General features: G+C 37.6%; 54 protein-coding genes and 1 rRNA gene. 39 read left to right on the forward strand and 16 right to left on the reverse strand.

Features of this window, described 5'->3' with window-relative positions:
* A 5S ribosomal RNA gene (gene rrf, locus ACIQ1H_RS21360) occupies positions 1-93 on the forward strand; the annotation flags it as partial.
* A 140-nt stretch (positions 94-233) separates the two neighbouring features.
* On the opposite strand, the gene ACIQ1H_RS21365 is transcribed toward rrf, so the two are convergent.
* Complete coding sequence (locus ACIQ1H_RS21365) at positions 234-905, reverse strand: LytTR family DNA-binding domain-containing protein (RefSeq protein ID WP_402891788.1); 672 nt, start codon at positions 903-905, stop codon at positions 234-236.
* Between the two features lie 214 nt (positions 906-1,119).
* On the opposite strand from ACIQ1H_RS21365, the gene aceA reads away from it, so the two are divergent.
* From aceA to ACIQ1H_RS21380, 3 genes are all read left to right on the forward strand, one after another.
* Entirely contained in the window at positions 1,120-2,403 is a 1,284-nt protein-coding gene (gene aceA / locus ACIQ1H_RS21370) for an isocitrate lyase (RefSeq protein WP_402891790.1), read from the forward strand.
* Positions 2,404-2,502: 99 nt separating this feature from the next.
* Positions 2,503-4,101: a malate synthase A gene (gene aceB / locus ACIQ1H_RS21375; protein ID WP_402891793.1), complete on the forward strand. Its 1,599-nt coding sequence runs from the start codon at positions 2,503-2,505 to the stop codon at positions 4,099-4,101.
* 270 nt (positions 4,102-4,371) lie between these two features.
* Positions 4,372-5,541: a pyridoxal-phosphate-dependent aminotransferase family protein gene (locus tag ACIQ1H_RS21380; protein ID WP_402891796.1), complete on the forward strand. Its 1,170-nt coding sequence runs from the start codon at positions 4,372-4,374 to the stop codon at positions 5,539-5,541.
* Positions 5,542-5,587: 46 nt separating this feature from the next.
* Here ACIQ1H_RS21380 and ACIQ1H_RS21385 read toward each other — a convergent pair whose 3' ends face one another.
* Positions 5,588-6,253 carry an O-methyltransferase gene (locus tag ACIQ1H_RS21385; protein WP_402891799.1) on the reverse strand — a complete coding sequence of 222 codons (666 nt, stop codon included), beginning with the start codon at positions 6,251-6,253 and terminating at the stop codon, positions 5,588-5,590.
* A gap of 122 nt (positions 6,254-6,375) precedes the next feature.
* Here ACIQ1H_RS21385 and ACIQ1H_RS21390 point away from each other — a divergent pair, with 122 nt between their 5' ends.
* The 6 genes from ACIQ1H_RS21390 (at position 6,376) to ACIQ1H_RS21415 (ending at position 11,717) form a co-directional block, all read left to right on the forward strand.
* Complete coding sequence (locus ACIQ1H_RS21390; protein WP_402891801.1) at positions 6,376-7,263, forward strand: LysR family transcriptional regulator; 888 nt, start codon at positions 6,376-6,378, stop codon at positions 7,261-7,263.
* A gap of 97 nt (positions 7,264-7,360) precedes the next feature.
* Positions 7,361-7,756 (forward strand): GntR family transcriptional regulator, encoded by a 396-nt coding sequence (locus ACIQ1H_RS21395; protein ID WP_402891803.1) that lies wholly within the window; start codon positions 7,361-7,363, stop codon positions 7,754-7,756.
* Position 7,757: 1 nt separating this feature from the next.
* A complete protein-coding gene (locus tag ACIQ1H_RS21400) occupies positions 7,758-8,855 on the forward strand; it encodes a DUF1648 domain-containing protein (RefSeq protein ID WP_402891806.1) in 1,098 nt (365 codons plus the stop codon).
* Positions 8,856-9,198: 343 nt separating this feature from the next.
* On the forward strand, positions 9,199-9,873 hold the full coding sequence (locus tag ACIQ1H_RS21405; protein ID WP_402891809.1) for a response regulator transcription factor: 675 nt from the start codon (positions 9,199-9,201) through the stop codon (positions 9,871-9,873).
* Positions 9,870-11,240: an ATP-binding protein gene (locus ACIQ1H_RS21410; protein WP_402891812.1), complete on the forward strand. Its 1,371-nt coding sequence runs from the start codon at positions 9,870-9,872 to the stop codon at positions 11,238-11,240. Before ACIQ1H_RS21405 ends, ACIQ1H_RS21410 begins: the two co-directional genes overlap by 4 nt.
* A 72-nt stretch (positions 11,241-11,312) precedes the next feature.
* Positions 11,313-11,717, forward strand: coding sequence for a hypothetical protein (locus ACIQ1H_RS21415; protein WP_228134288.1), 405 nt, complete (start codon positions 11,313-11,315; stop codon positions 11,715-11,717).
* Positions 11,718-11,831: 114 nt separating this feature from the next.
* Here the strand turns inward: ACIQ1H_RS21415 and ACIQ1H_RS21420 are convergent, their stop codons facing one another.
* Positions 11,832-13,769, reverse strand: a complete 1,938-nt coding sequence (locus tag ACIQ1H_RS21420; RefSeq protein WP_402891815.1) for an SEL1-like repeat protein — start codon at positions 13,767-13,769, stop codon at positions 11,832-11,834.
* Between the two features lie 152 nt (positions 13,770-13,921).
* On the opposite strand from ACIQ1H_RS21420, the gene ACIQ1H_RS21425 reads away from it, so the two are divergent.
* From ACIQ1H_RS21425 to ACIQ1H_RS21440, 4 genes are all read left to right on the forward strand, one after another.
* Complete coding sequence (locus tag ACIQ1H_RS21425; RefSeq protein ID WP_402891818.1) at positions 13,922-14,620, forward strand: glycosyltransferase family 2 protein; 699 nt, start codon at positions 13,922-13,924, stop codon at positions 14,618-14,620.
* Positions 14,621-14,720: 100 nt separating this feature from the next.
* Positions 14,721-14,981 (forward strand): metal-sensitive transcriptional regulator, encoded by a 261-nt coding sequence (locus ACIQ1H_RS21430; protein WP_010857552.1) that lies wholly within the window; start codon positions 14,721-14,723, stop codon positions 14,979-14,981.
* A gap of 346 nt (positions 14,982-15,327) precedes the next feature.
* Positions 15,328-16,473 (forward strand): transglutaminase domain-containing protein, encoded by a 1,146-nt coding sequence (locus ACIQ1H_RS21435; RefSeq protein ID WP_402891821.1) that lies wholly within the window; start codon positions 15,328-15,330, stop codon positions 16,471-16,473.
* Positions 16,474-16,615: 142 nt separating this feature from the next.
* Entirely contained in the window at positions 16,616-17,908 is a 1,293-nt protein-coding gene (locus ACIQ1H_RS21440) for a transglutaminase domain-containing protein (protein ID WP_402891823.1), read from the forward strand.
* A gap of 208 nt (positions 17,909-18,116) precedes the next feature.
* Here the strand turns inward: ACIQ1H_RS21440 and ACIQ1H_RS21445 are convergent, their stop codons facing one another.
* From ACIQ1H_RS21445 to ACIQ1H_RS21485, 9 genes are all read right to left on the reverse strand, one after another.
* Positions 18,117-19,064: an N-acetylglucosamine kinase gene (locus tag ACIQ1H_RS21445; protein WP_402891825.1), complete on the reverse strand. Its 948-nt coding sequence runs from the start codon at positions 19,062-19,064 to the stop codon at positions 18,117-18,119.
* Positions 19,061-20,575 (reverse strand): argininosuccinate lyase, encoded by a 1,515-nt coding sequence (gene argH, locus ACIQ1H_RS21450; protein ID WP_228134294.1) that lies wholly within the window; start codon positions 20,573-20,575, stop codon positions 19,061-19,063. The genes ACIQ1H_RS21445 and argH overlap by 4 nt, the downstream gene beginning before the upstream one ends.
* A 26-nt stretch (positions 20,576-20,601) precedes the next feature.
* Complete coding sequence (locus ACIQ1H_RS21455; RefSeq protein ID WP_228134295.1) at positions 20,602-22,323, reverse strand: ABC transporter permease; 1,722 nt, start codon at positions 22,321-22,323, stop codon at positions 20,602-20,604.
* 12 nt (positions 22,324-22,335) lie between these two features.
* Entirely contained in the window at positions 22,336-23,406 is a 1,071-nt protein-coding gene (locus ACIQ1H_RS21460) for an ABC transporter ATP-binding protein (RefSeq protein ID WP_402891829.1), read from the reverse strand.
* 60 nt (positions 23,407-23,466) lie between these two features.
* Positions 23,467-25,260, reverse strand: coding sequence for an ABC transporter ATP-binding protein (locus ACIQ1H_RS21465; protein WP_402891832.1), 1,794 nt, complete (start codon positions 25,258-25,260; stop codon positions 23,467-23,469).
* A gap of 323 nt (positions 25,261-25,583) precedes the next feature.
* Positions 25,584-26,249, reverse strand: a complete 666-nt coding sequence (locus ACIQ1H_RS21470) for a hypothetical protein (protein WP_402891835.1) — start codon at positions 26,247-26,249, stop codon at positions 25,584-25,586.
* Positions 26,250-26,512: 263 nt separating this feature from the next.
* Positions 26,513-27,619, reverse strand: a complete 1,107-nt coding sequence (locus tag ACIQ1H_RS21475) for an extracellular solute-binding protein (RefSeq protein ID WP_402891838.1) — start codon at positions 27,617-27,619, stop codon at positions 26,513-26,515.
* Between the two features lie 182 nt (positions 27,620-27,801).
* Entirely contained in the window at positions 27,802-28,698 is an 897-nt protein-coding gene (locus ACIQ1H_RS21480) for an EamA family transporter (protein WP_402891840.1), read from the reverse strand.
* A gap of 18 nt (positions 28,699-28,716) precedes the next feature.
* Entirely contained in the window at positions 28,717-29,280 is a 564-nt protein-coding gene (locus tag ACIQ1H_RS21485; protein ID WP_139860554.1) for a GNAT family N-acetyltransferase, read from the reverse strand.
* A 746-nt stretch (positions 29,281-30,026) separates the two neighbouring features.
* Here ACIQ1H_RS21485 and ACIQ1H_RS21490 point away from each other — a divergent pair.
* The 6 genes from ACIQ1H_RS21490 (at position 30,027) to ACIQ1H_RS21515 (ending at position 34,901) form a co-directional block, all read left to right on the forward strand.
* Positions 30,027-30,977 carry a carbohydrate kinase family protein gene (locus ACIQ1H_RS21490; RefSeq protein WP_228134299.1) on the forward strand — a complete coding sequence of 317 codons (951 nt, stop codon included), beginning with the start codon at positions 30,027-30,029 and terminating at the stop codon, positions 30,975-30,977.
* 17 nt (positions 30,978-30,994) lie between these two features.
* Positions 30,995-31,432: a protein-tyrosine phosphatase family protein gene (locus tag ACIQ1H_RS21495; protein WP_402891843.1), complete on the forward strand. Its 438-nt coding sequence runs from the start codon at positions 30,995-30,997 to the stop codon at positions 31,430-31,432.
* 275 nt (positions 31,433-31,707) lie between these two features.
* Positions 31,708-31,908: a PLDc N-terminal domain-containing protein gene (locus tag ACIQ1H_RS21500; RefSeq protein WP_402891846.1), complete on the forward strand. Its 201-nt coding sequence runs from the start codon at positions 31,708-31,710 to the stop codon at positions 31,906-31,908.
* Positions 31,905-32,798, forward strand: a complete 894-nt coding sequence (locus ACIQ1H_RS21505) for an ABC transporter ATP-binding protein (RefSeq protein ID WP_402891849.1) — start codon at positions 31,905-31,907, stop codon at positions 32,796-32,798. Before ACIQ1H_RS21500 ends, ACIQ1H_RS21505 begins: the two co-directional genes overlap by 4 nt.
* Positions 32,795-33,577, forward strand: coding sequence for an ABC transporter permease (locus ACIQ1H_RS21510; protein ID WP_402891852.1), 783 nt, complete (start codon positions 32,795-32,797; stop codon positions 33,575-33,577). Before ACIQ1H_RS21505 ends, ACIQ1H_RS21510 begins: the two co-directional genes overlap by 4 nt.
* 610 nt (positions 33,578-34,187) lie before the next feature.
* The gene (locus tag ACIQ1H_RS21515) at positions 34,188-34,901 is read left to right on the forward strand and encodes a CBS domain-containing protein (protein ID WP_402891854.1); all 714 of its coding nucleotides are present in this window, start codon (positions 34,188-34,190) and stop codon (positions 34,899-34,901) included.
* Positions 34,902-34,919: 18 nt separating this feature from the next.
* On the opposite strand, the gene ACIQ1H_RS21520 is transcribed toward ACIQ1H_RS21515, so the two are convergent.
* Positions 34,920-35,645 (reverse strand): DUF421 domain-containing protein, encoded by a 726-nt coding sequence (locus ACIQ1H_RS21520; protein WP_402891856.1) that lies wholly within the window; start codon positions 35,643-35,645, stop codon positions 34,920-34,922.
* A gap of 117 nt (positions 35,646-35,762) precedes the next feature.
* Between ACIQ1H_RS21520 and ACIQ1H_RS21525 the strand changes: the two genes are divergently transcribed.
* Positions 35,763-36,968 carry an MFS transporter gene (locus ACIQ1H_RS21525; protein WP_402891858.1) on the forward strand — a complete coding sequence of 402 codons (1,206 nt, stop codon included), beginning with the start codon at positions 35,763-35,765 and terminating at the stop codon, positions 36,966-36,968.
* Between the two features lie 149 nt (positions 36,969-37,117).
* On the opposite strand, the gene ACIQ1H_RS21530 is transcribed toward ACIQ1H_RS21525, so the two are convergent.
* Positions 37,118-37,804, reverse strand: coding sequence for an adenine nucleotide alpha hydrolase family protein (locus ACIQ1H_RS21530; protein ID WP_139859854.1), 687 nt, complete (start codon positions 37,802-37,804; stop codon positions 37,118-37,120).
* A 640-nt stretch (positions 37,805-38,444) separates the two neighbouring features.
* On the opposite strand from ACIQ1H_RS21530, the gene ACIQ1H_RS21535 reads away from it, so the two are divergent.
* From ACIQ1H_RS21535 to ACIQ1H_RS21580, 10 genes are all read left to right on the forward strand, one after another.
* On the forward strand, positions 38,445-40,856 hold the full coding sequence (locus tag ACIQ1H_RS21535) for a Na+/H+ antiporter subunit A (protein WP_402891861.1): 2,412 nt from the start codon (positions 38,445-38,447) through the stop codon (positions 40,854-40,856).
* Positions 40,846-41,268, forward strand: a complete 423-nt coding sequence (locus tag ACIQ1H_RS21540) for a Na(+)/H(+) antiporter subunit B (protein WP_402891864.1) — start codon at positions 40,846-40,848, stop codon at positions 41,266-41,268. Before ACIQ1H_RS21535 ends, ACIQ1H_RS21540 begins: the two co-directional genes overlap by 11 nt.
* 3 nt (positions 41,269-41,271) lie before the next feature.
* The gene (locus tag ACIQ1H_RS21545) at positions 41,272-41,610 is read left to right on the forward strand and encodes a Na(+)/H(+) antiporter subunit C (protein ID WP_139860092.1); all 339 of its coding nucleotides are present in this window, start codon (positions 41,272-41,274) and stop codon (positions 41,608-41,610) included.
* Positions 41,603-43,108, forward strand: coding sequence for a Na+/H+ antiporter subunit D (locus ACIQ1H_RS21550; RefSeq protein WP_402891866.1), 1,506 nt, complete (start codon positions 41,603-41,605; stop codon positions 43,106-43,108). The genes ACIQ1H_RS21545 and ACIQ1H_RS21550 overlap by 8 nt, the downstream gene beginning before the upstream one ends.
* On the forward strand, positions 43,108-43,590 hold the full coding sequence (locus ACIQ1H_RS21555) for a Na+/H+ antiporter subunit E (RefSeq protein ID WP_139860088.1): 483 nt from the start codon (positions 43,108-43,110) through the stop codon (positions 43,588-43,590). Before ACIQ1H_RS21550 ends, ACIQ1H_RS21555 begins: the two co-directional genes overlap by 1 nt.
* Positions 43,590-43,874 (forward strand): Na(+)/H(+) antiporter subunit F1, encoded by a 285-nt coding sequence (locus tag ACIQ1H_RS21560; RefSeq protein WP_402891870.1) that lies wholly within the window; start codon positions 43,590-43,592, stop codon positions 43,872-43,874. Before ACIQ1H_RS21555 ends, ACIQ1H_RS21560 begins: the two co-directional genes overlap by 1 nt.
* Positions 43,852-44,214 carry a Na+/H+ antiporter subunit G gene (locus ACIQ1H_RS21565; RefSeq protein WP_228134308.1) on the forward strand — a complete coding sequence of 121 codons (363 nt, stop codon included), beginning with the start codon at positions 43,852-43,854 and terminating at the stop codon, positions 44,212-44,214. The genes ACIQ1H_RS21560 and ACIQ1H_RS21565 overlap by 23 nt, the downstream gene beginning before the upstream one ends.
* 474 nt (positions 44,215-44,688) lie before the next feature.
* Positions 44,689-45,483, forward strand: a complete 795-nt coding sequence (locus ACIQ1H_RS21570; protein ID WP_402891873.1) for a transporter substrate-binding domain-containing protein — start codon at positions 44,689-44,691, stop codon at positions 45,481-45,483.
* Positions 45,484-45,563: 80 nt separating this feature from the next.
* Positions 45,564-46,223, forward strand: coding sequence for an amino acid ABC transporter permease (locus ACIQ1H_RS21575; RefSeq protein WP_139859993.1), 660 nt, complete (start codon positions 45,564-45,566; stop codon positions 46,221-46,223).
* Positions 46,216-46,938 (forward strand): amino acid ABC transporter ATP-binding protein, encoded by a 723-nt coding sequence (locus ACIQ1H_RS21580; protein ID WP_139859995.1) that lies wholly within the window; start codon positions 46,216-46,218, stop codon positions 46,936-46,938. The genes ACIQ1H_RS21575 and ACIQ1H_RS21580 overlap by 8 nt, the downstream gene beginning before the upstream one ends.
* 54 nt (positions 46,939-46,992) lie before the next feature.
* On the opposite strand, the gene ACIQ1H_RS21585 is transcribed toward ACIQ1H_RS21580, so the two are convergent.
* Positions 46,993-48,036 (reverse strand): saccharopine dehydrogenase family protein, encoded by a 1,044-nt coding sequence (locus ACIQ1H_RS21585; RefSeq protein WP_402891877.1) that lies wholly within the window; start codon positions 48,034-48,036, stop codon positions 46,993-46,995.
* Positions 48,033-48,737 carry a class I SAM-dependent methyltransferase gene (locus ACIQ1H_RS21590; protein WP_402891880.1) on the reverse strand — a complete coding sequence of 235 codons (705 nt, stop codon included), beginning with the start codon at positions 48,735-48,737 and terminating at the stop codon, positions 48,033-48,035. The genes ACIQ1H_RS21585 and ACIQ1H_RS21590 overlap by 4 nt, the downstream gene beginning before the upstream one ends.
* Before the next feature lie 98 nt (positions 48,738-48,835).
* On the opposite strand from ACIQ1H_RS21590, the gene ACIQ1H_RS21595 reads away from it, so the two are divergent.
* From ACIQ1H_RS21595 to ACIQ1H_RS21630, 8 genes are all read left to right on the forward strand, one after another.
* Positions 48,836-49,882, forward strand: coding sequence for a helix-turn-helix transcriptional regulator (locus ACIQ1H_RS21595; RefSeq protein ID WP_402891882.1), 1,047 nt, complete (start codon positions 48,836-48,838; stop codon positions 49,880-49,882).
* Between the two features lie 268 nt (positions 49,883-50,150).
* Complete coding sequence (locus ACIQ1H_RS21600; protein ID WP_402891884.1) at positions 50,151-51,287, forward strand: hypothetical protein; 1,137 nt, start codon at positions 50,151-50,153, stop codon at positions 51,285-51,287.
* 1 nt (position 51,288) lies between these two features.
* Complete coding sequence (locus tag ACIQ1H_RS21605) at positions 51,289-51,684, forward strand: hypothetical protein (RefSeq protein WP_337980103.1); 396 nt, start codon at positions 51,289-51,291, stop codon at positions 51,682-51,684.
* Between the two features lie 20 nt (positions 51,685-51,704).
* Positions 51,705-52,166, forward strand: a complete 462-nt coding sequence (locus tag ACIQ1H_RS21610) for a GNAT family N-acetyltransferase (RefSeq protein ID WP_402891888.1) — start codon at positions 51,705-51,707, stop codon at positions 52,164-52,166.
* Positions 52,167-52,186: 20 nt separating this feature from the next.
* The gene (locus tag ACIQ1H_RS21615; protein ID WP_228134314.1) at positions 52,187-52,699 is read left to right on the forward strand and encodes a phage tail protein; all 513 of its coding nucleotides are present in this window, start codon (positions 52,187-52,189) and stop codon (positions 52,697-52,699) included.
* Positions 52,700-52,714: 15 nt separating this feature from the next.
* Entirely contained in the window at positions 52,715-53,215 is a 501-nt protein-coding gene (locus ACIQ1H_RS21620) for a phage tail protein (protein WP_402891891.1), read from the forward strand.
* 12 nt (positions 53,216-53,227) lie between these two features.
* Complete coding sequence (locus tag ACIQ1H_RS21625) at positions 53,228-53,767, forward strand: phage tail protein (protein ID WP_402891894.1); 540 nt, start codon at positions 53,228-53,230, stop codon at positions 53,765-53,767.
* A gap of 5 nt (positions 53,768-53,772) precedes the next feature.
* Positions 53,773-55,337: InlB B-repeat-containing protein (locus tag ACIQ1H_RS21630; RefSeq protein WP_402891897.1), on the forward strand; the 1,565-nt coding region annotated here is incomplete at its 3' end.

The following is a 55,337-nucleotide window of genomic DNA, read 5'->3' on the forward strand; positions in this document are numbered from 1 at the left end:
CACACCCGTTCCCATACCGAACACGGAAGTTAAGCTCTTTAGCGCCGATGGTAGTTGGGGGCTTCCCCCTGTGAGAGTAGGACGTCGCTAGGCAAATCAAAACCTGAGAATTTATTCTCAGGTTTTTTTGTATTTTAATTAGTCTATTTGAATAAGCCTCACTAAAATTGCATTGAGGCTATTCGACAAATAGACTTTGTATGCTGCTGCTTTATATACTCATTTTTTATCTATTAAAATTCAAGGGCGTTTCGCAGATTATTAAGATAGGATTGGCTGACTGGCAGTTCCGTCCCATCTTTTAACGTAACGATAAAATTTGAAGTGAGATCACGTGCCATTTTTTTTATGAAATGAATATTCACAATATATGATCGATGAATACGAATAAAAAATGGTGGTAAACGCATTTGTAACTCTTTGAGTGTAATACTCGTTTTAAACTGTTCCTTTTCTACATAAAACCATGTTTTTTTCTGAAGACTTTCAAGGTATGATATGTTCTCAATTGCAACAGGATTCCATTCTTCCTCTCGTTTACCAGTTAAAAATTGATAGGGTTCTAATTTTTGGACAGTAAAAGTTGAAGGTAATACAACTACTAATGCAGCTAGAGTATTTTGTATATGTATTGGATAGCCAATACCGTAATATGGTGTTCCAAATAAGGTATTATCTAAAATTGCATCTGTACGTTTTTCTGTTTGTAGTACTTGCGCTGCAATACTACCTGGCTCAACTTGCCGCCCTGTTTCTAAATGAATATTGTGTGATTCAGAGTGAAAATAAATATAGGAGTTTTGAACAGCAATGGCGATGGACGAATTTGGTGGAATCCAGTCTTGTAACATCGTAATAAATTGTTGTGAAATATCTTTTTGTAAAGAATCGAATTCATTATTCATTGTGATTGTCCCCCTTGTTTGTAAACAGTTTACCAAATTTTGTCGCTAAAAAAGGTAGCTTCATCATTAAAATTCGGTATTTTATCTAAAAATAGTGAAAATTTAGATTAGCTGTTATATATTAATTTACAACAAATAAACCTGTTATGGAACAGAATTTAAAAAGTTTTTTAACAGAGTATATTTTATACAAAGGGGAAGGTGGAATTTCAATATGTCAACACGTCAAGAAAAAATCCAAGCTTTAGAAAAACAATGGGCAGAAAACCCCCGTTGGGCTGGTATTGAGCGCGCATATACAGCTGAAGAAGTAGTTAAATTACAGGGGTCTGTAGTAATTGAGCAAACTTTAGCAAGTAAAGGTGCTACACGACTTTGGAAATCCCTACATGAAGAGCCATTCATTAATGCATTAGGTGCACTAACAGGTAACCAAGCGGTTCAACAAGTAAAAGCAGGATTACAAGCAATTTACTTATCAGGCTGGCAAGTAGCGGCAGATGCTAACCTTTCTGGTCAAATGTATCCTGACCAATCATTATACCCAGCTAACTCTGTACCAGCTGTAGTAAAGCGTATTAATCAAGCACTACAACGTGCAGATCAAATCGACCATGCTGAAGGTCGAGTAGATGATTTCGATTGGTTTGCTCCAATCGTTGCAGATGCTGAAGCTGGTTTCGGTGGTCCTCTAAATGTATTCGAACTTGTAAAAGGTATGATCGAAGCTGGAGCAGCAGGTGTTCATTTAGAAGACCAATTAGCTTCTGAGAAGAAATGTGGACACTTAGGAGGTAAAGTATTACTTCCTACACAAAATGCTGTTCGTAACTTAATTGCAGCTCGTTTAGCAACTGATGTAATGGGTGTAGATACAATTTTAATCGCACGTACTGACGCAGATGCTGCTGATATGGTTACTTCAGATATCGATCCACGTGATGCTGAATTTATTACTGGTGAACGTACACCTGAAGGCTTCTTCCGTACAAAACCAGGTATTCAACAAGCAATTGCTCGTGGTTTAGCATACGCACCATACGCAGATTTAATCTGGTGTGAAACATCTAAGCCATCTCTTGAAGAAGCTCGCGAATTTGCAGCGGCGATTCATGCTGAATTCCCTGGTAAAATGCTTGCTTACAACTGCTCACCTTCGTTCAACTGGAAAGCAAACCTTTCAGAAGAAGAAATTGCGGAATACCAACGTGAGCTAGGGAAATTAGGATACAAATTCCAATTCGTAACATTAGCAGGCTTCCATGCATTAAATCACTCTATGTTTGAGCTAGCTCATGACTATAAAGATAACGGAATGGCTGCATACTCTAAACTACAACAAGCAGAGTTTGCTTCTGAATCTAAAGGCTATACAGCTACTCGTCACCAACGTGAAGTAGGTACAGGTTACTTCGATGATGTATCACAAGTTATTTCAGGCGGTACTTCTTCAACGACTGCCATGGCAGGATCTACAGAAACTGAACAATTCGTTTAATTCAATTAAGTTAATTCCTAAATTCATAATCATAGATAAGTTTCCCTCGCACCTCCTAAGCGGGGGAAACTTCAATCACGAGAGGTGGGGGAACTACTGATGGAACAGGTAACTACAGGTAAGCTTACTATTGTTGGGGAACAAAACGAGCAAACAAAAGAAATTTTAACACCCGAAGCCCTTGAGTTTGTTCTTGCCCTGCATGAAAAGTTCGATGCGCGTCGTCAGGAGCTTTTAGAGGCTCGTCAAGAACGTCAAAAACGTCTCGATGCTGGTGAGAAACTCGACTTCTTACCAGAAACAAAGCATATTCGCGAGGGAGATTGGACGATTGCGCCACTGCCAGCGGATTTACAAGATCGACGAGTAGAAATTACTGGACCAGTAGATCGCAAAATGGTTATTAACGCATTGAATTCTGGTGCGAAAATGTTCATGGCTTGTTTTGAGGATGCATCTGCTCCTACATGGGAGAACATGATTTCTGGTCAAATTAATATGCGTGATGCCATTAATAAGACAATTGAATTTACACAGGCATCGAATGGTAAAACGTATAAATTAAATAAAGAAACAGCTGTATTATTAGTACGTCCACGTGGCCTTCATTTACTTGAAAAGCATGTCCTTGTAGATGGTGAGCCAATTTCAGGAAGTTTCTTTGATTTTGCTCTGTATTTATTCCATAATGCTAAAAATGCACTAGCAAAAGGTACGGGTCCATACTTCTACCTACCAAAGTTAGAAAGCCATTTAGAGGCTCGTTTGTGGAACGATGTTTTTGTCTTTGCACAAGATTACATCGGTATTCCACAAGGTACAATTAGAGCTACTGTACTAATTGAGACAATATTAGCTGCATTTGAAATGGATGAAATTTTATATGAGCTTCGCGACCATTCAGCAGGACTGAACTGTGGCCGTTGGGATTATATTTTCAGCTACATTAAACGTCTGCGCAATCAACCTGATGTCATTTTACCAGATCGCGGTCAAGTAACGATGACGGTTCCATTTATGAAGGCTTATACGTCTTTATGTATTCAAACATGTCATAAACGCAATGCTCCAGCTATGGGCGGTATGGCTGCGCAAATTCCTGTCAAAGGGGATGACGAGGCAAATGCAGTAGCATTTGCAAAAGTTGCAGAAGACAAACGTCGTGAAGCAACTGCTGGTCATGATGGAACTTGGGTAGCACATCCTGGTATGGTTGCAACAGCTATGGAGCAGTTTGATGCCATTATGGAGACACCAAATCAAATTCATAAAAAACGCGACGATGTGAATGTTAAGGCCGAAGATTTAGTAGCTGTTCCTGAAGGTACAATTACACTTGACGGTCTTCGCGTTAACTGTAGTGTTGGGGTTCAGTACATCGCTTCTTGGTTACGAGGTAATGGTGCTGCACCAATTAACAACTTGATGGAGGATGCTGCAACAGCAGAAATCTCACGGACACAAGTATGGCAATGGATTCGTCATCCAAAAGGTATTTTAGATGATGGTCGTGGTATTACATTAGCATTCGTGCTAGAAATTTTGGAAGAAGAGCTTGTGAAAATTAAAGAGGCTGTTGGGGAACAAGCTTATAACAGTGGTCGCTATGAAGAAGCTGCTGAACTGTTTAAATCTTTAATTGAACAAGATGAATTCGTGGAATTCTTGACACTTCCAGGCTATGAAAAATTAAGTTAATTGATAGGAATCTACTAACGAATATATCTACTTTCTTAAAATACAGTGGGCTGAACTCGAATGCAGCTCACGACTTCCACTAATGTAACGAGCGGGGTCTGTTCCCCCGTTCCTTACTAGTACTAAGTGAGCACTGTTTAATAAAAGGGGTCTACTTATATTAAAGGTAATGAGATTTAAAAATGGGGTGCAAGATGTCTTACGAGCTTAGATGGGGGCTTGTAAGGCATTTTTCTATACAGTGAAAAACATTTTAGAGGGGGAAGCGAAATGGGTAATAAAGAGCTGTTATTAATTCCTGGTCCAACGCCAGTAGTTGCTGAGATATATGATGCTTTAGCGAGTGAGACACGTGGACATACCGATTCACGATTTGTGGGGATTTATAAAAATGCATTAGCACAAACTAAGGAACTGTTCCAAACGGATGGCGAGGTGTTTGTACTAGCAGGCTCTGGAACGTTAGCGATGGAAATGGCGATCGTCAATACAGTTGGCAAGGGAGAAAAAATACTGGTTATTAGTCATGGCTATTTTGGGGATCGTTTTACACCTTTAGCAATGGCTTATGGTATTCAAGTAGAAGTGCTGCAAGCAGAATGGGGTAAACAAGTTGAAATAGAAGCTGTAAAGGCAAAATTAGCAGAGGGGAATTTTAAGGCAGTCACGATTACTCATGCTGATACATCTACAGGTGTTGTTTCAGATTTAGATGAATTAGTACCAATTATTAAACAAGCAGGAGCGCTTATCATTTTAGATGGGGTTGTTGCAACAGCCGCATTGGATGAAAATATGAATAAAGCTTATGGACACCCTGACTATAAATTAGATGTCGTATTAACTGGCTCACAAAAAGCTATTGGTGTCCCACCAGGATTAGCAATCATTGCATTTAATCAATCTGCTTTAAAGGCTCGCGAAGCACTTGGCACGATAGCAGCCTACTACTGCGATATTGAAAACTGGAAGCCAGTGATGAATGATCCAGGAAAATACTTTGCCACACCACCTGTGAATTTAATTTATGCCTATAATGTTGCTATGAAAATAGTTTTAGATGAGGGGATTGTAAAGCGCGAGGTGCGTCATAGAGCATATGGACGTGCAGTACGTTTCGCATTGTCTACGTATGGTATGGTGGCACTTGCTGAAGAGACTGTTGCTGCTCCAACTTTAAGTTGTATGCTCTATCCTCAGGGGGTAGAGGATGCCAAGTTCCGAGCAAAGCTTGCAGAAAAAGGTGTCATTGTTGCTGGTTCATTGGCACATTTAGCAGGTAAAGCATTCCGTATAGGCCATATGGGGAATACAACACCTGCTATGCTTGAACAAGCAGTGAGGCTAATTGGTGAATCACTCAATGAGTTAGGACATGCAGTAAACGTTGAGGAAGCGGTGGCACATTTGAAAGAGGAAATAGCGGTAGTGACTATGTAATAGTAGAAGGAGATGTCTTGCGAAAGCATAGGACATCTCCTTTTCGTTATTTAACAATCGCTAGGACGAGACCATCATATCCTTTAATCCCTACAGTTTGAATGGCTGTAGATTCGATACGTGGTTCGTGTTCTAATAAATCCATAAATTGACGCACACCTTGCACACGCTCATCTTCGCTTTTATCATCGATGACTTCACCGTTTCGCACTACATTATCAGCGATGATCAGTGCTCCACTATTCGCTAATTCTAAAGCCCATTTTAAATATTGAGGATTGTTTGGTTTATCTGCATCAATGAAAATAAGGTCGAATAAAGGTCCTGAATTTTTAAAGGTAGGTAAAGAATCTAGTGCATTTCCTACAAGCACTTCGACTTTGCTACTACAGCCTGCCTTTAGGATATTTTGCTTTGCTACTTCTGCATACGCATGGTCGATTTCTAGTGTGTAAACTTTTCCTGATTCGGGGAGAGCACGGGCAAGCCATATACTACTATAGCCGCCAAGTGTACCAATTTCTAGGACGTTTTGAGCACCTTTTATTTTTGCTAGTAAATAAAGTAATTTTCCTTGTGTAGGGGATACATCAATTTCTGGAATGTTAGCATTTTTATTTGCCTGTAATACGTTCTCCATTGATTCATCAAAAGGAATTAGCTTTTCAATAAAATATTCATCTACGTCATGCCATACGTTGTTTATTGCCATAGTAAAGTTCCTCATTTCCATAATGATTTTCAATTGCAACTAAAGTGTATGATAAAATGAACTATAATAAAAATATATAATAATTACTAATACATAAATTAAAGTTATGAGTAGGAGAGGGCATGAATAGTCACGCATTAAAATTATTTTACCAAGTAGCTAAAACAGGTAGCTTTACAAGGGCTGCTGATATATTGCATATTAGTCAACCTGCAGTGTCTAGCCAAATTAAAAGGTTTGAGCAGGAAATAGGCGTCTCATTATTTAAACAGCAGGGCAGAGGGATCGTATTGACTGAATTCGGTGAGGCGTTAGCGGAAAAGGCGAAAAATCTTATTTCTCTTGAGCAACACATTGAGTCATTTATAGAGGACTATCGCCTTGCCAAGATAGGTTCTATTCATATTGTAGCTACGTATTTACCTGCTAACTTTTTAATTCCGAAATGGGCGGCTACTTTTAAAGGCTTAAACGAAGACGTTAATTTAGTTATTACAACGGTCAATACAAAAGAAGCATTTGAGCAGCTAATACACTATAAGGCAGATATCGCTATTTACGGAGGCGGAACTTCGGAGAGACCAGAGGAAGTGTTATGGGAGGAGCTTTTTGAAGATGAGCTATGGTTTGTAGTTGCACCTGAACACCCGTATGCTAATCAAACTGTTTCTATAGAAAAAATGATGAAGGAACCTTTTATCATGCGGGAGGAAGGGAGCTCTATGAGAGATCACCTCTTTTCGCTTTGTGAAACGCATCAAGTAAAACCGCCTAAAATTGCACTGCAATTTAGTGGAATAAATGAAACGATTCGATCAGTTATGGCTGGATATGGGGCGATTTTTATTTCCTCACTAGCAGTTAAAGAGTATGTAGATAATGGGCAATTGGCTAGAGTATATGTACAGGGGATATATAGTAAACATAAAGTGGCTATTTGTACAAGGAAAAATGAGAAGCAAAGTATACTTGTAGAAAAGTTTATTGATACGATAAAAAATTCTTTATAGAATCATTTTTTTGCCATTATGAGACAGCCCAATTTCTCTATGCATAAAATCGGAATTTTGTTATACTAATTGTATAACAAACATGGAGCTGATATAGATGTTTATTCAAATAGAGCCTTTTTCGGATGTGCCTATCTATGAGCAAGTTACACGGCAAATTATAGAGGGTATCGCAAGAGGAGACATGGGACCAGGGGATATGTTGCCATCTGTCCGAAGTTTAGCGGCTGATTTAGGTGTTAATATGCATACAGTTAATAAGAGTTACCACGAGCTTGAGGCAAAAGGAATTATTACTATTCGTGCTAAATCAGGTGCAATTATACGTTCAACAGAGGAGCGTGCATTAACGCCAGAACAGTTGCAGCAGATTGAAAAAAACTTAAAGCCTGTTGTGGCAGAAGGAATGGTGCTCGGCGCAACAGTGGATCAAATTGAGTACATGATGAAAAAGGTATTTGCTGATTTGCAACTACCAATAGAAGGGGTGTAGCATGCTATTGGGAATTTTTACAATTTTGTATATCATGACATTAGCTATGCAAATTTTTGTCCCTTATATCGTACGAGAGACAATCGTATTTGGAGTTACCGTACCTGAACAAAATGTAAAGCATCGAGCATTAGCTATTGCAAAAAAGCGCTATGCGCAAACGGTCGGTCTTTTTGGTGCGCTAATATTAATGATTATGTTTGTGTTTTATTGGTTACTTGCTCCTTCAGAAAGTGTTCAAGGTATTCTTTTACTAAGCTGCTTATTTGGAATGCTAGCCGTCAGTATGGTGCTATACTGGTTCAACCATCAACAAATCATGAAGTTGAAAATGCGTGAGCAATGGGGCATGAACATAAAACAAGTAAGAGCAGTCGATTTAACAGCCCGTAGCCGTGATGAAATACTACCTTGGCCATTTTATGTGGTACCTATAGGTGTCACGGTTTTTCTTATCATATTTACAATATTACATTATGATCAAATACCAAATGCAATTGCGGTACATTGGGGTCCAAGCGGAGCAGCGGATGCATGGCAAGAAAAATCGTATTTTACTGCGAGTGCACTGCCACTAATTATGTTAATGATGCAATGTATGATGTGGGGGACTGCTGATTCTATAAAGCGTTCGGCGATTCGATTGGCTATTAATCGACAGCAGGAGTCTTTGGAAAGTGAATTAAAAACACGAAAGTTTATGAGCTGGAATATTGCATTGGTCAGCTATAGTTTAACAGGATTATTAACAATGCTACAGTTAAGTAATATCTACCCTTCAATGGCGGATGGAAAAAAACTACTACCATTTTTCATGACATTTCTCATTTTAATCATAGGTTCAGTACTTGTTTATGCATGGAAAAAGCGACAGTTACGTGTACATTATAAAGGCAATGTCGTTTCAGAGGTAATGGATATAGATGAGGATCGTTATTGGAAGGGCGGTCTAATTTATATGAATCGTCAGGATCCATCAGTATTTGTAGAGAAGCGTTTTGGTGTAGGCTGGACAATGAATTTTGCAAATCCAAGAGGCTATATCGTTATCGGCTTGCCATTACTTATATTGCTATTGATATCAATATTTTCATTTTGAGTGCCAGTCACTCAAACAATTCTGAATTTTTAAAGCAGTACATTAAGGTTAACTAAGTAAAAATCCACGAAGACTCCTGCGGGAACGCACAGGGCGTAAGACGTAAAAAAGCGCGTGTAGTAGCGAAGAATGCGGCTTCCGAAGTGCCCGCGGGAAAGTGCTGTGGATTTTTACGCTAGTGCCAGTCACTCACACAATTTACAATGCAAGCAGTGGATTTTTACGATATAGCAAGTACATATTTTTGATAGACTGGCTTATAGGACAGCCCTTTCTACATAAAGCGCAAGCTATGTTAGGAACTGAACTCCTAGTGCAATAGATTGAATGGGGGCAAAGATAAATGAAAATTTTAGTTGTCGATGATGACGTGCATATTTTACAGTTAGTCAATATTTATTTAACACGAGAAGGCTATCAAGTATTACAGGCGGAGAATGGCGAACAAGCGTTGCAATTACTCGATGGAAACATGCCCGATTTGGCAGTTGTTGATGTTATGATGCCTGGAATGGATGGTTTTACACTAACTGAAATTTTGAGTAAGGACTATGATATTCCAGTGCTGTTGTTAACGGCTAAAGGAGAGCTTGAAGATAAGGAGCGCGGTTTTTTAGCAGGTTCAGATGACTATGTTGTGAAGCCGTTCGAGCCAAAGGAATTGCTGTTTCGCATTGCAGCAATTTTACGTAGACTTGATAAAAAGAATCAGGTCACGATTCAGGTTGGTAAGCTCGAAATTGATCGTCGTAGCTTTGAGGTTACGATTGCTGGAGAAACACTTATTTTGCCCTTAAAGGAATTCGAGCTATTGGCATTACTTGCATCTCGACCCAATCAAGTATTTACACGTAGCATTATTATGGAGCAAGTGTGGGGCTACGACTATGAAGGGGACGAGCAAACGTTAAATACACATGTAAAGCGGATAAGAGAGCGCTTGCATCGCTACGAAACAGACGTCGAAATTACAACAGTGCGCGGTGTCGGTTATAAGCTCGAGGCGAGTGCGACATGAAGACGTTATATAGTAAGTTTGTTGTTACAACATTGCTCATTATGATTGGCAGTTTATGCATAGGATTTTTAATGACGAATACGTACTATCATCAAGTAACTAAAGGAAAAAATGATGCGAAAAATGTTGCAATTGCAGAAGATATTGTCGATTATATTGAATCCGCCAAGCAAATGGATTTAGATAGCTATTTAACAACGCTTGGACAGATTGGTTACCAAATTTATGTGACAACGGGAGAGGAACATCGCTTCTTTGGTGGCGAATACCGAGATAAAAAATTATCAGCAGATGTTATCCAGCATGTTTTAGATGGGGAAGTTTATCACGGTATGCGTGATTTCCCAAAAGAGACTTTTATGACAGGCTTTTTTGCCAATGAACTTATTAATACGATTGGTGTACCTTTTACGTATCAAAATGAACAGTATGCACTGTTTGTTAGACCTGACATTCGTTTGTTGTTCTCTGAAGCCCATACGCTATTAGGTGGACTTATTCTTGGAATGGCCGTACTAAGTTTACTTGCTATGCTGCTATTTGCAAAGGCACTCATTAGACCGATTACACAGTTAACAGAAGCAACTCATCAGTTGGCACATGAAAAGTTTGATACGTTGCTTGAGATAGATCGTGCGGATGAAATTGGGCAACTGGCGGATAGCTTTAATGTGATGACGGAAAAATTGCAGGAAAACGATAGAATCCGTAAACAGTTTATAAGTAATGTATCACATGACTTTCAATCGCCATTATTGAATATTCAGGGCTATGTAGATTTACTGAAAAATCCTACACTTTCTGAACCAGAACGACAAGAATATGCGACGATTATTGAGCTAGAAACGAAGCGACTTTCAACATTAACGAAGCAACTATTACTTCTGACATCACTCGATCAATCAACTAGATTGCTAAAGAGAGAACCGTACAATTTAGATGAGCAATTGAAGGAAACTGTGCGCAAATATCGATGGCAGTTAGAGGAAGCCAATGTGCAGTTATCGTATCAGATTGAGCCTGTAACATATAAAGGGGATGCAGGGCTACTACAAAATGTATGGGATAATTTATTAACAAACGCCATTAAATACAATGTTAATGGGGGAGAAATTCACATACATCTTCAAGCACATTCTACTTTTATAGAAGTGCTAATAGAGGATAGTGGTATTGGTATGAATGAGGAGCAATTACAAAAGGTATATGACCGTTTTTATCGAGCTGATGAGTCAAGAACAAAGCAAGGGACAGGTCTCGGCCTTGCCATTGTAAAACAAATTGTTGAATTGCACGGTGGTGAAGTGCAAATGAAAAGTGCTATAAACGTAGGGACAAGCGTCTGTATACACCTACCAAAATTGTAATATAGAGTTCATGTAAAGTTCATGTTCAATCGATAAACTTCTAGGTAAGTTAAAACTTGGAGGAGTTATCGTATGGAACAAAAATGGAGTTTACGTCTTATTCGTCTCGCAGCGATTTTCGCATTAGTGGGTACGTACTTAGGTTCGCATATGTCAGGGTCAGGTAGCTATGAATTTCGGCCAATTCACGCACACGTTTTACTCGTTGGTTGGTTAAGTATGTTTGCATGGGGCATCTTTTACCGTGCATTTAAAGTGAAATCGCAAAAATTAGTAGCATTACATGGTTGGACAGCGATTATTGGAGTCTTTGGTCTAACACTTGGTATGTGGTTCTACAATATTAATCCTTTTAACTTTGGTCATACATTTACGTTAATTTTCTTTATCGTAGGTGGCACAACATTGCTCATTAGTTTTGCACTATTTATTATTGTGACATTTATGGTAAATCAAAAACAGGAAATGAAAAATTAATATAAAACCGCGCCTATTTTTGACGCGGTCAGCGTGTAGGCAAATTCAAAGAGATTTGAGTTTGCCTACATTTTTTAGTTTCAACTTTAAATCAGTAGCTCGTCTAAGTATCTTTTAAGTTAAATATTCTAGCGATTTTTTAAGCCAACGTGTTGCCTCATTATAATCTTGAGCAACGCCCTGTCCTTTCTTATAAAGCATGCCTAGCTGAAATTGAGCTTTTTGGTGACCCTGATTTGCAGCAAGCCGATAAAGTTGGGCAGCCCTTGCAAAATCTTTCGGGACACCCTGTCCATGGCTATGCATTTGGGCTAACTGGTATTGGGCTTTAGCATGTCCTTTAGAAGCGGCTTGTTCAATCCATTTAGCTGCCTCTGTGAAATCTTGGGACACCCCTTTGCCCTTATCAAATAAATTACCAAGTTGATATTGTGCACCAGCATGCCCTTGAATAGCCGCAAGTCTATAGCAACGTCTAGCCTCATCTAAGTCTTGGGAAACGCCTAATCCTTGTTCATACAATAATCCTAATTGATATTCAGCTTGAATATGAGATTGGTCTGTTGCAGCTCTCCACCATTGAACTGCCTTGGCATAATTCAATGCAACCCCAACACCGTTAGCATATAACAACCCAAGCTCGAATTGAGCATTAGCATAGCCTTTTTCAGCGGCAGTTATAAAATACTGTAATGCTTTGTCAGGCTGATGTAGCTGATAGACGAAAAGAAGGCCAAGTTCATAGCCTGCACTAATATGTCCATTGTCAGCGGCAAGCTGAAACCATCTTTCCGCGCGCGTGTTGTCTTTTTCTTTTTGGTAAAGGAGGCCGAGACAATATTGAGCATTGGTATGACCTTTATGTGCTGCAAGTTTAAACCATTTTATTGCTTCAATGGAATCTTGCTGAATGCCCTGTCCTGTATTGTAGAGCAAGGCCAATTGAAACTCTGCATTCGTATGGTCCTGAAGTGCAGCTAGGTGAAACCATCTCGCAGCTTCTTCAGCATTTTGTGTGATGCCACGCCCTTTGAGATACATATAGCCGAGGTTATACTGTGCACTGGCATCTCCAGCAAGTGCTGCCATTTCAAAGTAGGCTATTGCCTCCTCAAAACTTTGTTGTACACCAGTTCCATTATGATAGAGAAAGCCAAGATTATTTTGTGCACTTGTATTGCCCTGATTGGCTGCTGAAATATACCATTTTGCAGCCTCCTTAAAATCAATAGCAAGGCCAAGCCCTTGATTGTAAAGGACACCAAGATTATATTGTGCATCGGCATTTCCTAAATCCGCAGCAGCCTTATAATAATGAGCAGCCTCTTGATAATTTTGTTCAACACCTTGTCCTAAATGATAAAGCACTCCAAGACTATAAAGTGCATTGGCATCATGTTGAGCAGCTGCTTTCTCATACCACATTTTGGCTGTCACATAATCTTTTTGAACACCGCGACCGTGGTTATAGAGGAAGCCTAAGTTGTATTGTGCACTTGCATTGCCCTTATTCGCGGAAAACTCAAACCAACTAGCGGCATGTTCATAATCCTTCGCTGAATACTGATCGAGCATCTTCGGATCAAGTGGTGGCAATATATCTTCAAATTTAGGAATTTTTCGAGTCGATATAGATACTTTTAGGCTACGATCATAACGGTGAATAAACCATTCTACGATATCGCTGACATAATCGAGAACAATTTTGGCTGCCTTTGCTTCAACGATGTCATTGTTGCTAGTACTTGTCATTTTAAAGACAAGCTCCATTAATAAATAAATGCGACGTGGATGAATTTTTGAAATAAAGTTACGATTATTTAAAAGTGTTCGGATATTTTTTAGTTTCGGTTTTGCGTGCATTTCCAGCTCGTAAAAGTCATAGATTATTTCCTCAAGAACGAGGCGTGACTTTTGTAAAGCAACCGAGGGCTGTGAAATAGCAGAGCCACTAGCATCCTGTAAGTTTTGCGCTATATGTGTGAACGATAGTAAATGTAATTTTTCACATTGTTCGTGAAGGATCTCGTATTGTATGACGATTGTACTCACCTCTTCTTAAATAACGAAAGTAGTCTTTTTTCATATATCGGGAAATTATTAGTGTTATTGATTATTTTCCACAGAATTCCTCAGTTGAATTGTCTCTAGTATGATACTATTTGATTTAAGAGTTAGTTTATCGTCTTTGGGGGGATTGATGGATGAAAAAAATTGCAGCAATTATTCCAACATATAATCCGCAACAATCATTTATAACATTTGTACATCAATTATTAGCTACCTCAATTACGCAAGTTGTTATTGTGAATGATGGTAGCGATGAAAAATATGAAACTATATTTGAAGAGTTAAAGAAAATAGATAGATGTAAAGTGCTCCAACACGAACAGAATATTGGGAAAGGCGGAGCGTTAAAAACAGCTTTCTCTTATATATGGTCTAAACGAGAGAATGTTCAGGGTGTTCTAACAGTAGGTGCACATGGACAGCATACGTTAGAGGATATTAAATTAGTATTGACCATGACCAAAGTATTTTCAGAAGGCATTGTCTTAGGAATACGCAATTTCCATTCTTCTGATAGTACATTCTTTTCATATTGGGGAAATCGAGCAACGAGTTTATTGTTTGAATTACTGTTTCATAAAAAACTAATGGATACACAAACAGGCTTACGTTACATAGAAATCAAAGAGTTACCATGGCTCATAGAAGTAAAAGGGGATCGTTTTGAATACGATACAAATATGCTTATCATGGCCTTAAAAAGAAAATGTCCAATATTCGAAGTGGAGATTGGTCAGCTACGTTTAAAAAAGAATTCGATTATTCAATACGATGAATTAACAAATGCAGGTACAGTAATGACTAAAATGCTTTTAAAATATTTGAAACCATAGTAAGCGTAATGCAACACGTGTATTTTTAATATTTTGTGCTAGGATAAGAATAATAATTACTCAACTTGACGCAGCGAGTATAAACGAAGGGGTAATGAATGTGGAATATTCAGATCAAGTGAAAAATCGCGTAAAGCGAATGGAAGGCCAGCTACGTGGTATTTTGAAAATGATGGAGGAAGAAAAGGACTGTAAAGCAGTTATTACACAATTATCTGCTGTACGCTCAGCAGTAGATCGTACGGTCGGCGTAATTGTTAGTACAAATCTGTTAGAATGTGTTCAAAATGCTGAGGGTGACGGTGAGAAAATGAATGAAGTAATTCAAGAAGCTGTAAATTTAGTTGTCAAAAGCCGTTAGTACCCTTTTGAGCTCTTGCCTTATAGAAAAGTTAAACGACAAGTCTCGCTACCTTTAGTTTTTATCGGACAATCGTCAGCCTCCTTTGTGGAGGGCTTACCTGTCTTTGTTTCCGATAGAAATTATGATAGCGAGGCTTGTTCCGTTTTTTTATTTAAATGTAATGTGTATGCAAAAAAATACTTTTAATTATTAGATTTATGATTTAGATAGGTTTAAATACCTAAATACTTACATAGAAAAAATTAGAAAAAGGTCGCATGTAGTGAACTTGTATGATGGATTTAAAGTAATATTCTCTTTTATAATTAGGATAAAGATATTGTAAAAGAGAAGGTGAATAATTGTGAAAAAATGGTTATTAAGTAGTGCCACATTGTTGATGTTAAGTCCAACTGTAGCCAGTGCACAAAGTCAGTCTTTAAACATACAAGCACCTGTTGCTTATAACGTGGTGGCAAGCACAAAGATAGAAACGTTGGATCAGCTTACAAATGAAATAGCAAAACAACTTAATAATTTTGCTACAGAAATAAAAGTTACATATAGTGGTTCAATGGCGGGTTTTGATAAAAAGTTAATGGAAGCATTTGAGAAGGCTCAGCAAAAGTCTACTTATGCAAGTGGCCATCTTCAAGGAATGACAATGACTGCGGACTCTACAGGAAACGTGACTTATAAAGTGAAGTATTTTACGACTTCAGCGCAAGAAACGGCCGTTCAGAAAAAGATTGATGGTATATTAAAAACGATTATTAAACCATCTATGACACAATTTCAGAAAGTGAAAGCAGTTAATGATTATATCGTGTCAAATACTAGTTATGGTTCAAAAACGAAAGCAAGTCCACATAGCGCGTACGCACTATTATTTGAAGGACAAGCTGTATGTCAGGGCTATGCATTAACAGCATATAAAATGTTAGAGCAAGCTGGCATTGAAACGAAATATGTAGTAGGTTATGTGAATGGCAATGAAGCGCATGCTTGGAATATGGTGGAGGTTGATGGTAAGTGGTATCATCTTGATACGACATGGAATGATCCTTTACCAAATCGTATAGGGGCATCTTCCTATGATTATTTCCTTGTATCAGATGCGCAGCTAAAGAAAGACCATACTTGGATTACATCTAATTATCCTGCCGCAACAAGTACAGCATATCAATTTATGCAAAATGTACATTTTGCACATCAAATTAATAATACTCTATTCTTTAGCAACACAGCAGACAACGATAAATTGTATAAACTCGATTTAGTCAGTGGGAAGAAAACGAAGGTAATGGATACTCGAGCACTATATATTACAGGTGTTGGGGAAAATCTTTATTATAGCAATTATAGTAATGGCGGTTACTTAACAAAACTAAATTTGAAAACATTAAAATCGAGTGTAGTTGTTAAGCAATCGGTATCGGACTTAATGATTAATAGCGGATATTTAGTATATAAAGTTAATGGTAAAGAGCAAAAGCTAAAAATTAACTAATTTATAGTGGTAATATACCGAAAGCTTCTATTTCACATGTTCGATGCATATATATTTAAAAGCACAAAAGGGCTCCTAATTGAGTTCTTTGTGTTTTTTTTGTATATAATGAAAGTAGTGAAACTGTGTGAGGTGAAGATTTTTGTGGAAAAAGCTAGCTATTATTGCAATACTTATCATTTTCTTAGAGCCAATTTATACAGTAGGTAAAGCGACTGTAAAACAGGTCGTTACTTGGGCAAATAATGATGACATTGAAACAGTGCTACTCGCAACAAAGGAGAAGATTGTTGATGTTACCACTAAATTTTCAGAAGATGCCTCCATACAAACAGCAAACCCTGAAGATGTGAAGGAACAAAAGCTAGCCGTTACTGCTCCAGTCGTACAGCAGCCTGAGACAAAGCTTGTTGTTACCAATGCCAAGGAAATGGCGGATGCAATGTACTCCTATTATAGTAGCTTTTCACCAACCTATGAGATTCAATATAAGGGAAGTACAGAACGAATCGAGAAGATTGTGGAAGAGGCCTATGATAGTGCAATTAAAAGAGATGATTATGTGTATGGGCATATTAGTAAGCATTCTATACGCTTTGAATATGGGAGAAAAACAGCCAAAATTTTTGGGGAACAAAGCTATTTAATGACGCCAGAGCAAGCAGCTTATGTTGAGATGAACGCTCAAGAAATAGTGGCTACAATTGAAAAAGACGCGAAGACCGATGTGGAGAAGGTTAGAGCTGTTAATGATTATATTGTGGCGAATACGGCTTATACAGAACAAACGAAGTCAAGTCCACATAGTGCTTATACTGTGCTTGCAGAGCATGGTGGTGTTTGTCAGGGCTATGCATTATTAGCCCATACACTATTACAAAAACTTGGCTTTGAAACGCAATATATCGTTGGCTATGTCGGTAAGGAAGGGCATGCTTGGAATTTAGTGAAACTTGACGGTCAATGGTATCATCTTGATACAACATGGAATGACCCTGTGCCAGATCGGAGCGGTGCTATAAGATATCAATATTTTTTAGTGGATGATCGCACAATGGCACGTGATCATACATGGATAGCAAATGATTATCCAAAAGCAATAAGTACCACTTATAGCTACTATCAAGATATCGATTTCCCCGCGCAAGTAGGAAATCAATTATTTTATAGCAGTATTTCTGATGACAATAAATTGTACGTGCTTGATATGACTACAGGTAAAGCTCAGCGTGTTACGAAAACGCGTGCGCAATATATTGTGTATGCTGACGGATGGCTATATTTTAGTAATTACTCGCATGGCGCCTATTTAACGAAAATTCGTCCTGACGGAAGCGGTGAACAAGTATTAAATAGGGAAGACACGAAGGATTTATTTATTAAAGATGGCTATTTATATTTCATGACAGATGAACTGAAGAAAATGCAGCTATAATTTTGGAACATTGATTGTAAATGGAGGGCGTATAAGTACCGTTGATTTCCACTACGGTCGGACGCTTTCCGCGGGCACAACGTAAGCCGCAACCCTCGCTGTCGCGCGGTCTGTTGCGTCTTACATTTTGTGCGTTCTGAGCAGGAGTCGTCGCCCTCCGCTGCAATCAATTGACCATGTTGGTAGACCCTTAAAAGGGCGTATGACATTAAAGACTGTCATACGCCCTTTTTGTGCGCTGAATAATATAATGGATCGGCTGATGCTGGCACAAAGACACTCGAATTTGTGGATACATGGAGGTCATTTCCTGGGAAAACGTTTTTAATATTAGCGGGTTATGCTTTAGAGCGCCACCATTACAATATAAATGAAATGGCTCTCCTTGATATCCAATTTTTTTTAGTACCGCACATGCAAGAAGGACTAACTCATAGGCAGCCTGTATGGAGATATGAGTAGCACAAGCATCTTTTTTAGCAACTGCATCGGCTAAAAATGCGCCCATTTTTGCTAATTGAGCATTCGTATAAGAAGGGCGGAATAGCCATGCAGCAAGTTCTGTGACATCTTGAATACGTAAATAGTTGTAGACGGCATCTTTCAATATCGTCGGCTCACCTCGGCCATCTTCCATGCGGAAAATGGCCCGTATAACTTCCTGCCCTAGCCAATAGCCACTTCCTTCATCACCTGCACGATGTCCCCAGCCACCAGAACGTGCGATATGCTCACCATCGAATGCGTATGCAATGGCACCCGTTCCTGCTATGAGTAAAGCACCTGCCTGTCCAGCGGTGACGCCTAATAAGGTAGCTTCAGCATCATTTTCAATGATAAGCGTCTGGATGTTTAGCTGTGTCGCTGTAATTGTACTATGGACAATTTCTGTCACAATTTTATGATCATTAGGAGAATCAATCCCAGCCATAGCAAATGTGGCAACAGTAATTTTCGGGTTAGCTTGCGCCTGTAAAAATACTTGAGCCTTTGCTAATAATGCTCGTAATATATCCGTAGCAGGCTCCACACCTATAGCCTGATAATTGGATCCTCCTAATGATGCTGTATATTGGATTTCACCTGACTCGGCATGTACGATTGCACATGCCGTTTTCGTTGCACCGCCATCAATAATTAGTAGCCATTCGTTCATTGGTCCCATTCCTCTATAAATGTTATTAATTGCTTTTCTGCCTCCGTAATGGCGGATTCCTTTTGCTGAACCCACTCAAATAGGGCGTCTGCCTTTACTTTTGCTCGTTCAATGGATGCACGCATTGTTTCAGGCGAAGGGCCACCTAATAATGTTCTGACACTTACAAAAAACTCTGGTTTTAAGGTGTGATAGAAATCATCTTCGGAAATCCCTAAAGGTTTACCAGTAACTAATTTAGATTGTGTATTGGCTAGCCCCCATGTCAGACTAGCAAGCGATTCCTCACCGTGAGCAAGCAATACTTTAATACACTTACTGACGATGCTATGGGCTTGGCGGAACGAAATACCTTCGGAACGAACTAATGTATCAGCGAGTTCTGTAACATTTGCAAAGCTGTTTTCCGCACGGTTCCGCAGCTTCTTCTTGTTGACATCCATTGTGACTACGAGGGAGCCAAATAATTTGTAAATACCTATTAATCGATCTATAGCTCGCCATAAATATGGTTGCATATCGTCCTCTGTATCAACGATATCACCAAACGGTGTATTATGTACCATTTGTAGTACTGTACTAGCGTCTCCAACGACTGCGGATAGTAATGAGCGTGTATGTTCTATGGAAACAGGGTTGCGTTTTTGGGGCATAATCGAGCTAATTTGAACGTATGGGCTAGCTAGTGTAAATGCGTTAAATTCTTGTGTAGCCCATAATAAAAAGTCCTGAGATGTACGGCCGAGATTAAGGGCGGCAAGCTGTACAATACTAGCTGCTTCAGCGATATAGTCCGCACCAGCTACCGCATCCCAGGCATTTTCGATAATATCATCGAACGCTAATAAGTCTCTCATGCGTTCACGGCTAATGTTAAAGCCTGTAGTCGTTAAGGCGGCTGCTCCCATGCTACTACGATTAACGGTTTGATAGCAATGTTGCATGCGCTCAAAATCTCGATCAAGTTGATCGATTACAGCTTTTAAATAATGGGCAAAAGTGGTTGGTTGTGCTTGCTGCGTATGTGTATAGCCAATCATAATTGTATCGATATGCTCCTCAGCGGAAGCAATTAAATCACCACGCAATTTAAGCAATTCTCCCATGAGCATTAATAATTTTTTGCGCAATGTCATCCGATAAATGGCGATACCCATATCATTACGGCTTCTACCAATATGGAGATTTCCAGCAACGTCACCAGCAAGTTCTATTAATTTATTTTCAATGCGGAAAAATAAATCCTCATATTGCGGGCTATAATCTTCAATTCGATAATAGTTCAAGTCTAGCTTTTTTAGCGCCATAGCAATTTGTTTCACTTCTTCTTTTTTTACTAGTCCTTGTTCTTCTAACATTTTTAAATGTGCAATATTAATTTGGAGCATAATCGTTAAAAAGTTTTTTTTAGCTTCGTCATAAGCTGGTTGCAAAACAATTTTCCGATAAATATTCGAAGGAAAAATCATTCCATCCTCCTGCTGGATTTTGTTGCGGAAATCTTCAAACATATGAATGGCCTCCTATAGGATGACAGTTAAATGGCTGTGCCAGCACTGCCCTTTGATAGCTTTTCAGAAATAATGAGTACTATTAAAATTAAGAAAATCTGTAAAACACCATAAGCACACGCAGTGCCAAACTTAAAGGCATATAATTTTTGAAAAATAGCAACAGACAGCGGAATTGTAGAAGTGCTGTAAATAAGAATAGAAGCTACGAACTCACCTAAACTTTGAACAAGTGCTAACAGAGTACCTGCTAATATTCCCGAAAAAGTAAGTGGTAGTACGATGCGTCTAAACGAATACCACCAATTTGCACCAAGACTTCGCGATGCCTCCTCGATCGACTGATCTAATTGCACAAGGGAGGCTGAGGTTGAACGGAACACGAGAGGTAAATGTCTAATAAAATAAGCTAATGGTAAAATCCAAAATGTACCAATTAATACTTGGTTAAAGGCGAAAACATTTTCAGTACTAAAGGCTGCAATTAAATTGACGGCAACTACAGTCCCAGGCAATGCCCAAGGAACCATAATTAAAATATCAAGTAATGTTTTACCTTTAAAATTTAGGCGAACCATTGCGTATGCTGCTGCGACACCGAAAATTACATTACCGAATGTTGCGACAATGCCCATTTGAATAGAGTTCCAAATAGGTCTCCATGTTCGTTCATCCGTAAATAGCGCTATATAATGATCGAGTGTGTAGTCGGTAGGGAGAATTTGAGTTTTCCAGGCACCATCCACTGAAAATGAAATTAATATAAGCACTAATATAGGTAAAATTAAAACAAGGGTTCCGCCAAAGGAAGCAATTGTAGCAAACATTTTCATCCACTTAGAGGACACTTCAGAACGATGAACGCTAATTCCTTTACTCAAATTTTGATAATTTCTGCGATTTTGGTACCAGCGCATTATGATTAAAAAGGAAATGGATACAAACGATAAAATCATGGATTGTGTAGCTGCCATTCCCAAATTACCATTTGTTCGTGATAAGTATATTTGCATGGTCATTGTTCGTTCAACGCCAAACATTAACGGCGCAGTATAGGACGCCATAGATATCATAAATACAAGTAATGCAGATGCAATGATAGAAGGGGTCAGCATCGGTAATATAACCTTTGTCCATACACGTATACGCCCTGCGCCTAAGCTAGTTGCGGCTTCTTCTAATGAAGGGTCCAGTCCTTTAATGGCAGCCGAAGCGGTTAAATAGAAGTATGTGTACATCGTAAATGTATGTACAACAATTACACCCCATATGCCTTTTAAAGAAAAGGGTACTTGATTTAGTCCAAACAAATGTTGAATTGCACGTGGGAAAATACCACTTTCTCCGTAAAGAAAAGTAAAAGAAAGTACACCAACAAGTGGTGGAAGAGCCATTGGTACTAATACTAAAATGGATAGTAGCCGTCTCCCAGGAAAATTATAGCGTTCCAACAAAAAGGCCATTGTAACGCCAACTATTGCACAGGAAATAACACTAATAATCGAGATATATAAACTAGTCCAGAGCGCCTCGAGATTCGCAGGGCTCGCAAGACTAAAAAACTTTTGATAATGATGAAGTGCATTATCTTCTGAAAAGCTCTGAACAAAAGTTTGATAAAAAGGATAAATTACGTAGGCAAACAACACTAAAAATAAGGGAGAAATTAAAATATAAACAAACCATTTCGATTGCGTTAGCCGTGTCCAAGCATTATTTTGATAAGATTGTACAGGTGGTTTTTCCATATGGTATGCCTCCTATTCTCCTAAAAAATAAAGTGATTCACGCGCTATATTTAATGTAATGTCTTCGCCAATACTTTTTAATTGAGCGTTTTTATTAATAATCATGACTTTCAAAGAGAAATCGATGAAATCGACAATATAATTTACGCTTATTCCTGTAAATTCCACAAAAGAAATGGTTCCTGTTAATGTGTTTTCTCCAGGGCCTTGATTGATGGTCTCAGGACGAATCGAAATAAACACGTTGTCTCCAATCATATGCGTTAAAGTAGGAGAGCTGTGTTGCTTTCGCCCAGTTAGAACAAGTCCGCTCTTCGTTTTTACTTGTATTTGATCATCATCAATTGCCATTGTTGTCGCTTCAATTAAATTGGTTTCCCCAATAAAGTCGGCGACGAAGCGGTTTAATGGACGATTATAAATCTCTTGTGGTGTGCCAATTTGTTTCACGTAGCCATTCTCCATCACCATAATGCGGTCAGACATAGCCATTGCTTCCATTTGATCGTGCGTTACATAAATGGTTGTGACACCTAACTCCGATTGAATTCTTTTAATTTCAATGCGCGTTTCCTCTCGTAATTTCGCGTCTAAATTCGACAACGGCTCATCAAGTAATAAAATATCGGGTTCAATGACAAGTGCTCTTGCCAATGCCACGCGTTGCTGCTGACCGCCAGATAATTCATTAATTTTTCTGTTTCCATATTGTGCAAGATGTACTAACCCTCTAATGCGATCAACCTTTTGTTTGATTTCTAATTTTGAGAGCTTTCGTACTTGTAAACCAAAGGCGATATTTTCGTCCACAGTCATATGCGGAAAAAGGGCGTAATTTTGAAACACCATACCGATATTTCGCTTGTTTGGCTGAAGCAATGTCACATCACGATCATCGAAAAAAATTTTCCCTTCAGTAGGGTAGTAAAATCCTGCAATCATCCGTAAGGTGGTCGTTTTTCCACAGCCACTAGGCCCAAGGAAAGTAAAAAATTCACCTGTTTTAATATTAAGATTTAAATCCTTCACACCATGTACTTTTCCAAATTGCTTAGAGACATTTTCGATTTTGACATTTTTCAAATGAAATGCTCCTTTCTATTTTGAAAAGATGGTCATGCTATTGCATGCACTTTCCGCACATTAAAGACTAGTAGTATATTTATTTGCTTGTAATTGATACAATTCTGAAAAATATCCTTTTTGATTTAATAACTCTTGCATTGAACCCTCTTCAATTATTTGCCCTTGCTGCAATACAATAATTCGATCAACCATTTTTAAAGCAGATAGTTTATGCGTTATTAATAATAATGTTTTTGTTGCTGAAAGGTCAGTTAATGTTTCGATCATTTGGTGCTCACTCCTTGCATCAAGAGCTGCCGAAGGTTCATCTAAAATAAGAAATGCTGCATTTCGGAAGTAAGCTCTTGCGATGGCTACCTTCTGCCATTCACCGCCTGATAGTTCTGTTCCATTATCAAAATTTTTACTTAAAATTTGCTCATAGCCTTGCTCGAAACTTGCAACCAAATCATTAAGAGCGCTTTGCTCAGACACGCTAGCTAACCTTTCATAATCATTAGTACTGTCTGTATGGCTAATCATAATATTTTCTTTAAATGATAATTGATAACGGGAAAAGTCTTGAAACACAATACCGATTATTTGACGATAACTATCAATATCATATTCTGCAATATCAATGCCATTTAATTCTATTTTTCCTTCGGTTGGTTCATAAAATCTTGTAATGAGCTTAACGATAGTAGATTTCCCAGCACCATTTTCTCCGACAAGTGCAATTTTATCGCCCATAGTGATAGTAAAATTAATGTGTTGAAGTGTAAATTTAGAAGAATGAGGGTATTTAAAAGATACATTTTTAAAAACTAATGTAAATTTACTTTTTTCTAACGATAAAATCTTCTTACCTGATTTTATGTCTGATTGTAACGATGCGAACTTAAAATATTTCTCCATATAAAGTAATGTGTCGTATAGTAAGCTCGAATTTTCAATAAAACCTGCTAAACTTTGCCGTGCAAGCAACACCGAAGATGAAAAAATGAGTATATCTCCTGCAGTAAAGGTGCTATTTAGTACGCCTTTAACTACCCACCAAAAACTTATGCCAATGCCTACAATTCCAATTCCAACAAAAACAACAGAGAAGATAGCTTGTTTATATCGAATTTTTTTTACTTCTGCATGAATTTTATTGAACGTCACCATATATTTATTAATAAAAAAGGCAGCTGTATTATATATTTTCACTTCTTTAATGTGTTCTTTTGAAAGCATTACGGAACTATAATATTGCATCTTTCTAGATTCTGGACTATTCATTACAAGCGTTTCAAATGCTTCCTTTTGTAATTTATAAGTAACGATAGCCTGTGGAACGATTGCAACAAAAATAATGAATGCAATCAAAATATTAAAGTTCGTTAGTAGCACCAGCATAGAAATACCAGTTATGACACTACTAATCATGCCAGAAGTAAAAACGATAAGGTTTACGGGTCTCCATGCAGCTTCTTGCTCAAGTATTTGTATATCATCATAAAACGCTGGATTTTCAAAGTAATATAGCCCTTTTATTTCTGAAGATTTCTCCATTAGCGATTTATTTAAGTTGGCAATTAGTTTATCGGTCATCAAGCCTTGAAAGGTCATTTCGATGGGACCTAATATAGCATTCATAAAAGATACTATTATCCAAGATAGTACAAAGAAAATAATTATAGAATAAATGATAGTGTCGGTAGTAGATATGGCATCAATTAAACCTTTTGAAAACCAAATTGTAAGAGAGGGTAGTATTGCTTGAAATGGAATAATAATTAACAAAATAATAGAATATAACTTTGAAGCTCCCCAAAAAAGAGGGAAGGTTTTTAAGGTAAGTTTGAAATAAGAGTAGATTGTATTCATGATTCTTCACCTAATTATATGGTTTATATTTTATTTATACTCCGATTAAAATGCTACGGTCACTTATTCATCAATTGACAAGGGATGACTACAAAAAATAAACGTGTCTCGATGTCTAAATAAATGAAATGTGCTTCATTTAAGAAGGGAATGTAAATACAGATAATTTTAGGTAATTTTTAATTTGCTAAACATATTCAAAATAAAATTCATTTATACTAGAAAATCTAGATTAAAAAAGAAAATCCCCTTTAAGAAATTATAAAAATTTATGTAATATTTACATTTATAAGTTCTAAAAGAGGATATTAAATTACTTAATTTTAAATCCAATGCTTAGGATTCATATAATTCATGGCTATATGATCATATTCTTGATGAGAAATTGGTTGTATTTTTTCAATGTTATAACGCTCTCTCATAGGTCTATTACTAATATATCTTAAGTAAACTTTATATCCTTCTTCTACGTTAATGATAGGGAATTTTTTTCCCTTTTCATCATACTCCCAAATCTCAGTTTCTTCAGAAAGAGAATAAAATACATCTAAACCGTCTTCAACATTTTCTGTATGAAGAGTTGTTGGACATTTGAGATAACAACTGGTTCTATATTTTCCAGCACACATCATAGGTGGATATCCACTGAACCTTGTTTTAAATACTGATCCGAAGAAAATAGGCGCGATTCCAATAACTGTTAACTCTAAAGAAAACTCAGAATGCTCACCAAGTCTAAAAATTAATCCATTATTATCTCGAATCTCAACTAAACAGTTATGTGTAAGAATTAAATCATTTAACCCAATTACAGTACCTTCTACTAATGGGAATTTCCCATTAGTACTTAAAATTTCAGCTACTTTTTCCCCTTGCATATTTACCTTAGTAACTCTATAAGTATCTTTAGGTAAATAGGAGCTTTCTCTTTTTTGAATATGAGATTCATGCTCCCTTTCTGCCAGATAGATACTTTTATTAAATACCATAAGAATTCCTCCTTTGAGTTTAATTATAATTATTATAAACTGAATAATCAGAAAAGACAAATTATTATAAAATTAGACAAGGGTAAAATTTTATAATAATTGTTTAACACTGCGGTTGATTTGCACTGAGTGCGGCATTTTTTACGAGCATACAGTAAGCCGCAAGTATCGTTATCTCGCGGCTCACGTTGCGTATATTCCCACAGGAGGTGTCACCCTCCAATTCAATCAGCTGAGAAATCAAATTGTTTGAGTGCCTGGCACTATTTTTTTCCTCTGCCTTTAATGTTTGTATCCCAGTGCTCCATCCATTCTGCCTCTTTTTCCGCCATAAGCTGCCAATCAATATCAAATGTTTTTAAATCTAATTCCTGATACCATTCTGGCATTGCCGCTTGGTCAATGTCGGAGCGTGTTGGAATTTGGTAGTAGTCATTCGCTAATTTTGTCACCATGTCCTTTTCAAATAAAAATTCTACGAACAATTTGGCGTTCTCCAAGTTTTTAGCATTGTTAACAACTGCAACACCATCGACTAAAATAGGTGCGCCGCTCTTCGGATAAATGTAATCGAACGGATAATCCGTTGTATATTTCTTTAATAAAATATCTTGTAAATTCCATAAAGAAACACTGCCTTCTTGACGTGTGAGCTTTAAATAAAGTGCATTCGGGTCTTGCGTATATTCTTTCGTATTCGCATCTAATTTTAATAGCCAATCGTAGCCCTTGTCAGGTGTAGTAGCATCTTGACGAACAATCATTGAGGAATAAATTGTTCGCATTGTTCCCGAAGCTAATACGCCGCGAATTAAAATTTGATCTTTCCACTTTTGATCTAATAAATCATCCCAATCTTGTGGGCCTGTTTCCTTTGTTAGTAAGTCGCTATTGATCATTATTACTTCTGGTAAAAGCATTTCACCGAACCAGCGACCTTCTTTATCTTTATAATTGGCATCAATTGTTTCGATAAAACTTGGTTGCCACGTATGCAGTAAATCTTCATCAGCACCAACCATTAATGCAGATTGGGTACCACCCCACCAGAAGTCCGCCTGAGGATTTGCTTTTTCACCGCGTAGACGCTCTAATATTTGCTGAGCTCCCATTGTTAAAAACTCCACTTCAATGTCCGGGTACTTCTCATTAAACTGATCGATTACGCCTTGCACCATTTCCTCATCACGTCCTGTGTAAATGACCAGTTTGCCAGATGGAGATGCGTTGTCATCTGCCTTTTCTGAATCAGAGGCATTGTCGCCATTTGTGGCATCTTTTGTCGAATCCTTATCGTCGTTATTGCTACAAGCAGCTAAAACGATAAGCATCAGCACAAGAAAAAATCCGAAAATACGTGTCTTTTTCATAATCATCTTCCCCTTCCTATAGTGAGTTGCTTACATAGTGCAGTATAATACTTAAATAAAGTATTAATGTTAGAATAATTAAAAAATTCTAACGTTATTATTATCATAATCCAAAAAAATGTCGATTATCAATGATATATGTGTGAAAAATAAAAACCCCTTAAAAATGGATAGGTCCATTTTTAAGGAGCTGTAATTTTGCGATTAGCAAGCATAGTAGGGAGCAACATGCCCAGTATTACGAGTATGATGCCAACTATTTGTAATAATGTAAGTGATTCATGCAGTACAATAACGGAAACCGTTACAGCAACAGGGAGTTCAATGGCGCTTAAAATTGAAGCGAGTGCACCACCAACTTTTGGTACTGCAATTGAAAATAAATAAATTGGTAAAATAATACCGAAAAGTCCAAGTGCTAGTCCGAATTTCCATAGCCCTTCAGTGAATAATTTGCCGTTCCATGCAATTTCAGGGTTTAGGAAAATGCTGATCATAATAAGAGCAACAAAGGAAACAATTAAAACCCTTGATGTCGTTGTAATCCCTTCAACGGGGCGAGAGTTAAATTGGATAAAGCATGCAAAGGTAAATGCAGCAGCTAACCCAAATAGCCAACCTTGTATTGCAATACCGCTTAAATCGACATTCAATACACCCGCAGCCAAAATAGTACCAGCAAATAAAACGAAAATCGAAATTACTTCTGGTCTACTTGGCAGTCTTTTATGGAATATGCAGTCTAACAATAAACCAATCCATGTAAATTGAAAGAGCATCACGACGGCAAGAGATGCAGGTAAATATTTTAATGATTCCCCGTAGACAATACCAGTAATGCCTGTGAAAATCCCTGCACTAACTAAAATAAGTAAGCCATTCTTTGTAAGTTTCGGTAGTTGTCTTTGCGTTACGATAAAGATCGTTCCAACTAGCATAAAGCCAATAATATACTGGCTTGATACCGCCTCTGATGTTGTAAAGCCATGCTGCATAGCAACTTTGACAATTGTCGATAAAATACCATAGCTACTTGAAGCGATGACGATCAACAGAGGGTAAATTAAATTTGTTTTCATGCGTAATTATTCCACATCCTAAATCTGTTTCACCATATGATGAAATGGTTCGTCTATAATGGACCATGGTTCAGTAATGACAAAGCCCATACGTTCATATAAGCGACGAGCATCTTCTTTTTGTGTTTCTACATTTAATGATAATTTTGTAAAGCCTCGTTCTTGTGTTTGCTCGATAGCGAATTGAATTAACATTGTACCGATTCCTTTACCACGAGCCTCTGGCGCTACACAAACTGTATCGATATAGTATTCATCCTCATGAGCCTCTTTATCGATAGTAATAGAAGGGGCATTTTTTTCTTCAAGCCATTTTACGAGATTGGCATCCATTTGAATGGCTTGTTCACCATTGTAGTAAACAAGTGTACCTAATATTTGCTCACCTTCAACCGCTACAAAAGTATTTAAATAAGAATGTCTGTTATCTTCACGCTTGAAAAGCACTGTCAGTTCCTCTTCAATCTTTGAAGCTGTTTGTTCTCCTGTTAAACGGTTGGCAATATCACCAATCGCATCAATAATTAGTGGCACAACGGATTGAGCATCCTGAGGTTGCGCTTGTCGAATTATAATACTCATTGTCAAAATCCCTACCTTTCTATAGGCAAGTATAACAAAGATAGATGATGTCTCAAGCTTTTGAAATATTCACTACTTTACTGTTAAAAAAATAAGTCTAGCTAATTATGGTGTTGTTTTCCGTTGCAAGCGACGCTTTCCGCTCGGCTAACTGTATGCAGCACCTCTCGGTAGCATGCGGTTTATTGCTTCTTACTATGCATCATTCTGAGCAGGAGTCATCGCATCACTTTCATTAGCTAAAAACGTAGGTGGAGGGAATCCTATAGTTGGGAACGCGTGACGGATTTGATCAGTACATCAAGTCCAGCCTAGAAAATAGCATTTATTTAGTAGCTAACACTAGTTGATTGGAGCGGAGGGCGGCGACTCCTGCTCAGAACGCACAAAATGTAAGACGGAACAGACCGCGCGACAGCGAGGGTTGCAGCTTACATTGTGCCCGCGGAAAGCGTCCGACCGTAGCGGAAACCAACATTTACTCTAGAAAAGCCCTCTATACGGTAGATTATTTTATAACGATTGAAAGAATAGATTCATGTCGTCAATTTTGTTAGAGTGGGCGATTTACTTATGATGCATTTAATTAATCGATATTGTTCATAATTGTTTAACGGATTTTAGCGAATAAGGTCGAAAAAAACCGTATGGACTAATTCATTTGTTATTTTTCCGAAAGTTTAAAACTTTATAGGAAATCAACTTTCGTGTTAATCTATAAGGACTAGACTCTCGGGGGGACAACAATGACAAAGGAAGATAAGGATTTTATTTTAGTCTATGGAGATGCTTTTATTGACTATATTGCTGATGATGTAACGAATAGATCTTTTACTAAATATATGGGTGGCGCAACGGTAAATGTTGCTGCTGGCATTAGCCGTATTGGTGCTCCATCTGCACTTATTACTATTACTGGTGATGACGAAGGTTCGCAATTTGTGCGCGATGGACTTGCACAAGAAGGTGTAAACCTTGATTTTGCAGTATTTGATCCTGCAAAACGTGTAAGTGGAGTTTATGTGCATTTAACAGAAGCTTGTGAGCGAATTTTCAAAGATTATGTCGATGAGACGCCAGATTTACAAGTTGAAGCTACACAATTAGATGAGGCTGCCTTTAAACATGCTTCTGCTTTAATTGTGTGCTCAGGTACAATGTTTCATCCAACTGCATTAGCAACTACGAGAGCCGCTGTCGAAAAGGCAAAGGAAAAAGGTGCTATTATTGCAATGGATGCTAATATTCGCCCATTACGTTGGAGCAGCGAAGAAGTTTGTAGGGAAACCATTACTTCATTTTTTGAAAATGTAGATATTTTGAAAGTAACAGATGATGAATTATTTTTCTTAACGGAGACAACTAATTTAGAAGATGGCATTGAGCAGCTAAACAGTTTCTTAGTACCGATTATTTTAGTAACAGTTGGTGAAGAGGGGACATATGCCGTTTTAAACGGTGAAGTTATTCACGTACCAACAGAAAAAGTTGTCCCAGTAGATACTACGGGTGCGGGCGATGCATTTATGGCGGGTGTATTACGCGATGTCCATTACAACGGTTTACCGACAACTGTAGAAGAGCTTGTACGCTGTGTGAGCTTTGGCAATCGACTAGGTGCCCTTGCAGCGACGAAGGCAGGAGCACTAACAGCGCTACCTTATTATGAAGATATTAAACATTTATTAGAGAAATAAAAGTTCGGGGCGTGCATATGATGGAAAAAAACTATGATGTGTTAGTGAAAGATCGATTATTTTTTGGCGGTGCGCAAGATGCACAAGCTGCTTATATCAATGAGAAGGTAGATGTTGTAATTGATGTTCGAGTAAATGGTTTAACAACACAAGAACAGCAAGCAGCGCACTATAATTACAACCATATGCCTATCGCTGATGAAGAAGTAGAAGTAGCTCAGTCTATTGAAGAGGTTGCGAAAAAAATAGTCTCTGCTTATGAATCAGGACAGAAGGTTTATTTCCACTGTGGAAGTGGCGGTGGACGAGCTGGTGTAGCAGCAACTGCTGTGTTAATGGAACTGGGCTTATCAAATTCGCTTGAGTCAGCACAATTAGCCGTTAAAAAGGCACGCCCACAAGTAACGATACGTCCAAATATGGCAACTGCTTTAAAAAAGTTATATGAAAAATAATGCTATGAATAAAAAGGTACCTCTTTTTGTTCAATTGAAACGAATCGATATGTATAAATGTTGCCTGCCATGTTCATGGTAGGCGTTTTTTATTTTATACGAAACGTATATTTAGCGTTATCAACGTGTGCTTACTGGCAGTGTCAGTGCTATATGGAAAGCGAATGACTCGGAACGAAATACTTTTGAAAACTTTAGCTCTTGAATTTTGTTCTATACATATTAGAACAAAATTGTTATAGTTAAATTAGAACAAAAGGGTGAGGTGTATATACATGGAGGAGTTAGCTAAAATCCCTTGGGCGGTTATAGCGCCAATAATCGGGGTGCAATTTATTTTAATGATTATTGCTTTAATTGATCTTCGAAAAATTCATGCAACGAATGGACCGAAAATTTTATGGGTATTTATTATATTATTTATTAATCTACTTGGACCTGTTGCTTACTTTATCGCGGGGAGAAAACAATCATGACCACAATACTACAAGTAACGGGTTTGACGAAGCGTTTTGCTGAAAAAACAGTAGTAGATGCCATTGATTTTACGTTAGAAGAACATACATCAACAGCATTAATTGGACCAAATGGTGCAGGGAAGACAACGACCTTATCGATGTTAACAGGCTTATTAAAGCCATCTTTAGGTAGTGTTAAAATGTTGGGTGGAGATTTACGATCAAATATTGGGTTTTTACCGCAATATCCACAGTTTCAACCTTGGCTAAGTGCGCTAGAGTTTACTGAAATGGCGGCGAGGTTAAGTGGTGTTCCTACAAAAAAGGCGAAACAAGAAGCTCAAAAAACATTAGAATTTGTAGGCCTAGGAAATGACCTTCATAAAAAGATTGCGACGTTTTCAGGCGGTATGAAGCAACGTCTAGGTATTTCCCAGGCAATTGTTCATAAGCCTAAATTACTGCTGCTAGATGAACCTGTCTCTGCTTTAGATCCTGTTGGTCGTAGAGAAGTGCTCGATTTATTAAAAGGTTTACAGCAGGAAACGACAATCTTATATTCAACACATATTTTGAATGATGCTGAGGAAATGACTGACCAGCTATTATTTTTGCGTAATGGTCAACTTGTGGAACAGGGAACATTACTTGAAGTGCGCCAACGTTTTGATGAGCCAGCGTATGTCGTTGAATTTAGTACGGTTGAAGAAGCACAGCATTTTATGAGTTATTCTACATTTAAGTGTACAGTTAACGGTTGCTATGTTTACGTAGCGATGCAAAATGAAGAACCGAGCATGCAACAAGTACTTGAACGCCTTACTGCTTATCCCTATTTAGTGCGAAACGTAGCACGTCAAACGGCGACGCTTGAGGAAATTTTCATGAAGGTGGCGAAAAGAGCATGAGTGGAATTACCGTACTACTTCAAAAAGAATATCGTGAAGCGTGGCGTAGTAGAAAGTTTTTATGGATTCCACTTGTTTTTGCATTTTTAGGGATGAGTGAACCGCTAGCCAATTATTATATGAAGGATATACTAGATGCTGTTGGCAATATGCCTGAAGGTTTTGAAATGTTGATGCCAGAATTAGTACCAGCAGATTTAATATTATCTACAATAAGTCAGTTTCAATTAATCGGCTTACTCGTGCTTATGGCTTCTTTTGTAGGCTCTATTAGCAAGGAACGCTCAAATGGTTTGGCAACTCTATTGTATGTACGACCTATTTCATTTGGAGCCTTTTTTATGAGTAAGTTTTTAGTTATTAGTACAGTAGGCTTAGTAAGTATCGTAGCAGGATTTACGGCAAGTGTTTATTACACAGTTGTGTTGTATGGAACATTTGAGGTAGGGACTCTTATAGCAAGTGTTTGCACGTATTTTATATGGGTGTTATTTGTTTTAGCAATAACACTGATGATGAGTGCGATGTTTAAAACAGTAGTAGCAACAACATGCGCCTTTATATTAATTTTTGGAGGTCAAATTATTGATGGGCTTGTAGGTACATTTTGGACAATTTCTCCGTGGAAGTTACCACTATATGGCGTTGAGCTAATTCGTGGAACGATGGTGATGTCTAATTATTGGTGGAGCCTATCGATAACAATAGTTCTTATAATTATTTGTATTTGTTTAGGTGTCTTTTCAATGAAAAAGAATGCATCGATGGCAAAAATATAACGAGAAAAATCCACTTTACTTCTGCGCCCTACAACGAGCCCACAGAAAGCGAAGTGGATTTTTACGCATGAGGAAGCCGATAAAAAGTAAAAGAGCGATAGATGAAACTGATCATATACATGTTCAAAAGGCACAGTGAGTAGGTTATTTATATATCCAAGTAAAAATCCACGAAGACTCCTGTGGGAACGCACGCACTGTAAGACGCAACAAACCGCGCGAAGCGAGGGTTGCGACTTACAACGTGCCCACGGAAAGCGGAGTGGATTTTTACGCATGAGGAAGGCGATAATAAGTAAAAGAGCGATAGATGAAACTGGTCATATACGTGTCCAAAAGGCACAGCGCGAGTAGGTTATTTTATATATCCAAGTAAAAATCCACGAAGACTCCTGTGGGAACGCACGAAATGTAAGACGCAACAAACCGCGCGCAAGCGAGGGTTGCGGCTTACAACGTGCCCACGGAAAGCGGAGTGGATTTTTACGCTTTAGAATGTCAGATATGTACGAACTCTTCTTGGAATATCCATAACTTAGGAATATAATGTAGCTATAACTTCTGATTTGTCAAATAACTTAAAAAATATAAAATCTTGCTATGAGAGTAGGTGATAAGATTGACTATACAAAATTCCGATCGCTTTCTCACAGCCTTTAATCGAATTGACCATCGGCTAAGAGATATTATTGGTGCGAAGGACTTTATGCCTTTTTATCGGCTCGTGGATCAGGCGAAAAAAAAGGATGTTTTAGTACGTAAATATGAGGATGATTTGCGCTCCTATGCAGATTTACGCAATGCAATCGTCCATCATCGTACATCTATGGAGTATGTAATAGCAGAACCTCACGTAGATGTAGTAGAGCGCATTGAATATATGGATGCGACGCTCGCTAAGCCTACTCTAGTAGGACAAATGTTTCGAAAAAGGGTGCTTGTATTCCAAGAAAACGATTCATTAAAGCATGTATTAAAAGTTATTCGTCAACGGAAGTTTACACAGTTTCCTGTATATAATAAAGCCCAATTTAAAGGACTTGTCACGACTGTGGGTATTACAAATTGGCTTGCATCAGTAATGGGAGGCAACCATGTGCCAAAACAAGTTCCCACATTGCACGATATATTATTGCACGAAAAAAATAGAGTGAATTACAAATTTGTGAGTAGATACATAACGATTTATGAGGCAGAAGAAATATTTAAACAAGGTGTGGAAAGAGGAAAACGTTTTGAGGCGTTATTGATTACGGAGCATGGGAAATCACACCAAAAGCTGATGGGCATAATTACACCATTAGATATTATGAAAATAGAATAGGCAAGACGATACAAGCTATTAAGGGCTTGATCGTCTTGCTTTATCTTTCAGGCTAATGTATAAGGAGCCATTCGTTTGAACTTGTGCAAAGTAAACATCTTCATAGGATTGGACATTTTGTTTTTTCAGCTTTTTCATTACCCAATCTTCAGTCAACTCAAGTTCTACAATATTTTCTTTAATAAGCTGTCCATCAGAAATTACTTCTGTTGGTAAATAAGTTGGTGGCGTGACATCGGCTTTTATATCTTGTTTTGTTGAAGGCTGTTCTGTTGGCTTCAGCAATATGCTTAAATTACCTGTTGTTTCTAATAGGGCATATTGGACATCTTGAACGGAAAATACAGATTGTTCTCGTAACATCATCGTTAACTCATCCATATGCAAGCGATTTTTCTTTAATCCCGACTCTAAAATAAGGCCATTCTGAATAAGGATGGTAGGCTTATCGTCAATTAGCACACGTGCTTTTTTAGATTTAATGGTGACAACGGTCATGAGATACGTTAAAACGCTCCACCAAATTAGCGCAATAAGTCCTTCTAAAAATGGTGTCTCAGATTGTGCCGCAATTTCTGAAGCGATGGACCCAAATGTGATACCTGTTATATAATGGAAAAATGTTAGCTGGCCCATCTGTTTTTTGCCAAGTAATCGCGTAACAATAAGTAATGCAAAAAAGGAAAGGGAAGCCCTAACAACCATTTCCCAAACATTGGCGTGAAAAAATTCATCATATGTCATATAAATTCAACTCCTTAGAACTGCTATCGAGAACTAGCTTGTGCAAAAAGTGGAATTGTATGCGACAATCATTTATTAATTAATGATTTCAAAAAATTTAGGAAGTGTGGTAGTAGCATGAACAAACAAATAGAGAATTCTAACAACCCTGTCTTTCCGATTATGATTGCTATTGCCATTGCCCATCTTATCAATGATACAATGCAATCTGTTATACCTGCGATGTTTCCGATTTTGAAAAGTGAGCTCGGTTTGACCTTTACGCAAATCGGGCTTATTTCGTTTGTATTAAACATGTTTGCCTCAGCTCTGCAACCAGTTGTAGGTTATGTCAGCGATAAGAAACCGATGCCATACGCATTGCCTATAGGTATGATTAGTTCATTTATAGGGATTGCCATTTTAGCTTTCACAACGCAGTACTGGGTAATTATTATAGCCGTATTATTTTTAGGCTTTGGTTCAGCAATATTTCATCCAGAAGGTTCACGAGTTTCATTTATGGCGGCAGGCTCTAAAAGAGGACTTTCACAATCAATTTACCAAGTGGGGGGAAACTCTGGACAAGCGCTTGCGCCATTAATTAGTGCTTACATTTTGGACATTTTTGGACAGCGTGGAGCCGCTTTTGTGTTAGTCGCAACAACGATAGGAATTCTGTTATTGAGTAAGATAGCCAGTTGGTATAAAAAGCAATTGGAGCAAGAACGTCTATCCAAGAAAAAACGTACTTTAGTGTCATCTTTGCCTCCACTGACAAAGAAACAAGTGGGAATCGCCTTAACATTATTATTTACTATTATTTTTGCACGATCATTTTATACAACGAATATAACAAGTTTTTATGTTTTTTATTTAATGGATCACTACAATGTTAGTCTACGTCTTGGACAAATTTTAATTTTTACTTTTATGGCTTTTGGAGTTGTAGGCACATTTTTGGGGGGATCATTATCCGACCGTATTGGGAGAAAAAATGTAATTTTACTTTCTGTTGTTGTGCCAATGCCATTCTGTTTAGCGTTGCCCTATGTACCATTATGGACAGCGACAATCTTTTTAATTATTATCGGCACATTAATTATGATTAGCTTCTCTGTAACAGTTGTTTATGCACAAGAACTTGTGCCAACTAAAATTGGGACAATGGCGGGATTAACGACTGGCTTCGCGTTTGGTATGGGGGCAATTGGAGCAATTGTCATTGGAGTATTAATGGACCATAAAGGGATTGATTTCACGATGTTAATCGTTTCTTTATTGCCATTGTTATTATTAGTAGCATTTTTCTTACCGAAAGATAAACCTGCATCTGCTTTGTAAAAAAACACGCCTCGCTATAGGAGGCGTGTTAGCTAGGTGTATAATTAAACTGGGAAGAATGCCGTTCAACGGCTTCTTTCTGGTCCTTCACTTTAATCCCTTTGCCGCTGCAATACAAAATCCAAGTCGCCCTTCTGCGTGACAACAAACTATTGTTGTAATGGAGATGTAAATTCAGCAGGTAACTTTTCTTTATCATTCACCAAGCCCTCAGTAATATGAATCTCATGCATTTTATCGTTGTAAGTGAATTTGAATATCCCATTATCAAAATCAGTACCAATTTCCTTAAAGAAAATACCTTCGATTGAAACATGGCGTGGACAAGTAAAGGCTACTTTAAAATTGTCCTGATCTTTAATTAAATAGGCACGTACACCTTTTTCGTATGTATCATAGGTGTCATCTTCCGTTGGACGTTGGACAGCTACAATGTGGAAATCTACAAAAGGAACCTCTTTTAATAGGACGTTCAGGAAGGAGCCTTTTGTTATTTCCTCCCAACGACTTTGTGCACTTTGACCGACAATGATTTGAGAAATGCCATAATTTTTTGCCACTTCAGCAATGACTTTTTGGATAGGACGTTTTTCGTTATCTAGTAAAATGAATTTTTCAACATCAAGTTCTTCCGCTAGGTCTTTCCACTGTTCGATATAACCAGATTTTTCAGCATCAAAGGCATCGATGGGTTGTGAATCGACCGAAAGAATATAGAGTGGGCAATCGAGCATCATGGCCATTTTATGACCGCGGCGAATTAAGCGTTCCCCATTTAGCCCATAGTAGACACAAACTAAAATACTTTCGTCTAATCTCCCTTTAACATGCTTCATTAAAAATATACACCTCTTTATCCTATTGTTATTTTGTTATTTGTACTGCATATTATGAAAAAAATATCCTAAAACAGCTAAAATGAAGGCTGTTACAGTGCATTATGCTTATTTATATTGTATACTTTAAAGTGAATAAAAGTTAATGACGATATACGGGAAACCCTCAAGGAATTCGGCTTATCTCCATGTTCTAAAATTATTTTGTTTATGCATAGTGTGCATTTAAATGAATAGCTTCCATATGCCACATTATTATGCAGTGAGTTAAATGGATAGTCAAGTGTTGATGCACTGAAACATTTATCAAGTGCCTAAGGTATGATGAATGTTCGGTATGCACATCAATTAGTACAGATAACATCCAAATTTAGAAGAGTTCTGATATATTCATTCAACTTTTTGTCTTCTATCTACTTTCTTTAAGAAGGGCATAGCAGGCTTGTATTTTTCAGTAGGCATTCAAATGCTGACTGAGCAACATTAAAGCACTGGCGGTTGTCAAAGATTTTGTAAGGAATAATTTAGGAGTTGGTTTATAGTATGCATCTATGAACTAATAGCTGTATCATGCACACCTAAAATTACAAAATCTCGGGCGCGAAGTCGCTGGACGAATTTGATTGTAGGAGGTTTTCATTTGGTTACAGTTCTCATTGCGATACTTTTACCATTTGTATGTGCCGCTCTAATCCCCTTGCTATATAGGCGACTAAGGCGTGTTGTACATTTAGGCTGGTTTGTTTTATCCGTTCCAATCATATTGTTTATTTTACTCGCACGGTACATTCCTCAAATTGCCGAGGGTAAAACATTTATTCATACATATGAGTGGATTCCCTCTTTTGATATAAACTTCACGACATATCTCGACGGGCTCAGCATTATTTTTGGTTTGCTGATTACAGGTGTAGGTAGTTTAGTTATTTTATATTCAATTTTTTATTTGTCAACGAAAGAATCTCTTCATCATTTTTACTGCTACTTATTACTTTTCATGGGCGCTATGCTCGGCGTCGTCTTTTCAGATAATTTAATGGTGCTGTATACATTTTGGGAATTAACAAGTGTATCTTCATTTTTGTTAATTGCATTTTGGCATCATCGTAAAGCTTCACGTGCTGGTGCACGAAAAGCAATGATTATTACTGTATTCGGTGGTCTATCTATGCTTGCGGGTTTTCTAATGCTATATGTAGCATCGGGAACATTTAGTATTCGTGACATCGTAGCTAACGTTGAGGTAATTCGAGACCATTCATTATTCGTTCCAGCGCTTTTGTTAATTTTAGTCGGTGCGTTTACTAAATCAGCACAATTTCCTTTTCATATTTGGTTGCCAGATGCGATGGAGGCCCCAACACCTGTTAGTGCCTACCTTCACTCAGCTACAATGGTAAAAGCAGGGATTTATTTAGTTGCTCGCTTTTCTCCAGTATTTGGAGGTGAGGCTATCTGGTTCTGGCTCGTAAGTGGCATTGGTCTTTTAACATTGTTCTGGGGATCGTTCAATGCTGTACGTCAAACAGATTTAAAGGCATTACTGGCATTTTCAACAGTTAGTCAGCTCGGCTTAATTATGAGCTTATTTGGCCTTGGCTCCGTAGGGCATTATTTTGGTTATGCTGAAAGTTCCATTATTTATACACAGGCGAGCTTTGCTGCATTGTTCCACCTTATTAATCACTCCACATTTAAAGGGGCATTATTCATGATGGTCGGTATTGTCGATCATGAAGTTGGAACACGCGATATCCGTCGTCTCGGTGGTTTAATGGCGTTAATGCCAGTGACATTTACAATAGCTGTCATAGGCGGATTATCAATGGCGGGGTTACCACCATTTAATGGTTTCCTAAGTAAGGAGATGTTCTTTACTGCAGTATTGCAAATTCGTGAGGTCGGTATCTTTTCTATGGATAGTTGGGGTGTGTTATTCCCTATTGTGGCATGGGTCGCAAGTATTTTTACGTTTGTTTACAGCATGATTTTAATTGCTCATACCTTTTTCGGTAAATTACAGCCTGCTAAGTTGGACAAAAAGCCACATGAAGCACCGATTGGGATGCTCCTTTCGCCAATCGTACTTTGTTTATTAGTAGTGGCAATTTTCTTCTTTCCAAACGTCCTTGGCCATTATATTTTAGAGCCTGCAATGGCTAGTATTTATCCAACATTCCCATCTGCTAGTGAGTTAACACCACATATTTCTGCATGGCACGGTGTTAATGCTGAATTGTTAATGACCGCTGGCGTAATTATTATCGGTATTATTTTATTTAAAACATTAAAAAGCTGGAAGCCACTATATCGTGTCTTTTCACCAAACTATACATTTAATACTTACTATAATCGCCTTATAGAGTTCAGTGAAAAAGGCTCTATGAAGCTTACTAATCGTTATATGTCAGGCAATTTAACACACTATTTTGTTTATATATATGTATTTTTTGTCGCGCTCATTGCAGGATATTTTATATGGTCTGATGCAATGGCATTTGAATTTGCAAAGGATTCACCAGTAGAGTCCTATGAGCTCATATTAGTATTTGTGATGATGTTTGCTGCAATATGGATGATCTTTGCAAAGGGACGTATCACAGCTATGCTATTGAACGGCGTTCTCGGCTATTCAATCGCATTCTTCTTCGTAATTTTCCGAGCACCTGATTTAGCACTTACGCAACTCGTTGTTGAATCCGTGACAACAGCATTATTCCTGTTATGTTTTAAATATTTACCTGATTTAATGCCTGAAAAGTCACGCACAAGAGTCAAGTTATCAAATGCTGTTATTGCCATTTTTGTAGGGTCTACAGTGACATTAGTTGGCTTAGCTGTCGTGCATTATGACCGCTTTGAGACGGTCGCGCTGTACTTTAATGATGCGTATGACTTAGCGGGTGGATCGAATATTGTTAACACAATTTTAGGGGATTTTCGTGCGTTTGATACGATGCTAGAGGTTGTCGTTCTTTTAATTGCTGGCTTAGGCGTGTACACGCTAACAAAGCTCAAGCCACGAAAAAAGGAGGCAGACCATGAAAATTAATGACGTTATTTTACGTACTATTACAAAGGCTGTCGTATTCATTATTTTAACGCTTGGTATTTACTTATTCTTTGCTGGGCACCATGCTCCTGGTGGTGGCTTTATAGGGGGTCTAGTGCTTGCTTCCGCAATAGTACTGCTATATTTAGCTTACGATATTGAAACGGTGCACAAAGGGATGCCATTTGATTTTAAAAAGGTAGCTGCGCTAGGGGTACTATTAGCGACAGGTACGGCCATCGGTTCATTGTTTTTTGATGTGCCGTTCTTAACTCAAACATATACGTATATTGATGTTCCGATATTTGGAAAAATGGGCTTTTCAACTGTTACTATTTTTGAGGCTGGCGTGGCATTAACGGTTGTAGGCGTTGTTGTGACAATTATTTTAAGTATAAGTGAGGATGAATAGCCAATGGAGTCTTTAATTTTAATATTAATTGGTGTGTTAGTTGCTGTAGCGACGTACCTAATCCTCTCAAAGCAATTATTACGTGTGATTCTAGGAACAGCCGTACTTTCACATGCTGCGCATTTACTTATTTTAACGATGGGCGGTCTGAAAAAAGGGGATGTACCACTCATTGGTGAATCACCAGGTCCATACGCAGATGCGCTTCCACAAGCATTGATTTTAACGGCTATCGTGATTAGCTTTGCCGTGACAGCATTTGTGCTAGTTCTTGGCTATCGTGCCTATAAAACAAATGGCACTGGGGAATTCGATGAATTGAGAGGTACGTCTGATGAGTAATATGATCGTTTTACCATTAATCGTGCCGGTTATTACGGCCATTTTGCTAGTGTTTTTAAGAGAAAATGTTTTGTTACAACGCATTGTGAGTCTATGTACATTTGGCTTTGTTGTAATTATAAGTGTCGTCCTTTTGCTTGAAGTTCATCAACAAGGTGTAATGCGTATTGATTTTAGTGGCTGGATACCGCCATTTGGGATACTCTTTGTTGCCGATTCTTTTGCAGTACTGCTTGTTTTAGTGGCGAATATTGTCGCAGCAATTTGTCTAATATATGCTTTCTTTACAATTGGCGAGCATTACGAAAAAATGTACTTTTATCCTTTTGTACTTTTGATGGTAGCTGGGGTAAATGGTTCCTTTTTAACAGGCGATATATTTAATTTGTTTGTGTGCTTTGAAGTCATGCTACTAGCCTCTTATGCACTTATTAGCTTAGGTGGTGGCAAAATCCAGCTGCGAGAAGCGCTAAAATATGTCCTTATTAATATTGTTGCTTCATGGATCTTTTTAGTGGCATTAGCTTTTTTATATGGAACGGTCGGGACGTTGAATATGGCCCATATTTCCTTACGTGTTATGGAAGCTGGAGCTGATCCACTCATTACAACAGTAGGACTTGTGTTCTTGATTGTTTTCAGCTTAAAAGCTGGTTTACTTCTATTCTTCTGGTTGCCAGGTTCATATAGTGTACCACCAACAGCCATTGCTGCATTATTCGCCGCGTTACTAACGAAAGTCGGTATATATGCGCTTGTTCGTACATTTACACTATTATTTACAACGAATACAGATGTAACACATACAACCCTCGGCGTTATGGCAGGTTTAACGATAATTGCAGGTTGCATGGGGGCACTTGCTGGAAGAGATGTCAGAACAATTGCTTCATACAACGTGCTAATTGGTGTAGGTTTTATAGTTGCGGGACTTGCTATCGGTACGGAATCTGCCTTGCAAGGTGTAACATACTATTTAATGCATGACATGGTCGTAAAGGCTATGCTGTTTTTAGCTGTTGGAATGATGATTTATGTAACGGGTGAAACTATTATAGATAGAATGAGTGGACTTATTCGAAATTATCCCTTTTTCGGATGGTTATTCTTTATCATGATGTGTTCGCTCGCTGGAATTCCACCATTAAGTGGATTTATGGGCAAGGTATTAATTGGACAAGGAGCGATAGAGGGAGGAAATTTTGTCCTTCTAGGATTAGGTTTCCTTTCCAGTTTAATAGTTCTCTACTCGCTTCTACGCATTTTTCTTTCATCCTTTTTTGGTGAAACTATTATTAGTATTGAAGATGAAAAACCACTACCTAAGCGAGTAGTGTTGCCATTGACTTTACTAGCTGTTTGCACAATCGGTTTAGGCATTGGCGCTGAATTCATGGCACCATATGTTAAGGATGCGGCAGAAACGCTTCACACACCATCTATTTATATTGACGCAGTGTTGAACGGCGAAAATTGGCAAGGTGAGGTGAATAAGTAATGGCTATGCAGTTTATATTAAATTTATTTATTGCCACTTTATGGTTATTGTTGCAGGATGAAATTACACCACAGTTTTCCACATTTTTAATGGGTTTTATCGTTGGTATTGGAATTTTGTATGCAATGCATCGCTTTTACGGTACTCAATTTTATTTGCGCCGTGTTTTCTCTATTATTAAACTACTATGGCTTTTTAACTGGGAGCTGTTACTCTCGAGCTACAATGTGTTAAAACAAATAACAACGCCTAAGTTGAATATTACACCAGGAATATTTACGTATAAAACGGAGCTTAATGGAGATTGGGAGATTACAGCGCTTGCGCTATTGTTAACATTGACCCCTGGTTCAGTTGTGATGGAAGTTTCAGAGGATGGAGATATGTTCTATATCCATGCTATGGATATTGAGCAATCAAAAGACGCCGTAGTTCGCTCCATAGGGAAATTTGAAAAAGCAATTATGGAGGTGACACGCTAATGGTAGAAAAAGTTTTACTAGTAGCACTTGCGTTATTCAGTATATCAATTGCCTTGTCACTATATCGTGTTATAAAAGGCCCTTCAATGCCTGATCGTGCAATAGCGCTTGATACGATAGGGATTAATTTACTTTCGGCGATAGCCATTGTATCTATCGTGTTAAAAACAAAGGCATATTTAGAAGCCATATTAATTTTAGGAATATTGGCGTTTATCGGTACAATCGCCTTTACAAAATATATTGAAAGAGGTGTGATTGTTGAACGTAAATCAAATGATTGAGTGGGCGGCAGTCATCCTAATACTTGTTGGTTCTATTGTTAGTGTTATTAGCGCATTTGGTATGATACGCTTGCCAGATGTCTATACACGATCACATGCGGCGACGAAAAGCTCGACATTGTCTGTATTAAGCTGTCTATTAGGTGCATTTGTCTACTTTTGGATACATGATGGCTATGTTAGCGTTCGATTGATTTTAGGGATACTTTTTGTATTTGTAACTGCACCAGTAGCAGGGCATTTAATATGTCGTGCCGCATACCGATCTCGTGTACCTTTAGCAGAGGGCTCGGGAGAGGATGAATTAAAAGCAAAGCTATTTATGGACAAAGCCGAATAATTAGCAAAGTTCGTGGTGAAATTTATATCTTTCGTATGGCGACGAGGACATAAATTTTACATTCATTTTAGTGAAGAACTTACAAAGTGAAAAAGTGTTAGATTGACTGCAATCGATCTAACACTTTTTTATTTTGTCCAACTTCTTTTTCAAAATGTATTATTGCATGCATTTTGACAGATGTCCTATGTTTTACAGGCATAAATGAGGATGAGAATGAAAATAGTAAAGGTACACGTCAAAAAAATAATTTAAAAACGGAAAAATACAAAAACATTGATTTATTAGAAAATTCTGTGTAAAATATTTTGTTAAAAAATTTCATGTATAGCTTGAAAATTATTTTGAAAGAGTATATCTTAATTAGCAGATAGATTTTTTATTCTGCTCTATGAATAAATATCCAATCGACTATTTTCGAGACGCAAATGTCTCATAGACAATAAAAAATGAAAAAAAAGGAGAAATTAGAAAATGAAGAATAAAATTTTCATGCTTATGCTCGTTTTAGTAATCGGTGTACTTGCAGCATGTGGCACTAAAGATGATAATGCAACAAATTCAAATTCTGGTTCAGATACAGCAGAGAAACAAGTACTAAAAGTAGGGACATCAGCAGACTATGCACCATTTGAGTATGTTGACGCTGCTAAAGGTGAAGAAATTATCGGATTTGATATTGATTTAATTAAACTAGTCGGTGAAAAACTTGGTGTAGAAATGCAAGTTCAAGATATGGACTTTAACAGCTTAGTTCCTGCTTTACAAGCAGGTAAAATAGACGTTGTTATTTCTGGGATGACACCAAATGAAGAGCGAGAAAAGGTTGTAGATTTCTCAGACAAATACAATCAAACAGAACAAGTTATCGTAGTTAAAAAAGATAGCGGTATTAAAAAAGAAGCGGACTTAGCTGGTAAAAAAGTCGGTGTACAAACTGCCTCAATTCAAGAAAATTTAGGTAAAGCTATTGCTGAAAAAGTAGATGTTTCAATTGAAGGGCGTACACGTATTCCTGAAATCGTACAAGATATGATGTCTAAACGCTTAGACGGTGCAATCATGGAAGGCGGCGTAGCTAAAGGTTATTTAAAAACAAACGATAAGTTAACGTCGTTCCCTGTAGAGGTACAGCCAGAAGACCATAAAGCAATTGCTGTTCAAAAAGATAGCGATTTAAAAGATAAAATTAACAAAGCATTAAAAGAACTAGCTGATGAAGGTAAAATTCAACAGCTTGAAGAAAAATGGTTAGAAAAAGCTGAATAATTTAATTGAACTGCGATAGCTCTATATAGGGCTATCGCTTGTCCATTTCACTAAAAGGAAAAGAGAAAGGAGGGGACGCTGTGAATTTAGATTTTACAGCAATCATTCCCTCTATTCCTTATATATTAAAAGGAATAGGTGTTACACTTCAAATTGCAATCGGTGCATCGATCATCGGTTTTATCGTTGGTATATTATTAGCATTATGTAAAATTGGGAATGTAAAGGTGCTACGATGGCTTGCGGATTTCTATACGTCTATTTTCCGCGGAACACCACTTGTACTACAATTACTAATTATTTACTACGCAGTTCCACAATTATTAGATATTCAAATTGAACCAATTCCAACAGCAATCATTGCATTCGGGTTAAACTCAGGTGCTTATATTTCAGAAATTATCCGTGCTGGAATCAATGCCGTTGATAAAGGTCAAATGGAAGCGGCGCAAGCATTAGGTATACCGTATGCAAAAATGATGAAAGATATTATTATTCCACAAGCAGTAAAAAATATTTTACCGTCTTTAGTAAATGAATTTATTACATTAAATAAAGAAACAGCTGTTGTAACGGTTATTAGTGCACTAGATATTATGCGCCGTGCCTACATTGTGGGTGGTTCAACGTATCGCTATCTTGAACCATTACTATTTGCTGGGGTAATCTACTATATTATGACGCTTGTCTTGACGTTCCTTGGTAAACGAATCGAGAAAGGAATGAGAAAAAGTGATTAAAATTGAAGATTTACACAAATCATATGGGCAAAATGAAGTTCTAAAAGGTATTTCAACTGAAATAAAAGAAAAAGAAGTAATCGCTATAATTGGACCATCAGGTTCTGGGAAGTCTACATTCTTACGTTGCTTAAATTTATTAGAAGAACCGACGAATGGAAAGATTACAATTGCTGGAGATGTCCTTACTGATAAGGGGACAAATATTATGAAGATACGTGAAGAAGTCGGCATGGTATTTCAACATTTCCACCTTTTCCCACATAAAACGGTACTAGAAAACTTAACTTATGCGCCTATTAATGTAAAAGGGATAGACAAGGCAACAGCCATTAAAAATGCTGAGGAGTTACTAACAAAAGTAGGTCTTTTTGAGAAACGTAATGAGTATCCAAGCCGCCTTTCAGGTGGTCAAAAGCAACGTGTAGCCATTGCTAGAGCGCTTGCGATGGACCCAAAAGTGATATTGTTTGATGAACCTACTTCTGCTCTTGACCCAGAAATGGTTAAAGAGGTTTTAGCGGTTATGAAAAACCTAGCGGATTCAGGGATGACGATGTTAATCGTCACACATGAAATGGGCTTTGCGCGTGAAGTGGCAGATCGCATTTTATTCCTTGATGGTGGCAAGCTTATCGAAGATGCAACACCAGAAGAGTTTTTCTCTTCGCCTTCTACACAACGAGCAAAAGACTTTTTAGAAAAAGTTTTATAATTTATAAAACCCATTTAGTCTCTTAGATGTTAGAGACTAAATGGGTTTTTTGCTTTAAAAGAAAGAAGAATTATCAAATTGTTTTATAAATGCATCAAGCTTGAATAACTCCTCTATATGATAGGTTCCAGCTGGATGCTCTTTTTCTAATAGCTCAGTAGCGACGGTTGCAGCTATTTTCGCAGTAACTAATGATTCATCATAATCCACAAAGGATAGTGATACAGGTGGTGTGTTTTTTTCTATGGCTTCGACTTTTATCGCACAGACAGACGAACCAATTTTAACTTTTTGGATAAGCGAGGTAAGGATGTGTCGCATTTTATTTATTTTTAATATAGTGGAAAGTCGACTTTTTTGAAGAAAAGAGACAAACCGATTGAGCCATTCTACATCAAACCCCATCCTTGTTACAATCTGACCTTGAGGGAAATGTTTGCTTAAAGTATGTTGATCTGAAAAATTAAATTGATAGACACTACTTTGTCCAATATCGCTGAAGTGTATGGAGCGTTTATTTGTAAAATTAGTAATCTTGCTGTGTGAGTCATTTTTTATGGTGTATTGCTTATTTAATTGATCTAATATCCAATGAATTGCGGCATTGCCATGGGTATCGCCTGCTCCGAGCAAAATTGAAATATGAAGTTTTTCAACTGATGTTTTTTGTTGTGCAACATACATCGCCATTAAGTTTGTTAAGCCTGGTGCCATGCCTACGCTCATGATAGCTGTAGACTGATGTTGAACGGCTACTGGGTGAAGTAGCTCAAGCTTTTTTAGAAAGGTATAACTTGCAGTAATATCAATGTATAAAATACCTTGTGCTAAACATAGCTCGGCAAACGCAGTATCCTTTTGCTCTAGACACATAATGACGAGCGCGATATTTGCAAGCTGTTTTGGCTTTACAGGCTTAGAGACATCCAATTGCATAGGGCTAACAAGATGATTTAATTGTATGCAAAACTGTTCAGCCTTTTGCATATCCCTACCAGCAATCCAAACTTTATTAGGATAGTCTTGTAATAGCAATTTTGCAATTTTGCCACCAACCTCACCATAACCTCCGACGATTAATATATTTTCTCTTGTCATTTATTTCCCTCTTTTTTAATAGCTACTAAAGCCTCAACCATATGTGACTTAAAATATGGGATGACCTTTGTAAAGCCGACGTCATATAGTAAGTCAGTAAGCAACTCAAGGCTAATTGGATAGGTAGAGGTGCCAAAGGATTGTTCAAAGCGTAGCCAATGTTCTTCAGATAAGTTATTTTGCAGCATAGAGCTTTGCCAATACTTGCACTGAAGTGGAAATGTTAATGCTGACATGTCTGCATTAATGGATGAAATGAATAACATTCCATTATCCTTTAAACTATCTGCCATTTTTTGTAGTAGAGCTTTCTTTTGCTCAAGTTCCTCAATAAAATGTATAACTAAGTGACAAGAGGCAACATCGAAACGATGGTGCAACTTTAATGAAAGGAAATCTCTCTCATACCATTCAATACGAGGGGGAGGATTAACACTCTCCATACGTTTTTGTGCCAACTGCAGCATAATTTTAGATGTATCAATCGCTGTAAAGTGGGCGGAAGGAAAGGCATTTCCTAAGGAGAATAGTTCCTGACCACCACCAGCACCAACTATTAATATGCTGTCTATAGTCGAGTAACTATGAAGGATATGAGTCATCATGTCATAAATAAGATCGTAACCAATAATTTTTTGTCGTATAGTATTTTGATAACTTGAAACAATAGGGTGATGCCAATCATGTTGCTGATTTTTCATTTTTTTACCTCCTTGTTGTACAATGTAATTAAGAATTATTCTCAATTATAAACAGTTATAGAAAATGAGCTATCCCATAATTCTGGGGGAGGAATTTCGTGCAAGATATTCAGTATTGGCAAAGAAAATCTGCAAGCTTTTTAAAAAATAACGAAAATGCAGTGCAGTACCGCCAAAAAATAATAGAAGAATTACGTAAATTTATTAATTTTGATGCTTATTGTTGCACTATGACAGATACTGAAATGCATTTTTCAATAGGTGCTGTTACAGAGCAATCAATAGAGGAAATTCATCAACAACTAATGTCTTTGGAATATGGTTCAGAAGATGTTAATAACTATGATTATCTTGTAGAAAGTGGTCAATATATAGGCAAGCTTAGTGATGTAAGCAGTCCATGCATACGTTATAAAGAGGTGTTAGAGCCTCATGGCTATAGTGATGAAATTCGAGCTGCATTAATGTTTCAAGGGCAATGCTATGGTTTATTAACACTTTTTAAAAAGACGGAAAATGTACAGCCCTATTTTCAAGATACAGAAGTAGAACAAGTAAGGGTACTAATGCCTGTGATGGGGGAGGCTTTAAAAAGATTCCAGCAAACAATTATCGAAGAACGACTGCCAAAAGATCCAGAGCAAAGTGGAATCGTTATTGTGGATAAAGATTTGCAAATTCTTTCTTCGAATATGAAGGCTTCTCAATTGTTAGCTTTTTTAAGAGACAATGAGGGAATGGTTGATTGGCAATTACCGAAACCGATACAGGCTATTTGTGCGAAGCTACTGGCAAACAGAACGAACACTAATAATTCTTTATTAGTGCCAATTCCCAACAAAGGTTATATAACAATTCAAGCGTCCATTCTTATGACGGCTGATTTACAACAACAAATAGTGATTATATTAAATGAAGCATCTCCAAAAGAAATGCTCACTTTTTTACTGACAGCTTATCATCTTACACCTAGAGAAAAGGATGTAATAACTGAAATAATGAAAGGGATGCCTACAAAAGATATTGCACATAATCTCGGTATTTCCAGTTATACCGTTCAAGATCATTTAAAGCTAATTTTTCAAAAGGTAGATGTACGTGATCGAAATGAATTGATTTGGAAGTTATTTACTCGTTTTAATTAAATAAAGAATCCCTCTAATCTGTTTATGTTCCTCTAGGAGAGCATGAGCAGATTTTTTTGCACTCTTACAAGATAGTAGGTAGAAAGGTTAAGAAAACTTAACTTAAATTTCGTAGAGGAATATAGGGAATTTATAATATAATAAAAAACAGTAAGTGAGACCTAAGAAAATACAATATTCGACACCGTTTATTAGGTAGTAAGAGATAGCAATTAAATATAAATATGTATTTATTGTTCTGAAAATTCTGATATTAGGAGGGGTAGTGATGGCATGGACTTTTTATTTAAATGTCACAAATGATACAGATCGAGATTTAGAGCTAATAGAATCACAATTACATTGGGGCTATTGGAATACAGATGGTGAAGAGGATAAAAAACCTCAAACTATTAAAGCGGGACAGACAATTCAAGCTGTTGGTGCCAAATCAGCATTTGGACCAAATGGTTATGAATTTTCGTGCTCTTGGAAAGATAAAAATAGTGAAACGCAAGCACCGTACGGGGTAATCAGTCTATATGTAAATGTTCCTTATAATGATCCTAATGAAGCTAGATGTCGAGCAAATGGATATTTTGAAGTAGCTGAGTGGAAGGACATTCCACATGATGGCCATAGCTTTGTTCGAAATATCCGAATTTCGAACAAGCTAGATAAATTGAGACAAAATGATACAAAGAACAATCTAGAAACAGATTGGTCCAAAATTAATACATTAGTTGAAATCGAAGATGTGCGAGATATTGATTTAAATCAATATATTCCTAGTGGTGTTCATTTTGAAAAAATGTCGTTATTCAAAACACCTATCTTTACTATTCCAAAAAGATTATTTGATGGGGTCAATGATTTAACGTTTGATAGTCTTTATTTAAAGCAACGTGAAGTGCAACAGTATTATTCCGTAGAAGTGACTAGTTTAAGAGCAGATGCGTCTAAAATCGAAACTGTTACGAAAAAGGGAAAAATTACAGTGAAAGATGAGTTTGGATTATCTACTACAAGTAAAGTGGTGGAAGAGAAAGTTAGTACTATTGAAACGGCCTTTAAATTTACAGAAAAGATCTCTGTTTCTGATGAAAAAGTGGTAAAGGCAAGTGTGGCACAGGAACTACAGGCGGAATTAAAGGCAAAGTTTAATATATTAAATGCTGTTACAACAGAGCAACAGCAAACTGAGAAAAAATCGAAAGAAAGAGTTTTTGAAGCCCCAAGTGATAAAGATATGGACGTTGTACCTTGGATTTTTAGTAAAATGATTCTTCTTTATCGAACGGACAACAATAATGTAACAACGTTGATTGGTGCTTCTGAATGGGATTATGCCGTATTACATCGTACGCATCTATACGATGTAATGGATAATGCGAGAAATAAAGTAACGACAGGAGGAGTGCACTAAAATGGCGACTTGGACATTTTCACTAATGATTACAAATGCAACTGACCGTGAGCTTGAAGTTTTTCAATCGCAGCTAGCGTGGGGTATCTGGAATACCGATGATATGGAAGACAAGAAGCCAGTAAATATTCCTCCAAACACAACATTACAGGCATTGGGAATAAAAGCATCGACAGGACCCAATGGATATGAATGCTCTTGCTCATGGCGAGATATAGTCCCACCAGGTGAAAAATCATATGGCACAATCTCGATAGCGTTAGACGTTCCACAAAAAAGCAAAAATCGAGCTGAATGTTTAGCTGATCATCAATTGCATGTCGATAGTTGGGAAGACTTGCCTGACAAAGGACATAACTTTGTACGATCAATCATTGTGACCAATAAGAATGTCTAAAAGAAAGTGGAACATATGTCATGAAAATAAAGCTTAAATCTATCACAAAGGAAGATGAGGCGTTTCTCTACGAAATTTTTGCTTCTACAAGACTTCAAGAAGTAGATTCATGGGGATGGTCAGTTGAACAAAGGGCAGATTTTTTAGCAATGCAATGGCGCGCACAACAAGTTTCGTATAATCAGCAATTTCCAAGGGCAAATCATTGGATTATTGTGGAGGATGCTGAATGTGTCGGCAGGATTTTCACAGAAGAACTCCCTGAATATCACCGTCTAATTGATATAGCTATATTGCCAAAATATCAGGGAAGAGGCATTGGTACCTATATTATTGTTCAACTTCAGAAAAAGGCAAAAGTACAAAGAAAAGCAGTTGTATTACACGTTCATAAAACTAACATTGCAAGATATCTCTATGAAAGATTAGGGTTTCAAGTCATTCAAGAAGACGAGATTTATATGAAAATGTTGTGGAAATAAAAGTTAGGGAGAGTGTTGATATGTCAGAAGCGTATTTAGGCGAGATTCGGATGTTTAGTGGGAAGTATGCCCCGATGAATTGGGCCCTTTGTAACGGTCAACTGTTATCGGTTAATGAGTACCAGGCTCTTTTTTCGTTAATAGGAAATAAATATGGTGGCGATGGGGTAACAAATTTTGCGTTACCTGATTTACGTGGAAGAATCCCGATACATAAAAGTCCCGAATATCCTTTTGCAAGTAATGGAGGGACGGAAAAAGTAACATTAACAGAGGGCGATTTACCAGCCCATACGCATATTGTTACAGCAAATAATGTAAAAGCGGAAACAACAGAAAGCTCACCAGCTAATACTGTATGGGGAGTAGCTGATTTAAAGAATTATCAAACAAATATAGCGAGTGATGTTGTCCAGATGAATAGTAATTTAATGTCATCAGTTGGTGGCAATCAGCCACATGAAAATGTCATGCCTTCATTGGTTATTAATTTTATTATTGCAACACAAGGTCTATACCCATATTTTTCTTAAAAGGGAGGAAGTACATTGGCAGAACCGTTTGTGGGAGAAGTACGACTTTTTAGTTTCGACAGAATACCTCAAAATTGGTTACCGTGTGATGGGCGCCTATTGCCGGTAAATCAATACATAGCACTTTATTCTTTGATAGGAAATAAATACGGAGGAGATGGTAAAACAACATTTGCCTTACCCAATTTGCAAGGTAGAGTACCGTTACATAAAAGTGACGAAATTGCCTATGCATCAACAGGTGGTGAAGCAACACACGCATTAACGATAAATGAAATGCCTAATCATACTCATGAAGTTTATGCTAATGAGGATGAAACAAATAAAGCAACACCAAAGAGTAACGTATGGGGAAAAGTGAATGGTAATAATATGTTTGCTAGTAATCCAAATACTGCAATGAATGCAATAGCGATGACAGTCACTGGCCAAAATCAGGCCCATAATAATATGCAGCCTTATCTAGTCGTATCGTTTTGTATTGCAACAATGGGGATTTTTCCACCACGAGGTTAGGGAGGAACGAAAATGGCAGAAGCCTATACAGGAGAGATTAGAATATTCGCTGGCAATTATGCACCAATTGATTGGGCTTTTTGTGATGGGAGTACATTACTTGTTAATCAGCATCAAGTGTTATTTTCAATTATCGGTAATAGGTTTGGTGGCGATGGCAAAACAGACTTTAAGTTGCCAGACTTAAGAGGTAAAGCACCAATGCATTACGGAGCTGGTACAGGACTTACAACAAGGGAATTTGCCACAGAAGTAGGTGAAGTAAGTGTGTCATTAAGTAGTGAGCAAATGCCTGCCCATAAGCATGAAATACAAGGGAGCACGAAAACAACGGGTGGAGCTAGTAGTCCCGAAGGTGCCGTTTGGGGCGCTATAGGAGGATTTAATCCAAAGAAGATATATAAAGAATTTACACCAACTACAAAAGTAAATATTCATCAGCAAGCGATTGAAACAACTGGAGGAAATATGCCACACAATAACATGCAACCATATGTAGCATTAAACTTTATTATTTGTTTGTATGGTGAATACCCAGTAAAAGAAGGGTGATATAAATGAGAAACTATAAACGGATAAATGTTGTACTTATGTTGGTTGCAATGTTGCTCAGCATTGTACAACCATTTTTGGATATACAAGTTGTGAGGGCAGCAATTCCAGCTATTGAACCTATTAATATTGTAACGGGAACTGTTTCTAAAGATATACCAAATAAAGTTGACATAATGATTGGCGAAGTGATGGCGGCTGGTGGTTGGGATTCAGGTGATAAGATATACACTACTTATTTAAAATTTAGCTTACCATCTGATTCTGACTATTCTAATGCAAAGTTAAGTCTTACGCCAATGAATTATACGGGTGGGGGAGATATATCCTCTTTGACAATTAATATTGGTAGCTCGGATGATTGGACAGTTACTGAAGGAGATGGATATCCTCTATCTGTTTTTCCGAGTAAATATGAAGGGGTCGAGAAGGGTTTTTCTAAACCATCTTATATATTTAATAAATTCGAAATACCTATTCTGTTACCCATCGGTGACTTACTTACTGAACAGAATATAAATGATATTGGTAGTGAAAATATTATTACATTAATACTTTCTTCGCCAAATATGATAGATGACTATGCAGTTTTTGGAGATATATCATTAGTTGATTTTAATACCTCCCCCCCTGTAGAAGTGAAGCATAAAGTCAGCTTTGATGTAGATGGGGGGAGTCTAGTACCAGATCAATCCATCGCACACGGAGAAAAAGCAACTGTGCCAACAACACCAACAAAAGCTGGCTACACATTTGAAGGCTGGTATACAGATGATGAGGGTACAAATCAATATGATTTTACCAACAATGTCATTACAGCGAACACGACAATTTACGCGAAGTGGGAACCAGTTGGTTACACAGTGAATTTTGAAGTAAACGGCGGAAGTCTAATACCAAATCAAACGGTAGCACATGGCGAAAAGGCGATAGTGCCACCAGCCCCAACAAAAGCAGGCTACACATTTGAAGGCTGGTATACAGATGATGAGGGTACAAGTCAATATGATTTTACCAACAATGTCATTACAGCGAATACGACACTTTATGCGAAGTGGAAACCAGTTACTTACACAGTGAATTTTGATGTAAATGGCGGAAGTCTCGTACCAAATCAAACGGTAGCACATGGTGAAAAAGCAACAGTGCCACCAGCCCCAACAGAAGCGGGCTACACATTCGAAGGCTGGTATACAGATGATGAGGGTACAAATCAATATGATTTCAGCACCAATGTCATTACAGCGAATACGACACTTTACGCGAAGTGGAAACCACTGAAGTATACAGTTAGCTTTGAAGTAAATGGCGGAAGTCTAGTCCCAAATCAAACGGTAGCACATGGTGAAAAAGCAACAGTGCCACCAGTACCAACAAAAGCGGGCTACACATTCGAAGGCTGGTATACAGATGATGAGGGTACGAATCAATATGATTTTACCAACAATGTCGTTACAGCGAATACAACACTTTACGCGAAGTGGAAACCAGTTACTTACACAGTGAATTTTGATGTAAATGGCGGAAGTCTAGTCCCAAATCAAACGGTAGCACATGGTGAAAAAGCAAC

This window comes from Lysinibacillus sp. NPDC097279 (assembly GCF_044761745.1).
Classification (GTDB): domain Bacteria; phylum Bacillota; class Bacilli; order Bacillales_A; family Planococcaceae; genus Lysinibacillus.

What these genes read in the sequence shown, in the direction of transcription:
- ACIQ1H_RS21615 (WP_228134314.1), top strand. Translation starts at nt 52,187, where the DNA reads ATGTCAGAAGCGTATTTAGGCGAGATTCGGATGTTTAGTGGGAAGTAT.
- ACIQ1H_RS21400 (WP_402891806.1), top strand. Translation starts at nt 7,758, where the DNA reads ATGCTATTGGGAATTTTTACAATTTTGTATATCATGACATTAGCTATG.
- ACIQ1H_RS21425 (WP_402891818.1), top strand. Translation starts at nt 13,922, where the DNA reads ATGAAAAAAATTGCAGCAATTATTCCAACATATAATCCGCAACAATCA.
- ACIQ1H_RS21480 (WP_402891840.1), bottom strand. Translation starts at nt 28,698, where the DNA reads ATGAAAACAAATTTAATTTACCCTCTGTTGATCGTCATCGCTTCAAGT.
- argH (WP_228134294.1), bottom strand. Translation starts at nt 20,575, where the DNA reads ATGTTTGAAGATTTCCGCAACAAAATCCAGCAGGAGGATGGAATGATT.
- ACIQ1H_RS21410 (WP_402891812.1), top strand. Translation starts at nt 9,870, where the DNA reads ATGAAGACGTTATATAGTAAGTTTGTTGTTACAACATTGCTCATTATG.
- ACIQ1H_RS21405 (WP_402891809.1), top strand. Translation starts at nt 9,199, where the DNA reads ATGAAAATTTTAGTTGTCGATGATGACGTGCATATTTTACAGTTAGTC.
- ACIQ1H_RS21485 (WP_139860554.1), bottom strand. Translation starts at nt 29,280, where the DNA reads ATGAGTATTATAATTCGACAAGCGCAACCTCAGGATGCTCAATCCGTT.
- ACIQ1H_RS21390 (WP_402891801.1), top strand. Translation starts at nt 6,376, where the DNA reads ATGAATAGTCACGCATTAAAATTATTTTACCAAGTAGCTAAAACAGGT.
- ACIQ1H_RS21520 (WP_402891856.1), bottom strand. Translation starts at nt 35,645, where the DNA reads ATGACATATGATGAATTTTTTCACGCCAATGTTTGGGAAATGGTTGTT.
- ACIQ1H_RS21545 (WP_139860092.1), top strand. Translation starts at nt 41,272, where the DNA reads ATGGAGTCTTTAATTTTAATATTAATTGGTGTGTTAGTTGCTGTAGCG.
- ACIQ1H_RS21495 (WP_402891843.1), top strand. Translation starts at nt 30,995, where the DNA reads ATGATGGAAAAAAACTATGATGTGTTAGTGAAAGATCGATTATTTTTT.
- ACIQ1H_RS21445 (WP_402891825.1), bottom strand. Translation starts at nt 19,064, where the DNA reads ATGAACGAATGGCTACTAATTATTGATGGCGGTGCAACGAAAACGGCA.
- ACIQ1H_RS21590 (WP_402891880.1), bottom strand. Translation starts at nt 48,737, where the DNA reads ATGAAAAATCAGCAACATGATTGGCATCACCCTATTGTTTCAAGTTAT.
- ACIQ1H_RS21465 (WP_402891832.1), bottom strand. Translation starts at nt 25,260, where the DNA reads ATGAATACAATCTACTCTTATTTCAAACTTACCTTAAAAACCTTCCCT.
- ACIQ1H_RS21510 (WP_402891852.1), top strand. Translation starts at nt 32,795, where the DNA reads ATGAGTGGAATTACCGTACTACTTCAAAAAGAATATCGTGAAGCGTGG.
- ACIQ1H_RS21525 (WP_402891858.1), top strand. Translation starts at nt 35,763, where the DNA reads ATGAACAAACAAATAGAGAATTCTAACAACCCTGTCTTTCCGATTATG.
- ACIQ1H_RS21605 (WP_337980103.1), top strand. Translation starts at nt 51,289, where the DNA reads ATGGCGACTTGGACATTTTCACTAATGATTACAAATGCAACTGACCGT.
- ACIQ1H_RS21540 (WP_402891864.1), top strand. Translation starts at nt 40,846, where the DNA reads ATGAAAATTAATGACGTTATTTTACGTACTATTACAAAGGCTGTCGTA.
- aceA (WP_402891790.1), top strand. Translation starts at nt 1,120, where the DNA reads ATGTCAACACGTCAAGAAAAAATCCAAGCTTTAGAAAAACAATGGGCA.
- ACIQ1H_RS21505 (WP_402891849.1), top strand. Translation starts at nt 31,905, where the DNA reads ATGACCACAATACTACAAGTAACGGGTTTGACGAAGCGTTTTGCTGAA.
- ACIQ1H_RS21600 (WP_402891884.1), top strand. Translation starts at nt 50,151, where the DNA reads ATGGCATGGACTTTTTATTTAAATGTCACAAATGATACAGATCGAGAT.
- ACIQ1H_RS21455 (WP_228134295.1), bottom strand. Translation starts at nt 22,323, where the DNA reads ATGGAAAAACCACCTGTACAATCTTATCAAAATAATGCTTGGACACGG.
- ACIQ1H_RS21610 (WP_402891888.1), top strand. Translation starts at nt 51,705, where the DNA reads ATGAAAATAAAGCTTAAATCTATCACAAAGGAAGATGAGGCGTTTCTC.
- ACIQ1H_RS21380 (WP_402891796.1), top strand. Translation starts at nt 4,372, where the DNA reads ATGGGTAATAAAGAGCTGTTATTAATTCCTGGTCCAACGCCAGTAGTT.
- ACIQ1H_RS21395 (WP_402891803.1), top strand. Translation starts at nt 7,361, where the DNA reads ATGTTTATTCAAATAGAGCCTTTTTCGGATGTGCCTATCTATGAGCAA.
- ACIQ1H_RS21570 (WP_402891873.1), top strand. Translation starts at nt 44,689, where the DNA reads ATGAAGAATAAAATTTTCATGCTTATGCTCGTTTTAGTAATCGGTGTA.
- ACIQ1H_RS21555 (WP_139860088.1), top strand. Translation starts at nt 43,108, where the DNA reads ATGGCTATGCAGTTTATATTAAATTTATTTATTGCCACTTTATGGTTA.
- ACIQ1H_RS21560 (WP_402891870.1), top strand. Translation starts at nt 43,590, where the DNA reads ATGGTAGAAAAAGTTTTACTAGTAGCACTTGCGTTATTCAGTATATCA.
- aceB (WP_402891793.1), top strand. Translation starts at nt 2,503, where the DNA reads ATGGAACAGGTAACTACAGGTAAGCTTACTATTGTTGGGGAACAAAAC.
- ACIQ1H_RS21550 (WP_402891866.1), top strand. Translation starts at nt 41,603, where the DNA reads ATGAGTAATATGATCGTTTTACCATTAATCGTGCCGGTTATTACGGCC.
- ACIQ1H_RS21490 (WP_228134299.1), top strand. Translation starts at nt 30,027, where the DNA reads ATGACAAAGGAAGATAAGGATTTTATTTTAGTCTATGGAGATGCTTTT.
- ACIQ1H_RS21500 (WP_402891846.1), top strand. Translation starts at nt 31,708, where the DNA reads ATGGAGGAGTTAGCTAAAATCCCTTGGGCGGTTATAGCGCCAATAATC.
- ACIQ1H_RS21470 (WP_402891835.1), bottom strand. Translation starts at nt 26,249, where the DNA reads ATGGTATTTAATAAAAGTATCTATCTGGCAGAAAGGGAGCATGAATCT.
- ACIQ1H_RS21385 (WP_402891799.1), bottom strand. Translation starts at nt 6,253, where the DNA reads ATGGCAATAAACAACGTATGGCATGACGTAGATGAATATTTTATTGAA.
- ACIQ1H_RS21530 (WP_139859854.1), bottom strand. Translation starts at nt 37,804, where the DNA reads ATGAAGCATGTTAAAGGGAGATTAGACGAAAGTATTTTAGTTTGTGTC.
- ACIQ1H_RS21625 (WP_402891894.1), top strand. Translation starts at nt 53,228, where the DNA reads ATGGCAGAAGCCTATACAGGAGAGATTAGAATATTCGCTGGCAATTAT.
- ACIQ1H_RS21585 (WP_402891877.1), bottom strand. Translation starts at nt 48,036, where the DNA reads ATGACAAGAGAAAATATATTAATCGTCGGAGGTTATGGTGAGGTTGGT.
- ACIQ1H_RS21415 (WP_228134288.1), top strand. Translation starts at nt 11,313, where the DNA reads ATGGAACAAAAATGGAGTTTACGTCTTATTCGTCTCGCAGCGATTTTC.
- ACIQ1H_RS21365 (WP_402891788.1), bottom strand. Translation starts at nt 905, where the DNA reads ATGAATAATGAATTCGATTCTTTACAAAAAGATATTTCACAACAATTT.
- ACIQ1H_RS21475 (WP_402891838.1), bottom strand. Translation starts at nt 27,619, where the DNA reads ATGAAAAAGACACGTATTTTCGGATTTTTTCTTGTGCTGATGCTTATC.